Source organism: Roseibium sp. (assembly GCF_965232425.1).
Classification (GTDB): domain Bacteria; phylum Pseudomonadota; class Alphaproteobacteria; order Rhizobiales; family Stappiaceae; genus Roseibium.
Map to the genome: position 1 here is coordinate 2,370,614 of NZ_OZ246971.1, position 55,926 is coordinate 2,426,539.

The 55,926-nt window shown below is 59.7% G+C and carries 53 protein-coding genes and 1 pseudogene (2 of these 54 only partly in view); 31 read left to right on the forward strand and 23 right to left on the reverse strand.

The genetic code is table 11. From position 1 onward, the window contains the following. Positions 1-174, forward strand: partial view of a methylated-DNA--[protein]-cysteine S-methyltransferase gene (locus ACO08A_RS10750; protein WP_422041070.1) — the end only. Its footprint begins 744 nt before the window's first position; the window shows 174 of its 918 coding nt (coding positions 745-918); its start codon lies beyond the left edge, outside the window; it ends in the stop codon at positions 172-174. A 184-nt stretch (positions 175-358) separates the two neighbouring features. Here ACO08A_RS10750 and ACO08A_RS10755 read toward each other — a convergent pair whose 3' ends face one another. The 6 genes from ACO08A_RS10755 to ACO08A_RS10780 form a co-directional block, all read right to left on the reverse strand. After that, a complete protein-coding gene (locus tag ACO08A_RS10755) occupies positions 359-694 on the reverse strand; it encodes an endonuclease domain-containing protein (protein ID WP_422041071.1) in 336 nt (111 codons plus the stop codon). Positions 695-732: 38 nt separating this feature from the next. Next, complete coding sequence (locus ACO08A_RS10760; RefSeq protein ID WP_422041072.1) at positions 733-1,995, reverse strand: hypothetical protein; 1,263 nt, start codon at positions 1,993-1,995, stop codon at positions 733-735. A gap of 33 nt (positions 1,996-2,028) precedes the next feature. Continuing rightward, positions 2,029-3,345, reverse strand: coding sequence for a bifunctional folylpolyglutamate synthase/dihydrofolate synthase (locus ACO08A_RS10765; protein WP_422041073.1), 1,317 nt, complete (start codon positions 3,343-3,345; stop codon positions 2,029-2,031). Between the two features lie 149 nt (positions 3,346-3,494). Then, positions 3,495-4,472: an acetyl-CoA carboxylase, carboxyltransferase subunit beta gene (accD, locus tag ACO08A_RS10770; RefSeq protein WP_422041741.1), complete on the reverse strand. Its 978-nt coding sequence runs from the start codon at positions 4,470-4,472 to the stop codon at positions 3,495-3,497. A gap of 182 nt (positions 4,473-4,654) precedes the next feature. Next, positions 4,655-5,488 (reverse strand): tryptophan synthase subunit alpha, encoded by an 834-nt coding sequence (gene trpA / locus ACO08A_RS10775; RefSeq protein WP_422041074.1) that lies wholly within the window; start codon positions 5,486-5,488, stop codon positions 4,655-4,657. A 171-nt stretch (positions 5,489-5,659) separates the two neighbouring features. After that, a complete protein-coding gene (locus ACO08A_RS10780; protein WP_306142371.1) occupies positions 5,660-5,827 on the reverse strand; it encodes a hypothetical protein in 168 nt (55 codons plus the stop codon). 260 nt (positions 5,828-6,087) lie between these two features. On the opposite strand from ACO08A_RS10780, the gene ACO08A_RS10785 reads away from it, so the two are divergent. Continuing rightward, complete coding sequence (locus tag ACO08A_RS10785) at positions 6,088-6,309, forward strand: hypothetical protein (RefSeq protein WP_422041075.1); 222 nt, start codon at positions 6,088-6,090, stop codon at positions 6,307-6,309. 77 nt (positions 6,310-6,386) lie between these two features. Here ACO08A_RS10785 and trpB read toward each other — a convergent pair whose 3' ends face one another. Then, positions 6,387-7,592: a tryptophan synthase subunit beta gene (trpB, locus tag ACO08A_RS10790; RefSeq protein WP_422041742.1), complete on the reverse strand. Its 1,206-nt coding sequence runs from the start codon at positions 7,590-7,592 to the stop codon at positions 6,387-6,389. A 42-nt stretch (positions 7,593-7,634) separates the two neighbouring features. Beyond that, positions 7,635-8,279: a phosphoribosylanthranilate isomerase gene (locus ACO08A_RS10795; RefSeq protein ID WP_422041076.1), complete on the reverse strand. Its 645-nt coding sequence runs from the start codon at positions 8,277-8,279 to the stop codon at positions 7,635-7,637. Between the two features lie 148 nt (positions 8,280-8,427). Here ACO08A_RS10795 and ACO08A_RS10800 point away from each other — a divergent pair, with 148 nt between their 5' ends. Beyond that, positions 8,428-9,204, forward strand: coding sequence for an alpha/beta fold hydrolase (locus ACO08A_RS10800; protein ID WP_422041077.1), 777 nt, complete (start codon positions 8,428-8,430; stop codon positions 9,202-9,204). A gap of 335 nt (positions 9,205-9,539) precedes the next feature. Here ACO08A_RS10800 and ACO08A_RS10805 read toward each other — a convergent pair whose 3' ends face one another. Continuing rightward, a complete protein-coding gene (locus tag ACO08A_RS10805) occupies positions 9,540-9,827 on the reverse strand; it encodes a GIY-YIG nuclease family protein (protein WP_422041078.1) in 288 nt (95 codons plus the stop codon). Positions 9,828-9,989: 162 nt separating this feature from the next. Beyond that, the gene (locus tag ACO08A_RS10810; RefSeq protein WP_422041079.1) at positions 9,990-12,272 is read right to left on the reverse strand and encodes an NADP-dependent malic enzyme; all 2,283 of its coding nucleotides are present in this window, start codon (positions 12,270-12,272) and stop codon (positions 9,990-9,992) included. Between the two features lie 135 nt (positions 12,273-12,407). On the opposite strand from ACO08A_RS10810, the gene mutS reads away from it, so the two are divergent. Together mutS and ACO08A_RS10820 are read left to right on the forward strand one after the other, a co-directional pair. Continuing rightward, entirely contained in the window at positions 12,408-15,128 is a 2,721-nt protein-coding gene (gene mutS / locus ACO08A_RS10815; RefSeq protein WP_422041080.1) for a DNA mismatch repair protein MutS, read from the forward strand. A 126-nt stretch (positions 15,129-15,254) separates the two neighbouring features. Next, positions 15,255-16,400 carry an MFS transporter gene (locus ACO08A_RS10820; protein ID WP_422041081.1) on the forward strand — a complete coding sequence of 382 codons (1,146 nt, stop codon included), beginning with the start codon at positions 15,255-15,257 and terminating at the stop codon, positions 16,398-16,400. Here the strand turns inward: ACO08A_RS10820 and ACO08A_RS10825 are convergent. Continuing rightward, a complete protein-coding gene (locus ACO08A_RS10825) occupies positions 16,385-16,918 on the reverse strand; it encodes a DUF2244 domain-containing protein (RefSeq protein WP_421980454.1) in 534 nt (177 codons plus the stop codon). The two genes, ACO08A_RS10820 and ACO08A_RS10825, sit on opposite strands and share 16 nt — an antisense overlap. Positions 16,919-16,940: 22 nt before the next feature. Between ACO08A_RS10825 and nth the strand changes: the two genes are divergently transcribed. Both nth and ACO08A_RS10835 read left to right on the forward strand, forming a co-directional pair. Beyond that, the gene (nth, locus tag ACO08A_RS10830; RefSeq protein WP_422041082.1) at positions 16,941-17,756 is read left to right on the forward strand and encodes an endonuclease III; all 816 of its coding nucleotides are present in this window, start codon (positions 16,941-16,943) and stop codon (positions 17,754-17,756) included. Next, positions 17,753-18,292: a GNAT family N-acetyltransferase gene (locus tag ACO08A_RS10835; protein WP_422041083.1), complete on the forward strand. Its 540-nt coding sequence runs from the start codon at positions 17,753-17,755 to the stop codon at positions 18,290-18,292. The genes nth and ACO08A_RS10835 overlap by 4 nt, the downstream gene beginning before the upstream one ends. 18 nt (positions 18,293-18,310) lie before the next feature. On the opposite strand, the gene irrA is transcribed toward ACO08A_RS10835, so the two are convergent. Next, positions 18,311-18,742, reverse strand: a complete 432-nt coding sequence (gene irrA, locus ACO08A_RS10840; protein ID WP_422041084.1) for an iron response transcriptional regulator IrrA — start codon at positions 18,740-18,742, stop codon at positions 18,311-18,313. A 338-nt stretch (positions 18,743-19,080) separates the two neighbouring features. On the opposite strand from irrA, the gene fabA reads away from it, so the two are divergent. From fabA to fabI, 3 genes are all read left to right on the forward strand, one after another. Then, entirely contained in the window at positions 19,081-19,587 is a 507-nt protein-coding gene (fabA, locus tag ACO08A_RS10845; protein ID WP_421980450.1) for a 3-hydroxyacyl-[acyl-carrier-protein] dehydratase FabA, read from the forward strand. A 128-nt stretch (positions 19,588-19,715) separates the two neighbouring features. Next, positions 19,716-20,939, forward strand: a complete 1,224-nt coding sequence (fabB, locus tag ACO08A_RS10850) for a beta-ketoacyl-ACP synthase I (RefSeq protein ID WP_422041085.1) — start codon at positions 19,716-19,718, stop codon at positions 20,937-20,939. A gap of 10 nt (positions 20,940-20,949) precedes the next feature. Next, positions 20,950-21,762: an enoyl-ACP reductase FabI gene (gene fabI / locus ACO08A_RS10855; protein WP_422041086.1), complete on the forward strand. Its 813-nt coding sequence runs from the start codon at positions 20,950-20,952 to the stop codon at positions 21,760-21,762. Between the two features lie 440 nt (positions 21,763-22,202). On the opposite strand, the gene ACO08A_RS10860 is transcribed toward fabI, so the two are convergent. Further along, on the reverse strand, positions 22,203-22,742 hold the full coding sequence (locus ACO08A_RS10860) for an SH3 domain-containing protein (RefSeq protein ID WP_422041087.1): 540 nt from the start codon (positions 22,740-22,742) through the stop codon (positions 22,203-22,205). A 248-nt stretch (positions 22,743-22,990) separates the two neighbouring features. On the opposite strand from ACO08A_RS10860, the gene ACO08A_RS10865 reads away from it, so the two are divergent. Continuing rightward, the gene (locus tag ACO08A_RS10865; protein WP_422041088.1) at positions 22,991-23,977 is read left to right on the forward strand and encodes a 2-hydroxyacid dehydrogenase; all 987 of its coding nucleotides are present in this window, start codon (positions 22,991-22,993) and stop codon (positions 23,975-23,977) included. 72 nt (positions 23,978-24,049) lie between these two features. Here ACO08A_RS10865 and dnaQ read toward each other — a convergent pair whose 3' ends face one another. From dnaQ to ACO08A_RS10890, 5 genes are all read right to left on the reverse strand, one after another. Then, positions 24,050-24,766, reverse strand: coding sequence for a DNA polymerase III subunit epsilon (dnaQ, locus tag ACO08A_RS10870; RefSeq protein WP_422041089.1), 717 nt, complete (start codon positions 24,764-24,766; stop codon positions 24,050-24,052). 78 nt (positions 24,767-24,844) lie between these two features. Continuing rightward, positions 24,845-25,441 carry a dephospho-CoA kinase gene (gene coaE / locus ACO08A_RS10875; RefSeq protein WP_422041090.1) on the reverse strand — a complete coding sequence of 199 codons (597 nt, stop codon included), beginning with the start codon at positions 25,439-25,441 and terminating at the stop codon, positions 24,845-24,847. Beyond that, the gene (locus ACO08A_RS10880; RefSeq protein ID WP_422041091.1) at positions 25,438-26,286 is read right to left on the reverse strand and encodes a shikimate dehydrogenase; all 849 of its coding nucleotides are present in this window, start codon (positions 26,284-26,286) and stop codon (positions 25,438-25,440) included. Before ACO08A_RS10880 ends, coaE begins: the two co-directional genes overlap by 4 nt. Next, positions 26,283-26,876, reverse strand: coding sequence for a Maf family protein (locus ACO08A_RS10885; protein ID WP_422041092.1), 594 nt, complete (start codon positions 26,874-26,876; stop codon positions 26,283-26,285). The genes ACO08A_RS10880 and ACO08A_RS10885 overlap by 4 nt, the downstream gene beginning before the upstream one ends. A gap of 32 nt (positions 26,877-26,908) precedes the next feature. Next, entirely contained in the window at positions 26,909-27,694 is a 786-nt protein-coding gene (locus ACO08A_RS10890) for a pyruvate, water dikinase regulatory protein (protein ID WP_422041743.1), read from the reverse strand. A 489-nt stretch (positions 27,695-28,183) separates the two neighbouring features. Here ACO08A_RS10890 and hemE point away from each other — a divergent pair, with 489 nt between their 5' ends. The 9 genes and pseudogenes from hemE (at position 28,184) to ACO08A_RS10935 (ending at position 38,381) form a co-directional block, all read left to right on the forward strand. After that, a complete protein-coding gene (gene hemE, locus ACO08A_RS10895) occupies positions 28,184-29,212 on the forward strand; it encodes a uroporphyrinogen decarboxylase (RefSeq protein ID WP_422041093.1) in 1,029 nt (342 codons plus the stop codon). 3 nt (positions 29,213-29,215) lie between these two features. After that, positions 29,216-29,644 carry a protoporphyrinogen oxidase HemJ gene (hemJ, locus tag ACO08A_RS10900; RefSeq protein WP_422041094.1) on the forward strand — a complete coding sequence of 143 codons (429 nt, stop codon included), beginning with the start codon at positions 29,216-29,218 and terminating at the stop codon, positions 29,642-29,644. Between the two features lie 283 nt (positions 29,645-29,927). Continuing rightward, positions 29,928-31,193 carry a transcription termination factor Rho gene (gene rho / locus ACO08A_RS10905; RefSeq protein ID WP_152499163.1) on the forward strand — a complete coding sequence of 422 codons (1,266 nt, stop codon included), beginning with the start codon at positions 29,928-29,930 and terminating at the stop codon, positions 31,191-31,193. A 111-nt stretch (positions 31,194-31,304) separates the two neighbouring features. Next, entirely contained in the window at positions 31,305-31,886 is a 582-nt protein-coding gene (locus tag ACO08A_RS10910) for a GNAT family N-acetyltransferase (RefSeq protein ID WP_422041095.1), read from the forward strand. 469 nt (positions 31,887-32,355) lie between these two features. Then, the gene (gene mnmE / locus ACO08A_RS10915) at positions 32,356-33,705 is read left to right on the forward strand and encodes a tRNA uridine-5-carboxymethylaminomethyl(34) synthesis GTPase MnmE (RefSeq protein ID WP_422041096.1); all 1,350 of its coding nucleotides are present in this window, start codon (positions 32,356-32,358) and stop codon (positions 33,703-33,705) included. A gap of 281 nt (positions 33,706-33,986) precedes the next feature. Further along, the gene (gene mnmG, locus ACO08A_RS10920) at positions 33,987-35,873 is read left to right on the forward strand and encodes a tRNA uridine-5-carboxymethylaminomethyl(34) synthesis enzyme MnmG (protein WP_422041097.1); all 1,887 of its coding nucleotides are present in this window, start codon (positions 33,987-33,989) and stop codon (positions 35,871-35,873) included. After that, positions 35,873-36,529: pseudogene (rsmG, locus tag ACO08A_RS10925) on the forward strand (16S rRNA (guanine(527)-N(7))-methyltransferase RsmG). The gene mnmG and the pseudogene rsmG overlap by 1 nt, the downstream one beginning before the upstream one ends. A 19-nt stretch (positions 36,530-36,548) precedes the next feature. Then, a complete protein-coding gene (locus ACO08A_RS10930; protein WP_421980435.1) occupies positions 36,549-37,373 on the forward strand; it encodes a ParA family protein in 825 nt (274 codons plus the stop codon). 102 nt (positions 37,374-37,475) lie between these two features. Beyond that, positions 37,476-38,381 (forward strand): ParB/RepB/Spo0J family partition protein, encoded by a 906-nt coding sequence (locus tag ACO08A_RS10935; protein ID WP_422041098.1) that lies wholly within the window; start codon positions 37,476-37,478, stop codon positions 38,379-38,381. 76 nt (positions 38,382-38,457) lie between these two features. Here ACO08A_RS10935 and holA read toward each other — a convergent pair whose 3' ends face one another. From holA to leuS, 3 genes are read right to left on the reverse strand one after another with little or no spacing between them, the layout of a single operon-like run. Further along, positions 38,458-39,498, reverse strand: a complete 1,041-nt coding sequence (gene holA, locus ACO08A_RS10940; protein ID WP_422041099.1) for a DNA polymerase III subunit delta — start codon at positions 39,496-39,498, stop codon at positions 38,458-38,460. A gap of 24 nt (positions 39,499-39,522) precedes the next feature. Beyond that, positions 39,523-40,101 (reverse strand): hypothetical protein, encoded by a 579-nt coding sequence (locus tag ACO08A_RS10945; RefSeq protein ID WP_422041100.1) that lies wholly within the window; start codon positions 40,099-40,101, stop codon positions 39,523-39,525. Further along, the gene (gene leuS / locus ACO08A_RS10950) at positions 40,088-42,709 is read right to left on the reverse strand and encodes a leucine--tRNA ligase (RefSeq protein WP_422041101.1); all 2,622 of its coding nucleotides are present in this window, start codon (positions 42,707-42,709) and stop codon (positions 40,088-40,090) included. Before leuS ends, ACO08A_RS10945 begins: the two co-directional genes overlap by 14 nt. Before the next feature lie 259 nt (positions 42,710-42,968). On the opposite strand from leuS, the gene ACO08A_RS10955 reads away from it, so the two are divergent. The 3 genes from ACO08A_RS10955 to ACO08A_RS10965 all read left to right on the forward strand — a co-directional run bounded on the left by ACO08A_RS10955 (position 42,969) and on the right by ACO08A_RS10965 (position 45,215). Further along, positions 42,969-43,637 carry a YggS family pyridoxal phosphate-dependent enzyme gene (locus ACO08A_RS10955; RefSeq protein WP_422041102.1) on the forward strand — a complete coding sequence of 223 codons (669 nt, stop codon included), beginning with the start codon at positions 42,969-42,971 and terminating at the stop codon, positions 43,635-43,637. Positions 43,638-43,919: 282 nt separating this feature from the next. Then, positions 43,920-44,282: a hypothetical protein gene (locus ACO08A_RS10960; RefSeq protein ID WP_422041103.1), complete on the forward strand. Its 363-nt coding sequence runs from the start codon at positions 43,920-43,922 to the stop codon at positions 44,280-44,282. Positions 44,283-44,438: 156 nt separating this feature from the next. Continuing rightward, complete coding sequence (locus tag ACO08A_RS10965) at positions 44,439-45,215, forward strand: DUF6065 family protein (RefSeq protein ID WP_422041104.1); 777 nt, start codon at positions 44,439-44,441, stop codon at positions 45,213-45,215. Positions 45,216-45,276: 61 nt separating this feature from the next. On the opposite strand, the gene ACO08A_RS10970 is transcribed toward ACO08A_RS10965, so the two are convergent. Both ACO08A_RS10970 and gntH read right to left on the reverse strand, forming a co-directional pair. After that, positions 45,277-46,275: a CobW family GTP-binding protein gene (locus ACO08A_RS10970; protein ID WP_422041105.1), complete on the reverse strand. Its 999-nt coding sequence runs from the start codon at positions 46,273-46,275 to the stop codon at positions 45,277-45,279. Positions 46,276-46,279: 4 nt separating this feature from the next. Beyond that, complete coding sequence (gntH, locus tag ACO08A_RS10975; protein ID WP_422041106.1) at positions 46,280-47,749, reverse strand: guanitoxin biosynthesis MBL fold metallo-hydrolase GntH; 1,470 nt, start codon at positions 47,747-47,749, stop codon at positions 46,280-46,282. A gap of 340 nt (positions 47,750-48,089) precedes the next feature. On the opposite strand from gntH, the gene ACO08A_RS10980 reads away from it, so the two are divergent. The 8 genes from ACO08A_RS10980 to ACO08A_RS11015 all read left to right on the forward strand — a co-directional run. Further along, positions 48,090-49,499, forward strand: coding sequence for a tetratricopeptide repeat protein (locus ACO08A_RS10980; RefSeq protein WP_422041107.1), 1,410 nt, complete (start codon positions 48,090-48,092; stop codon positions 49,497-49,499). 343 nt (positions 49,500-49,842) lie between these two features. After that, complete coding sequence (locus ACO08A_RS10985; RefSeq protein WP_306142332.1) at positions 49,843-50,073, forward strand: hypothetical protein; 231 nt, start codon at positions 49,843-49,845, stop codon at positions 50,071-50,073. Positions 50,074-50,332: 259 nt separating this feature from the next. After that, positions 50,333-51,325, forward strand: a complete 993-nt coding sequence (gene dctP, locus ACO08A_RS10990) for a TRAP transporter substrate-binding protein DctP (protein WP_422041108.1) — start codon at positions 50,333-50,335, stop codon at positions 51,323-51,325. A gap of 102 nt (positions 51,326-51,427) precedes the next feature. Next, a complete protein-coding gene (locus ACO08A_RS10995; RefSeq protein ID WP_422041109.1) occupies positions 51,428-51,922 on the forward strand; it encodes a TRAP transporter small permease in 495 nt (164 codons plus the stop codon). Continuing rightward, positions 51,919-53,193 carry a TRAP transporter large permease gene (locus ACO08A_RS11000; RefSeq protein WP_422041110.1) on the forward strand — a complete coding sequence of 425 codons (1,275 nt, stop codon included), beginning with the start codon at positions 51,919-51,921 and terminating at the stop codon, positions 53,191-53,193. The genes ACO08A_RS10995 and ACO08A_RS11000 overlap by 4 nt, the downstream gene beginning before the upstream one ends. Before the next feature lie 20 nt (positions 53,194-53,213). Beyond that, on the forward strand, positions 53,214-54,086 hold the full coding sequence (locus ACO08A_RS11005; protein ID WP_422041111.1) for an isocitrate lyase/PEP mutase family protein: 873 nt from the start codon (positions 53,214-53,216) through the stop codon (positions 54,084-54,086). Positions 54,087-54,356: 270 nt separating this feature from the next. Then, a complete protein-coding gene (ffh, locus tag ACO08A_RS11010) occupies positions 54,357-55,904 on the forward strand; it encodes a signal recognition particle protein (RefSeq protein WP_422041112.1) in 1,548 nt (515 codons plus the stop codon). After that, positions 55,901-55,926, forward strand: partial view of a chorismate mutase gene (locus ACO08A_RS11015; RefSeq protein ID WP_422041113.1) — the start only. It continues 298 nt past the right edge of the window; the window shows 26 of its 324 coding nt (coding positions 1-26); its start codon is at positions 55,901-55,903; the stop codon falls past the right edge of the window. Before ffh ends, ACO08A_RS11015 begins: the two co-directional genes overlap by 4 nt.

Here is a 55,926-nt window from a genome sequence, read left to right on the forward strand (position 1 = left end):
TCGCGCGCCGTCGGATCCGCGGTCGGGCGCAACCCGATCTCCTTCGTGGTGCCGTGCCACAGGGTGCTGGCCAAGGGCGGCAAGATCGGCGGCTACCACTGGGGCCTCACCCGCAAACGCGCCATCCTTGGCTGGGAGACAGGGCTGTCGGGACCGGTGCTGGAGTGTGTTTGAATAGTCCAGCTGGTTGTTTGGTTGACCCCCACCCCTAACCCCTCCCCACAAGGGGGAGGGGAACCAGGCTTCACAAGGAAAGCAGCGGTTCAGGGAAACCCTCACCGTTTGGTTGGTCTGATTTTTTAGGCAGTGCGCAATCCCCCTCCCCCTTGTGGGGAGGGGTTAGGGGTGGGGGTATCGATCAGTCCAGAACAAGACGCCGCCTGATATCGAGCACAACCCCTTCGAGGTTCTCGGACACGTCGAGAGACGAATAGCGGATAACTTGAAAGCCCTGAGAACTGAGCCAGGTATCCCGCCGCTTGTCATGCGCCATCTGCTCTCTCGACGCATGCAAATCGCCGTCAATTTCGATGATGATTTTCTTCGCGAAAACAACAAAGTCGACTACGTAAGCGCCAATCGGCGCCTGTCTTCGAACCCGCACCCCTTCGGCCTTGAGTTCGCGGAGCGCACGCCAAAGCACTTTCTCGCCCTTCGTCTGATCCTGACGCAGGGCTTTTGCAAGAGCCCTCATTTGTTTGCTGATCCGGGTCGGTGCCACGCCGATCGCACCTAATGCACCGGCCCTTCCGGCATCGGGTAGTTTCCGGTGATTTCCCAGCCGAAGGACGCGATGCGTTCGGCGGCGACGGGGGTCAGGTCGCCGGTGATGAGGAAATCGACGCCGGTGGGCGGGAACGGCAGTCCGGCGAGGCCCTCGTGGATCGATGAGAAGGTCTGCGCAACCGTCTGGGTCCAGGCGACCATGTCGAGCGGCAGCACCACGGCGGCGAGGCCGTCCTTGCGGATGGCGACCGGGATGCCGTTGACCTCTCTGATCTGGCCAAGGCCCGAAATCACCCGGTTATAGGTTTCCAGAAGCACGACCCGGCGAAGCTGGAAATAGGCAATGTCCCGGCTTTCGGCGTCTGCCGCCTTGGCCGCGATGAGGTCGAGATCCTGAACGGTCGGCATGGCCTGCAGCTGATAGGCGATGATCGCCCTTTCGGTTGCGGTGTAGAAGGGGTTGGCCGCGATGCGCGAGATGGTGTCTTCGGAAACGCCAGCGGCCCGGAAGGTTGCCGCGGTGCGCTCCGCCAGTTCCGCCGGCGTGCTGTCGACAATCAGGTTCCTGAAATTGTCTGCCTGACGCGCGGCAGAGACAATCATCCCACCCGGCAGGAGTGCCGTTATCGCAGTGACCGTCCAGCTGCCGGCCGTTGTGACGCTTGCAGTCTCGTTCAGTTTTTCCGATAGGGGCTTGTAGAAGGTATAAGGATCTACACCGAGCTGAACCGCGAGTTCTCGTTCCGCCTGCGCCTGCCCCGTGATGGCCTTCGCGATATCGGAAGGAGACCCGCCTTTCCCCGAAACGGCATCACCGACACCCTTGGTCAGCCTGCCGAACATCCGGCCAACACCGGAGACCGTGCTCTTTGCCGTGCCGACCGGATCAGTGACGGTGCTTTCCACGAAATCGACGGGTTTTCTGGCCGCTTCCTTCAGGCCGTCGAGAAAACTGGCATCGTTCTTCAGGCCTTCCAGCGCTATCAGGACCTTGATCTCGGCGAGCCGGAGCTTCAGGAGACCATCGCCCTCGATCTGTTCGACACCCAGATCGGTCTGCAACTGGTAGATCCGCAGGAAGCCGTCGCTGCGCACCGGCGACAGGACCGCGTAGCCCGGGCCGTTTTCCTTGCCCTTGAGGACGACGGAGGGATCCTGCTCGGGCGGTGTTTCATATTGTTCCGAAAGGGAAAGCGCCGGTGCCAGCGAGAGCGTCACGCTGAGCAGCAGAGCGGTGGCAGCCGTTGAGAGCCTGAAAAACGTTTGCATCGAACCGGTCTCCGTCACGGGTCCGGCGATGCGTCAGTCCGGGGCTGTCCCGTTCCGCGCCAAAGCTTCGCCGGCCAGATAGAGCGAACCGCAAATCAGGATCCTGGGCGGCTCGCCGTCCTTTTCGGCACAAGCTGCCACATCTGCCAGCGCCGCGTCCAGTGACTGGAACGGCGTTGCCTCCAATCCGGCGCACCGGGCAAGGTCCGCCAGCTCTTCCGGTGTCCTGGCCGTGGTGGTCGAAACGATCGGAACCGTGCCGACGTGGCGCACCAGGCCGTGGAAGGGACGGAAAAATCCGACCGGATCCTTGGTCGTCAGCATGCCGGAGACAACGTAGAGCGGGCGCGGGGACCTCTCCTCAAGCTCGCCCATGAACTCGGCCACGGAAACCCCGGCACCCGGGTTGTGACCGCCATCGACCCAGACTTCGGCCCCGCCGGGACACATCTCAAGCAAATGCCCGTGCGTGATCGGCTGGAGACGGCCCGGCCAGTTGACCGATTTGAGGCCCTGTTCGATCGTCGGCTCGTCGGGCAGCTTTCCGGCCGCCTTCAGGGTGGCGATTGCGACCCCGGCATTGGCAAGCTGATGGCTTCCGCCCAGAACGGGCAGCGGCAGGTCGATCAGGCCGTCATCATCCTGAAAGGCCATCCGGCCCTGATCGGGATGCGCGGTAAAATCCTGTCCCAAGATCTTGAGGGGCGCCCGGTTGCGCGCCGCCTGGCGGACGATCGCCGGAAACGCCTCTTCGGGCTGGGACGCGGAAACAACCGGAACCCCCGGCTTGATGATCCCGGCCTTTTCGACGGCAATGTCGGCCAGATCGTCACCGAGAAACTTCTCGTGATCCATCGAAACCGGCGTGATCACGGTTGCCACCGGACGGTCGATCACGTTGGTCGCATCGAGCCGGCCACCGAGACCGACTTCCAACAGGAGAATGTCGGCCGGGTGCTCGGCAAAGATCAGGAAGGCCGCAGCCGTGGTGATTTCGAAAAACGTGATTTCGCCGCCCGCATTGGCATCCTCGCAGCGCTGCAGGGCGTCGTAGAGAACGGGATCGGACACGAAGCCGCCATCCGTCCCGACACGGATCCGTTCATTGAACGCCACCAGGTGCGGCGACGTGTAGACATGGCAGCGTTTTCCCGAGGCTTCCAGGATCGCGCGCATCGTCGCCGTGACGGAGCCCTTGCCGTTGGTCCCGGCGACATGAATGACCGGCGGCAGTTGCCGCTCCGGATTGCCGAGGGCGGCGAGCAGGCGGTGCATCCGGCCGAGAGACAGGTCAATCTCCTTGGGATGCAGGGCCAGCAGTCTGTCCAGGATTTTCGTAACTTGATCCAAGGCGCCCTCCGAAGGGTCCTCTGTCGGGTGTTTCGCTCTCAAACGGCTTTAGGAGATTGCCAGCAGCTTGACAAGCGGACCCGGCGAATTTGTCCTTTTGTGCCGCTTCCACGACATTTTTGGGAAAGTTTCGCTGAAATACGACGGCCCTATGAGCTCTTCTGCTCGGTGTCGCCGCCGTCGGTTTCATCGCTCACCGCCTCTTCCGGAGGGGTCTCGGCCGCAGCTTCCTCGACCGTCTCCTCAACGGCTGGTTCCTCGATCTTCGGCAGCTCCACCTCGCGTTTCAGCAAGATGCCGCAAATGCGGGAGATCGTTTCCTTCATTTCCTGCCGCGGCACGACCATGTCGATCATGCCGTGGTCGAGCAGATACTCGGCCGTCTGGAAGTCTTCCGGAAGTTTCTCGCGGACCGTCTGTTCGATCACGCGCCGGCCGGCAAAGCCGATCTGGGCCCCCGGTTCGGCAATGTGAACGTCGCCGAGCATGGCGTAGGAGGCCGAAACGCCGCCGGTGGTCGGGTTCGTCAGCACGACGATATAGGGAAGCCCGGCTTCACGCAGCATCTGAACGCCGACGGTCGTGCGCGGCATCTGCATGAGTGACAGGATTCCCTCCTGCATGCGGGCGCCGCCGGAGGCCGCAAACATGACGAACGGGGTCTTGTCTTCCACCGCCTTCATCATACCGGCCAGAATGGCTTCACCTGCCGCCATGCCGAGGGAGCCCGCAATAAAGTCAAAGTTCTGGACGGCAATGGTCATGTCCATGCCGTTGACCTTGCCCTGCGCGACAAGAATTGCCTCGTCTTCGCCGGATTTCGACCGCGCTTCCTTCAGGCGATCCGTATAACGCTTGGAGTCGCGGAACTTGTGCGGATCGGCCTGAACGTCAGGCGTGTCGACATCCGTATAGGCACCGTCGTCGAAAAACGCCTCGACGCGCTTGCGGGCCGGCATGCGCATGTGGTGACCGGAATTCGGTACGACCCAGAGATTGGCTTCCAGGTCCCGGTGAAACACCATTTCACCGGTCTCGGGATCCTTGATCCAGAGATTTTCCGGGACTTCGCGCTTCTTCCAGAGATCGCGAATCTTGGGGCGTACGATAGAGTTGATCCAGTTCACGTCAGGCGCGTCCGTTTCCTCGAGTAATGACCAGATCAACGGATGCGCCATCGGGAGCGACTGAACATCCAGAAGTTGACCGTTTCCAACTTGATCGAGCGTCGCTGCATGTTCCTTCAAACGCGCGATGCTCCAGGCGAAGATATGGGGTTCGCCGCAATTCCTTCAATCGGACCGCCCGATCAGGCCGAGCGCGCCCGCGCGCAGCCGGTCGCCAGGTCGGCGACAACGTCTGCAACAGCCTTGACGGTGCTGTCGGTCGCCTTTCCCGCCTCGTCGAGGCTGTCACGAATGGCATTCACCAGAACCGAGCCGACAACCACGCCATCCGCATCCTTGCCGATAACGGCTGCCTGGTCGGCGGTTTTCACACCGAATCCGACCGCGACGGGCAGATCTGTGTGCTTCTTGATCCGGTTGACAGCCGCCGTCACCCGGCCGGTGTCGGCAATGTTGGCGCCGGTGATACCCGTCACCGAGACGTAATAGACGAAACCGGATGTGTTTGCCAGAACGGCAGGAAGGCGCTTGTCGTCGGTGGTCGGGGTTGCCAGGCGGATGAAGTTGAGCCCGGCATCGAGCGCCGGGAGGCAGAATTCGTCGTCGGCTTCGGCCGGAAGGTCGACAATGATGAAGCCGTCGACACCGGCTTCCTTGGCGACATGAACGAATTGCTTCGGATCACGCACATAAATGGGATTGTAGTAACCCATCAGGATGATGGGCGTCTCGTCGTCCTGCTCACGGAATTTGCGCACCATGTCCAATGTCTTGTCCATGGTTTGCCCGGCGGCGAGCGCCCGCTGGTTGCCGAGCTGGATCGGAATGCCTTCTGCCATCGGATCGGAAAAGGGCATGCCGAGCTCGATGATGTCGGCGCCGGCTTCGGGGAGCGCGTTCAGGACCGCCTGCGAAGTCGCCAGGTCCGGGTCGCCTGCGGTGATGAAGGTCACCAGTGCCGGCCGGCCTGCTTCCGCACAAGCCTTGTAGCGGCGATCGATACGCGTTTCCGTCATGCAGCTAAACCCCTGCCGCAGGTCACGCGGCTCTGTTTCTCAATTTGAACTGAGTGCGATGTAGGGGAGCAGACAAGCGGATGTCAATGAAGATCGTCGCAATGGGGCGAGATGCCCGCCGGACGGGGAATAAAACGGCAAAGGCCTGGCCGGATGGCCAGGCGCATCGGTTCAGCGCTTGAAGTGCTTGTTGAAGGCGTAGCTGGAGATTTCCGTACGGTCCAGGCCAAGCTGCGCGAGTTCGCTGGTGTTCATCCGGTTCAGGCGTTCAAACTCGGTCGCGGCGCGATGAGCAGAGCGGATGTCACGGACAAAACCTGTCAGAAGATCGAATTTCATTTCGTGTTCCCTTCGTTCTGGTCGGACGGTGTCTCTTTCTCCGTCCCTGTCCGCCAATCAACATAGGTTTTGCTGCAGCGCACACAACAGACAAGATTGCATTGCAGCACTGCCACTTTCGAATGGCTGAACAGCCAAACAGCGCCGACACCTGAGCGATTTGCATAGCTGGCTTACCGGCTCTGCAGAAAATACCGGTTTAAATGTGCACAAAGTGCACTTATTGTCGTTACCAGAGGAAACAACACAAGGAGCCGAAAATGGCCCATTCCCTGTTCGAGCCGGCCCCACCGCCCCTGCACGAGAAAATCTGGCGGCGTGTCAGAGATCTCAATTTCAGTGCTCCTTCGCGCGATCCGCGATCAACGGAAACCGCGAAAGGAACCGACCCGGCATTGCTCCGGCAGGCAGCGCGCCTGGATGCGCGCGGCCGGCTGGAGCTTCTGGAAAACGTCCTGATTTCAAAGCCGATCGGAAAATAAAAAGGCCGCGCACCGTTGGGTACGCGGCCTGTTTATACTGTCTATCTATGAAGGTTGGTATTAGTCCGGCAATCCGGTCACATTTCAAAACCCAGCATCTGCCCGACGGCAAAGACGTCCTTGTCGCCGCGGCCGCACAGGTTCATGACAAGGATCTGGTCCTTGTCCATCTGCGGCGCGAGCTTGACGACCTGGGCCAGGGCATGCGCGGGTTCCAGGGCCGGGATGATGCCTTCGACGCGCGTCAGCATCTGGAAGGCATCCAGAGCCTCGGTGTCCATGATCGGCACGTATTCGACGCGGCCGATCTCCTTGAGCCAGGAATGCTCCGGACCGATACCCGGATAGTCGAGACCCGCGGAGATCGAGTGGCCTTCAAAGATCTGGCCGTCGTCGTCCTGGAGGAGATAGGTCCGGTTGCCGTGCAGCACGCCGGGCTTGCCGGCGGTCAGGGACGCGCAGTGCTCCTCGCCGACGAGGCCGCGTCCGCCCGCTTCCACGCCGTAGATCCTGACGTGCTTGTCATCCAGGAACGGATGGAACAGGCCGATAGCGTTGGAGCCGCCGCCAACGGCCGCCACGAGCGCGTCCGGAAGTCGGCCCTCGGCCTCGAGCATCTGCTCGCGCAGTTCCTTGCCGATCACTGACTGGAAGTCACGCACCATCTCCGGATAGGGATGGGGACCGGCAGCGGTTCCGATCAGGTAGTAGGTATCCTCGACATTGGTCACCCAGTCACGCAGGGCTTCATTCATGGCGTCCTTGAGCGTGCCGGCGCCCGCCGTCACCGGGACGATCTCCGCGCCGAGAAGTTTCATGCGGAAGACGTTCGGCTTCTGGCGCTCGACATCGGTTGCGCCCATGTAGACAACACAGGGCAGGCCGAAGCGCGCGCAGACTGTCGCGGTTGCAACGCCATGCTGGCCGGCGCCCGTCTCGGCGATGATACGCGTCTTGCCCATGCGCTTGGCCAGCAGGATCTGGCCGAGGCAGTTGTTGATCTTGTGCGATCCGGTGTGGTTCAGCTCGTCGCGCTTGAAATAGATCTTTGCGCCGCCGAGCTCCTCCGTCAGGCGCTCGGCAAAATAGAGCGGCGAGGGCCGGCCGGTATAATGCTTGTTGAGCGTCTCGATCTCCGCATGGAACTCTGGATCGTTCTTGGCGTCCTTGTAGTGCTGTTCCAGATCGAGGATCAGCGGCATCAGGGTTTCAGCGACATAGCGACCGCCGAAAATGCCGAAATGTCCCCGATCGTCCGGACCTGTCCGGATGCTGTTCGCCATATCGTTCACGCGTTTACTCCTTCACCCGGGCGACGCCGGAAATCATGCACTTCTGGCCGCCGCCATGAAAGCGCGAATTAATTCGCTGTCCTTGACGCCCTTCTCCCGCTCGACGCCGGAAGAGACATCAACGGCCGACACGCCGCTTTGCCGAATAGCATCGGCGACATTGGCCGGGTCCAGTCCTCCTGACAGAAGGAAAGGTTTGTTCAGGTCCAGATCCTTCAAAAGGGTCCAGTCATAGGATACCCCGTTTCCGCCGGGCAGCTCCGACCCCTTGGGCGGCTTGGCATCGAACAGGATCCAATCCGCTACAATAGAGTAGTAATGCGCGCGTTCCAGATCTTCGCGTTCGGCAACGGACAAGGCCTTCATGACCTTCGTGCCCTGCATGACCTTGGCAGCCGCCAGGGCTTCCGGCGCTTCCGAGCCATGAAACTGGAAGATATCCGGATTGACCAGCTCCCGGATCCGCGACAATCCGTCCGGGTCCATGTCGACGGTCACAGCGACAATCTCGGATTTTCCGCGGGCCATGTCAGCAAGCTTGCACGCCTTGCTGAGCGACACGTGGCGCGGGCTCTTGGGAAAGAACATCAGGCCGACCATGTCGGCGCCTGCGTCCAGCGCCGCTTCCATGGTTTCCTCGGTCGAAAGGCCGCAGATTTTGACTTTCACATCAGACATGGGATCGAGGTATCGCCGCTGCAGAACCGTTTGTCAAAAGGGGATTTTGCGCTTATTGCGTCGCCCTGGCTCGAAAAATGGCCAAGGCAATCCGAATGACCCGGTTTCCGACTTCGTTTCCGCGTTTCAGAGCATGCAGGCAGATTGAATGCTTCACTACCGTCACTCTTGGGCAGACCAGCAGAAAACGATCGTCTTTCTTCATGCGGCCGGTTTCGACGGCCGTATCTGGAAACAGGCCGGGGAACAGCTCACCGATTTCCATTGCGTCTGTCCCGACCTGCCCGGTCATGGCCAGTCCAAGGCCGTGCCGGTCACGGACTTCGACGCCGCGAGCGATGCCGTCGCGGAGCTGATCGACCGCGTCGGCAAGGGTCCGGTCCACCTCGCCGGCCTTTCCATGGGTTCCTACATCGGCTTCCGCGTGCTGGCCCGGCACCCGCATCTCGTCGAAAGCGCCGTCTTCAGCGGCTTTCAGCATGTGCCGATCGAGGTTTCCGGGGTCATGCGCGCGTTGATGACTGCCTCGTCCTTCATGATGAATTCCCGCAAGAACCGGGAAAAGATGGCGCGGTCTCTCGGCGTCAACGACACGTCGCTCGTCAGCCAGCGGGGCGGCCGCCCCAATGCCTCGTCAAAAACCATGCGCAAGATCAGCTCGCTGGCGCTGGATTTCGATGTCGCCGCCGACCTACACAGCGTCGAAACGCCCACGCTCGTGCTTGCCGGTGAGACCGAACATCCATCCATCGTATCCGCCTTGCCGGCCTTTCAGACCGGAATGCCGCATTGCACCGCCCGCATCATTCCCGGGCTTGGCCATGGCTGGATCGCGACCGAGCCGGACCTCTTCGCGCAAACCCTGCGCGCCTGGTTTCTTCAGGAGCCCCTGCCCGAGGGTCTCAAGGCAATAACAGAGGACTGACGCCCGGATCGATCGCGCCGGTCGGTGCTTTTTCCTTGTCATCCCTGTGAAGGCAGGGATCCAGCAACCCCTTGTCTCGCCTTCTTTATCCTACTCCATCGGCATGAATTACCGGTTCCGGGTCTTGCCGCTGTTGCGGCGAACCGGGCCAACACCGCGGTTCTCCGATCCTGGATCTTCGCTCCGCTACGTCCGGGATGACGAAATTTAGTCAAACCTCACCGTAGTCATCCCGGACGACTGAAAGGAGATCCGGGACCGGAGAGGCACTGCAGTTCGAGAAGAGCGATCGTGGTCTTCTTATTAAAAATACGCGCACTCCCGCGAAGTGGTCCTCACTGGTTCAACGTGAGATACAGATCGCACCAATCGGGATTCAGCTTTTCGATCAGCTCGAATTTCCAGCGCCGCCGCCATCGCTTGATTTGTTTTTCTCTTGTTATGGCAGCAGCAATTTCGATGTGGCTCTCGTACCAGACCAGTGTTTTCGTACCGTATTTCTCCGAAAACCCTTCGATAAGACCCTCGCGGTGCTCGTAAACTCTTCGAGCCAAATCCGTTGTGACACCGGTGTACAGCGTTTCATAGGGCCGCGACGCAAGGATATAGACCCAGGCTGTCACTTCAGTGATCCGTTGCCTTTCTTCTGTGGCTCTCCGATCCCGGCTCTGCGCTTCGCTTGGCCGGGATGACGATGGTCAGGATGGTCTCAGCTTCGTCATCCCGGACGACTGAAAGGAAATCCGGGATCGGGGAGCCGCGAAAGCCTGAAGAGTGCAAAACCCTCACGACACGTTGTAGGCGGCGATGGCGGCCATGTTGACGATGTCGCTGTCCTTGGCACCGATGGGAAGGATCTGGATGGACTTGTCGAAACCGGTCAGGAGCGGGCCGATGACGGTGGCGCCACCGAGTTCCTGCAGCATCTTCGTGGAGATCGACGCGGAGTGGAAGGCCGGCATGACCAGAACGTTGGCGGGGCCGGAGAGCCGGCAGAACGGATAGGCCGCCATCCGGTCCATGTTCAGGGCCACATCCGCGGCCATGTCGCCGTCATATTCGAAGTCGACACGGCGGCGATCCAGGATCTTGACCGCCTCGATGACTTTCTCGGAGCGCTCGCCGCGGGGATGGCCGAAGGTGGAATAGGCCAGCATCGCAACCCGCGGCTCGTAGCCGAGCTTGCGCGCGACATGAGCGGCCTCCTCGGCAATATCGGCCAGTTCTTCCGAATTGGGCATGTCGATGACGGCCGTGTCGGCGATCACGACATTGCGGCCGCGCACGAGGGCAAGGGAGACGCCGATCACCCTGTGACCGGGCTTCGGATCGATGGTCGCCTTCACCGTGTCCAGCGCCACGGAATAGTTCCGGGTCAGGCCGGTGACCATGGCATCCGCGTCGCCCCGTGCAACCATGATCGCGCCCCAGTAGTTCCGGTCGTTGTTGACCATGCGCTGACAGTCACGCAACAGGTAGCCGCGCCGCTGGAGACGGCCGTAGAGATATTGCGCATAATCGGCGTTGCGGTCGGACAGGCGCGCGTTTTGAATGGAAATGCCGGGACGGTCGATATCGACACCCGCCTGGTGCGCCATGTTGGCGATCTCGTCTTCCCGGCCGATCAGGATCGCCTCGCCAAGGCCCTGTGCGACAAACGCCGCCGCCGCGCGGATCACCGGCTCTTCCTCGCCTTCTGCAAAGACCACGCGCTTCGGCTGCTGGCGTACCTTGCTGAAAATTCGCTGCAGCGTGCCGGCAATCGGGTCGCGCCGGGCGGACAGCTGGAGCTTGTAGGCTTCCATGTCGACGATCGGACGCTTGGCAACGCCCGAATCCATCGCCGCCTGCGCAACGGCAGGCGGGATGGCGCTGATCAGCCGCGGATCGAACGGCACGGGGATGATGTATTCGGGACCAAACTTCGGTCTGTTGCCCCGATAGGCGGCAGCGACTTCGTCGGGGACTTCCTCGCGGGCGAGCTGAGCAAGCGCCTGGGCACAGGCAACCTTCATGTCGTCATTGATCGTGGTCGCGTGAACGTCAAGCGCGCCGCGGAAAATATAGGGAAAGCCGAGTACGTTGTTGACCTGGTTCGGATAGTCCGACCGGCCCGTCGCGACAATGGCGTCGTCGCGGACGGCGGCAGCCTCTTCCGGCGTGATCTCCGGGTCGGGGTTCGCCATGGCAAAGATGATCGGGTTCGGCGCCATGACACGCAGCATGTCCGGCGTCAGGGCACCCTTGACCGAAACCCCGAAGAAGACGTCCGCCCCCTTCATCGCATCGTAGAGCGAGCGGTCGGAGGTTTCGATGGCATGCGCGGATTTCCACTGGTTCATGCCTTCGGTTCGGCCCTTGTAGATCACGCCCTTGGTGTCGCAGAGCGTGATGTTGTCGTGCGGGATGCCCATCGCCTTGACGAGTTCGATGCAGGCAATGCCTGCGGCACCGGCACCGTTGCAGACGACCTTGGTCGTTTTCATGTCGCGGCCGGTCAGGTGCAGGGCGTTGAAGAGCCCGGCCGCGGCGATGATCGCCGTGCCATGCTGGTCGTCATGGAATACGGGGATGTCCATCAGTTCGCGCAAGCGCTGCTCGATGATGAAACAGTCGGGCGCCTTGATGTCCTCCAGGTTGATCCCGCCGAAGGAGGGGCCGAGATAGCGGACGGAATTGATGAATTCCTCCACGTCCTGTGTTTCGACTTCCAGATCGATGGAATCGACGTCGGCGAACCGCTTGAACAGAACCGACTTGCCCTCCATGACCGGTTTGGAGGCGAGTGCACCCAGATTGCCGAGACCGAGGATGGCGGATCCGTTGGAAATCACGGCGACGAGGTTTCCCTTCGTCGTGTAGTCATAGGCCCGGCTCGGATCTTCCGCGATCGCCAGTACCGGCACCGCCACGCCCGGCGAATAGGCGAGCGACAGGTCGCGCTGCGTCGCCATCGGTTTGGTCGGCGTGACTTCCAGTTTGCCGGGCCGGCCCTCCTGGTGGAATTGCAGTGCTTCCTGGTCGGTAAAACTGATGCTTGTTTTCGGCGAAGACTTATCGGTGGACATGGCGCGGGCGTTTCCTCTTCGTCGCACTTCTTGATGAGGCGGGGACCTGACCTTATCCCCTGGAAAATGAAGCCTCAAGCCAAGATGGCATACCCCTTTTGTGGAATGACGGCCAAGGTTTGCTACGTATTTCACATGAGTGAACAGAGCGCGCAGAAAATCGCCCCGGCAGACCATAAGGTCACGCCGATGATGGCCCAGTTTATGGAAATCAAGTCCGCCAATCCGGACAGCCTGCTGTTCTACCGGATGGGCGATTTCTACGAACTCTTCTTCGACGACGCGGAAGTTGCCTCGCAGGCCCTCGGCATCACGCTCACCAAGCGCGGCAAGCACCAGGGTGCCGACATACCGATGTGCGGCGTGCCGGTTCATGCCGCCGACGACTACCTGCAGAAGCTCATCGCCAAGGGACACAGGGTTTCGGTCTGCGAACAGACCGAGGATCCGGCCGAGGCGAAGAAACGCGGCTCGAAATCCGTGGTGCGCCGGGACGTGGTGCGCCTGGTCACGCCGGGAACACTCACCGAAGAACGCCTGCTGGACGCGGGCACAAGCAATTATCTGATGGCTCTGACCCGTCTGAAGGGCGGGTCCCTGGGCAATGATGCCGTTTTCGGTCTCGCGTGGATCGACATGTCGACCGGGTCGTTCCAGGTTTCGGAGACGGACCAACAGCGGCTTGCCGCCGACCTGGCGCAGGTGTCGCCGCGCGAACTGATCCTTGCCGATACGCTCTTGCAGGAGAGCGAGCTTCGCCTTGTCGCGGAGCAATCGGGAAGCGCCCTCTCACCCGTCCCGCGCGCCTTTTTCGACAGTTCGACGGCCAGCGACCGGCTGGGTCAGTATTTCGGCGTGAAGACCCTCGACGGCTACGGAACCTTCAGCCGGGCGGAACTTTCGGCCGCCGCCGGGATCCTGTCCTATATCGAACGCACGCAGCTTGGCGAACGCCCGCCGCTCGACCCGCCCATGCGCGAGGCAGGAGCGGGCCGCATGCTGATCGACCCGGCGACACGGGCCAATCTGGAGCTCGCGCGCACGCTGTCCGGAGAGAAGCAGGGGTCGCTGCTCGCCACCATCGACAGGACGGTCACCGGAGGCGGCTCGCGCCTGCTGGCCAGCCGCCTCGCCGGGCCGCTGGTCAATGTCGGCGCCATAACGGAGCGGCACGATTCGGTTGCCTACTTCCTCACCAACGAGATCATGCGGGAAGGCCTGCGCCAGACGCTGAAGGGAGCGCCGGACATGGCCCGGGCTCTTTCCAGGATCGCGCTCAATCGCGGCGGGCCTCGCGATATCCTGAGCGTTGCACAGGGCCTCGCCGCCGCCCGCGCGGTTCTCGACCAGACCCGGATCGGAGACATTCCCGCCGAAATCACCGAGGCCCGGCAAAGCCTCGAGCACGCGCCGCACGCTCTCGGCGATCAGCTCGTGTCCGCGATCAGGGAAGAGCCGCCGCTCCTGAAACGGGACGGCGGGTTCATTGCCACCGGCTACAGTTCCGATCTTGATGAGTTGCGCGCGCTTCGGGACGAAAGCCGCAAGGTGATCGCAAAGCTGCAGGCGGACTATTCCGAGGAGCTCGGCCTCAGATCCCTGAAGATCAAGCACAACAACGTGCTTGGCTGGTTCATCGAAGCCCCGACCGCGCAGACGGAAAAGCTGACCGCCGATCCGGCGCGCTTCATTCACCGGCAGACCATGGCCGGCGCCATGCGATTCACCACCACCGAGCTGGCGGACCTGGAATCGAAGATTGCCAGCGCGGGCGAGCGGGCGCTTGCCATCGAGCTGGAGATCTTCGAGCAGCTGGCGCAGGCGATCATCGATGCGGGTGGTGCGATCAAGGCCGCTGCGCAGGGTCTCAGCGTGCTGGACGTTTCCGCTGCGCTGGCAAAACTCGCCCAGGATGAAAACTATGCCAGGCCGGTCGTCGATGACAGCCGCGCCTTCGACATCAGGGACGGCCGCCACCCGGTCGTGGAACGCGCGCTCCGGGCATCGGGCGGTGACAGCTTTGTCGCCAACGACGCCAATCTCGGTCCCGATGCGCCGGAGGAAACCGGCCATATCTGGCTGATTACCGGTCCGAACATGGCCGGTAAATCGACCTTCCTGCGCCAGAACGCACTGATCGCGGTCCTTGCCCAGATGGGATCCTTCGTTCCGGCAAGCGAGGCTCATATCGGCATTGTCGACCGGCTGTTTTCACGCGTGGGTGCGGCAGACGATCTTGCGCGGGGCCGGTCCACCTTCATGGTCGAGATGGTGGAAACGGCCGCCATCCTCAACCAGGCAGGCGACCGGTCACTGGTGATCCTCGATGAGATCGGGCGCGGAACCGCCACCTTCGACGGCCTGTCGATTGCCTGGGCAACGATCGAGCACCTGCACGAGGTCAACAGGTCCCGGGCGCTGTTCGCGACCCATTATCACGAACTGACAGCGCTTTCGGCCAAGCTTGACCGGCTGTCGAATGCAACGGTCTCCGTCAAGGAATGGAACGGCGAGGTCATCTTCCTGCACGAAATCGTGCCGGGAGCTGCGGACCGTTCCTACGGCATCCAGGTCGCGAAACTCGCCGGATTGCCGGCGAAGGTCGTCGAACGGTCAAAACAGGTGCTGGGCCAGCTGGAAGAGCAGGACCGGCGGTCACCGGCGGAGAGCCTGATCGACGAGTTGCCGCTTTTTGCCAGCGTCGCGGCAGCGACGCCCAGCGCCACGGGCCTGGCACACGAACCCGACCCGGTCGTGACGGCGCTGGAAGACATCGATCCAGACGACATGACCCCGAGAGAAGCGCTCGACGCGCTCTACAGGCTGAAGACACTGCAGACGCGTAACAAGGAGTGACTGCTCTTTTTGCGTGACCCGGCACGCAAGTCCGACTAGGCTACCCGTACCTGCCTGACCCCTCCATGTGCGGCGATTCCGACAATGTACTCCTTAACGCAACTCCCCCGACAGGTGTTGCTGATCATGCTCTTGCAGTTCATCAAGAGCCTTGGCGCATCCGCGCTGATCCCCCTCATGAGCTTTTTCATCGTTGAGGGTCTCGGGTCCAGTCCCTGGCAGGTGGGGTTCTACACGGGTCTGGTGATGCCGCTGACCCTGGTCGCCAACCGATGGGCGGGAGAGCGGCTCGACCACGGCTTTCCGGTCAAGCGCCTGCTTCTGATTTCAATATCAGCTTTCATCGTGGCGACGTCGCTGCTGACGCAGGTGTCCGGCCTGATGATGCTGGTTCTTCTGGTCGCGCCCCTGATGAGCCTTGCCAATATGGGGTCGGGCACGATTTTCACCTACGCGCGCCTCCATGCAGAGCAGAACGGGCTCGACGTCGCCCGGATCAATTCCTGGCTGCGGATGATGGTGTCTCTTGCCTGGATGATCGGGCCGGCGGCGTCCTTTACCCTGGTCTCCCTGTTCGGCTTTGGCCCGACGTTCCTGAGCGCCTGTGCTGTCGGTGTCTGTTTCCTGGTTCTCGCGTGGACCACGGTGCCCGCCAGCTTCAGATCCGAACGCAGGAAAAAGAACGATGCCGGCAAGGACCCGATCAATTGGGGCTTGCTGATTGCGGGACTGACATGCCTCGGCTTCATCATCACGAACACACTGTTTGTCTCCGCGATGCCGCTGTTTTTCGTGAAGGAGATCGGCCTTCCCGGGTCGACGCCCGGGCTGTCCCTTTCGGTCAAGTGCGTGGTCGAGGTGTTCATGATCTTCTGGTCCGTCCGTCTGGCTGAACGCATTGGTATTCGGCAGGTTCTGATGATCGCGGCCGTGTTGGCGCCCACCAGCATGATCCTGTTCGCACAGGTCGGCGCATTCTGGCATGTCATGGCCGCATCGGTGGTCGAGGGCGCGTATTACGGGCTTTTTGCAGGTGTCTCTATCAGCTACGTGCAGAGCTTCGCGCCCGACCGGCCTGGGCGCGCGACCGCTGTTTACATGAACAGCCTGTTCCTGGGCGGCATGATCGGCAGCATCTCGATGGGCGTCATCGCCAGTGCAACGGATTTCAAGACGGTGCTCTACGTTGCCGCCGGATCCTCGGTGGTGGCACTGCTGATCTTGATGGCAACGTTCCGGATGAGACCCGCTCCTGCTCAGGACGTCGCCTGAACGCCGCCGGCTTTCGCGACCGAAAGGGCGTTGGCCATGGCGCCGGCAAAGGTGGTCCGGTCGTCCGGATTGAGGAAGTTGCCCAGATCCACGCTCTCGCCGCGGCTCGTCAGCGTGATTTTGACGACGCCCTCGTCCTCGATCCGGTCGATCGAGAGGCGCACCCAGAAGGGGTTGAAGCGGAACTCCTGATAGCGTTTGCCCGGCCCGACCTTCCGGATGATCAGCTCGTTGCGGGAGACGATCACTTCCTCATGGGTCCGCGCGGACTTGTAGTTCATGCGGAATGCGAACCAGAGCAGCGCGATGTCGAGACCGAAAAAGCCGAAGACCGGCCAGGCGCCAATGCTCCAGAACAAAATGCCGGCGACAAAACTGACCGCGCCGAAACACAGCATCAGGATCATGAACCCGTTCGGTCCCAGCGACCGGTAGGGCGTCAGCACGGCCGTGAAAAAAGGCCTGTCCAGATCGTCTGTCCGGTCATAATTCTCGGAATTCGGATTGTTCTCGCTCATGAGGTCTGATTATAGAGGGTTCATGACCCAAGCAAAGAGCCCCGCCGCCCGCAAATCCCAAAAACGGCCTGCCAAGCCGAAACAGGCCAAAAAGACCGCCCCTTCCGTGGACAATCCCGGCAAGGTGCTCAAGCGCTCGCGCTATAACAAGGCGGAGACCTACGCGATTTTCCAAAGGTTCCACGCGGACAACCCCGAACCGGAGGGAGAGCTTGACTACGTCAACGCCTTCACGCTGCTGGTCGCCGTGGTCCTGTCGGCACAGGCTACCGATGTCGGCGTGAACCGGGCGACAAAGACCCTTTTCCAGATCGCCGACACGCCGGAGAAAATGCTCGCGCTCGGCGAAGACAGGGTCCGGGAGGAAATCAAGACGATCGGCCTCTACAAGAACAAGGCAAAGAACGTCGTGCTCCTGTCCGAGCAGCTGATCCGGGATCACGGCGGCACCGTGCCCGAAGACAGGGAGGCGCTGGAGAAATTGCCGGGCGTCGGCCGAAAAACCGCCAACGTGGTCCTCAACATCTATTTCGGCCATCCGACGATTGCCGTCGACACGCATCTCTTCCGTCTCGGCAACAGGATCGGCATTGCACCGGGCAAGACGCCACTCGATGTTGAAAAGGCCATGGAAAGAGCGGTTCCGAAGGAGTTTTCCCTCCATGCGCATCACTGGCTGATCCTTCACGGCCGCTACATCTGCAAGGCGCGCAAGCCCGAATGCAGGCGCTGTGTCATCTATGACCTGTGCAGAAGCCCAGAAAAAGAACCGTTCGATGCGGTTCCGGAGATTGCCGTGCGCACGAAGGCGCTGGTCGAAAGGGGTGATGTCGCTTGAGTTTGTCCAGCGGACCCGTTCCGGAATGCAGCCGGCTGACTTTCCGGCTGCCAAAGGCGGAGGACGCGTCCTTCTACAATACCCTCATGAACGAACCGGATTATCACCGCTTCATTGCGGATCGCGGTATCCGGTCGGACGCGGACGCTGCAACCTTCATTGGGACAAAGACCTTGGCGCATTTTACAGAGCACAAGGTCGGTCTCTGGCTTGTCGAGCTCAAGGAAACCGGTGCCCCGATCGGTGCATGCGGCCTGGTGGTCCGCGACGATCTCGACGCCCCTGATCTCGGCTATGCATTCCTGGAGGACGCCCGCGGCAAGGGCTATGCGAGGGAAGCGGCCGGCGCGGTGCTGGACTTCGTCAGGGAAAAGATGGATCTGCCGATGATCTGCGCGATCACGCATACGGAAAACGAGCGGTCGGCCAGCTTGCTGGTGAAGCTCGGGTTTGCCGCAAAAGGTCAGCGCTACCTCGCGGCCTATGACGACACATCGGATTATTTCGAGTATGTATTCGACCGCGGCCGTGACTAATCAGACCGTGCAGTTGGACTAGCGCTTTTCGCGTACCCTGACCACCACGTCGACGCGCACGATTTCCATGCCATCCGGAGCCTCCGGGATCGCATCGATCCCGACGCCTTCGCCCGGTATGTCGATCACCCGGTTCTCGCCTTCGATGAAGAAGTGGTGGTGATCGGACACGTTCGTGTCGAAATAGGTCTTGTTGCCGTCAATCGCGACCTCGCGAAGCAGGCCGGCTTCCGTGAACTGGTGCAGCGTGTTGTAAACCGTAGCCAGGGATACGGGCACGTCCGCGGCAACCGCTTCTTCGTGAAGAAGCTCCGCAGAGATGTGGCGGTCACCCTTGGAATACAGCAGCTCAGCCAGGGAAACACGCTGACGAGTCGGCCGCAAACCTGCCGTTCGCAGTATGTTGGTCACATCCTTGCCGGTCGATTGCGTTGCCGCGTGCGTCGTCATTCCAGATTGTTCCAAATCTAAATCCTTGTTTTAGCTTGCCATTTACGGAACGGATCAAGCTTGCCAAGGGCCTGCTGCACAAATTGTTCGCCTATATCTGCCATTTCTTGTGCCTGAAATGCAAGTTTTAACCGCACGGCACCATGAAACGCGCCGGTTATATTTAATCTCTACTTTTGCTCAAAACTTGCCAAATGGCCTCAGAATCCCTGTAATTTCACTCAACTGACATCTTTCGAACATGGTTCCCCTGTGTTAGGAAGGCGCCGCAAACAGAACCAAAAACAAACCCGTTCCGACCAGGGATAGTGGGTAGGAAGCAAGAAAACGGATCCTGAATGACCGAGCGCCGCTCCAGCTACGACTACGAAGATCTGCTCGCCTGCGGCCGCGGCGAGCTTTTCGGCCCGGGCAACGCCCAATTGCCGCTCCCGCCGATGCTGATGTTCGACCGTATCACGGACATCTCCGAAACAGGGGGTGAATTCGACAAGGGCTACGCGCGCGCCGAATTCGACATCAAGCCCGATCTCTGGTTTTTCCCGTGCCACTTTCAGGGAAATCCGGTCATGCCGGGTTGTCTCGGACTGGACGCCCTGTGGCAGCTGACGGGTTTCGTGCTCGGCTGGCTCGGACTGGAAGGAAAGGGCATGGCGCTATCCACCGGCGAGATCAAGTTCAAGGGCATGGTCACTCCGGACGTCAAGCTGGTCGAATATGGTGTCGACTTCAAACGCATCATGAAAGGCCGTCTGGTTCTCGGCATTGCCGACGGTTGGCTGAAAGCCGACGGCGAACAGATCTACAAGGCAACGGATCTGCGCGTCGGCCTGGCAAAAACCTGAGGCCAGACTCATAGACAGCATCCAACCGGCGGTCCTTTGTCTTGGGCGCGCCGGTTTGTGCATTATGTAAGGCGAATGAGCCAAATAGCGGACAGAGGCTCGCGCCCCGGAAACATTAGGAGACCGCAATGAGACGCGTTGTCGTCACCGGTATCGGAATCGTATCATCCATCGGATCGAATGCCCAGGAAGTGCTGGCCAGCCTCCGGGAAGGCAAGTCCGGAATTCAATTTGCCCCGGATTACGCGGAACACGGCTTCCGCAGCCAGGTTCACGGCATGCCGGATGTCGATATCCCGTCGCTGATCGACAAGCGGCAATTGCGCTTCATGGGCGACGGCGCGGCCTATAACTACATCTCGATGCAGCAGGCGATCGCCGACAGCGGCCTGGAAGAAAGCGATGTTTCCAACACGCGCACCGGCCTGATCATGGGCTCCGGCGGCCCGTCCACAAAGAACCTGTTCCAGGCGCACCAGATCGTTCTGGAAAAAGGCGCGCCGAAGCGCATGGGTCCGTTCATGGTCACGCGCGGGATGAGTTCGACAAACTCGGCCTGCCTGGCAACGCCCTTCAAGATCAAGGGCATCAACTATTCGATTACGTCCGCCTGCTCGACCTCGGCCCATTGCATCGGCGCCGCAACCGAGCAGATCCAGTTCGGCAAGCAGGACGTGATGTTCGCAGGCGGCGGTGAAGAACTCGACTGGACACTGTCCTGCCTGTTCGATGCCATGGGCGCCATGTCCTCCAAATACAACGACACGCCCCAAACAGCCTCAAGGGCTTATGATTCCACGCGCGACGGCTTCGTCATCGCCGGCGGCGGCGGTGTTGTCGTTCTTGAAGAACTGGAGCGCGCCAAGGCACGCGGCGCGAAGATCTACGCGGAAGTCACCGGTTATGCGGCCAACTCCGACGGTTACGACATGGTGGCACCGTCCGGCGAGGGCGGCGAACGCTGCATGCGTCTTGCCATCGAAACCCTCGGCGAGCGCAAGGTCGACTACATCAACACGCACGGCACATCGACACCAGTCGGCGATATCGGCGAGATCGAAGCAATCCGGCGCGTCTTCGGCGACGATCAGCCGCCGGCTTCATCGACAAAGTCGCTGACCGGCCACAGCCTCGGCGCGACCGGCGTCCAGGAAGCGATCTATTGCCTCTTGATGCTCCAGAACGATTTCATGACGGCCTCGGCCAACATCACGGACCTCGACCCGGCCCTGAGCAGGGACGAGATCGTGACGGAACGCGTCGACAATGCCGGCCTGGACACCGTCCTTTCCAACAGCTTCGGTTTCGGCGGCACAAACGCCTCCCTCGCGCTGTCACGCTACCACGGCTGAGGAGGCCCACATGTCTGATCTGATGAAGGGCAAACGCGGCTTGATCATGGGCGTTGCCAACGACCATTCCATCGCGTGGGGCATTGCCAAGACCCTGTCCGAGCATGGCGCCGAGCTCGCCTTCACCTACCAAGGCGAGGCGTTCGGCCGCCGCACCAAACCGCTGGCCGAATCCGTCGGCAGCGACATTCTGCTGCCGTGCGACGTGGAGGACATCGATTCCGTCGATGCCGTCTTCAGCGCCCTGAAGGAACGCTGGGGCAGCATCGACTTCCTGGTTCATGCCATTGCCTTTTCCGACAAGTCGGAGCTGCGCGGCAAATATGCCGACACGACCCGCGAAAACTTCTCCCGGACGATGCTGATTTCCTGCTTTTCGTTCACGGAGATTGCCAAGCGGGCCGCGGACATCATGCCGGATGGCGGCTCGATCATCACCCTGACCTATGGCGGGTCCACCAAGGTCATGCCGAACTACAATGTCATGGGTGTCGCCAAGGCCGCGCTCGAATCTTCCGTAAGGTATCTTGCTGTCGACTACGGCGAACAGAATATCCGCGTGAATGCCATTTCCGCGGGACCGGTCCGGACGCTGGCTGGATCGGGTGTTTCCGACGCGCGCCTCATGTTCAATTTCCAGAAACGGAATTCGCCGCTTTGCCGCACCGTTTCGCTCGACGAAATCGGCGGGACCGGGCTTTACCTGCTGTCGGACCTGTCCGGCGGCGTTACGGGCGAGGTCCACTTCGTCGACAGCGGCTACAACATCATGTCAATGCCGCGCCTTGACGAACTGAAAGCTCAGGAAAGCCAGGCGGATTAGAGTCAGGACCCCTATCAACGGTTCAAAGGCGGCCCATGGCCGCCTTTTTCTGTTTTTGCAGCCCGTTTCTAGCGTGGCCACCATCCTTCGAGACAGCGCGAAGCGCTTCCTCAGGATGAGGCTGCGTGCTTGGCATGACTGAGATGGACATTTCTCTTCAGGGCAATCAACCGACCGCCACCCCACTGTGGTCATCCCCGACTTGATCGGGGATCCAATGTCTTTCGATCGATGCAGAAGCGGGCTTGAGTGTTCCCGTCAGACGCACCGGAAAATTCATAATCGCTCTGGAAGTAAGTAGATCCCCGATCAAGTCGGGGATGACAGAGGCGGGGCCTGTGCAAGTTGTCGGCTAGCCCTACCTTGCCCAGCACGGAGCCTCATCCTGAGGAAGGCCAAAGGGCTGTCTCGACGGATGGGGCGCTGTGCTGCGGCGCGGCTCAGTCTTCCAGGATCTCGTCCGGGTAAACGCCGAAGAGGCGGGTCTGGTCGAGCCAGCCTTCGTATTCGCTGCCGTTGACGCGGCACCAGCCGCCGGCGCATTCGGTGACCGAGGTGAGCACGAACGGCTCCAGTTCGGCGACGATATCGGCGTCGGATTTGGAGCGCGCGCGCAGCGGGGTGCGGTTGGTCTTTTCCCAGGGCGTGACGAGCGCGGTCCGGCGGCCGGACAGAAGGGAGTGGAACACCCAGCCGACCTTGCCTTCCCAGTCGCGGATACGGCGCCAGTTTTCGAACTCCTGGATGATTTCTACCGGCAGACCGGACTGAACGAAGGTCCAGGCCACGGCGTGTTCGCGGGACGGGCCGACCCGGACATTGACCCGATCGGATTTCAGGCTGACGAAGCGCGGCACCGGCAGTCCGGAGGCCCCTGTTGACGTGCCTTGCGACCACGCGGGCGCGAAGGACCAGCTGACCGCGAAGAGGATTGCTATCACACTCAGGATTTGGCGGCGGCCTGGAAACGAACGGGTCATATTATCCAGTTGTCCAACTTGTTCTTGATCTTTGAGTTGCGTCAAATCTGTAACGAAAAAACTGCGTAAAAACCACCTTGCCGTTTCAGGCACGTGGGCAATGCGCCGCGAATGAAACCGATCTCTTGTTTCTGCCGAACCATCTGGTAAGGAGAAGGGTGCGATTTCGTGCGCTCGTGCAACGCGCAGCATCAAGGTGAATCCATTGGGGTTAACAAACTCCCAATGAATCGCGAAAGGCAGTTGGTATGGCGAAAAAGAAGCCTGTCGTCGTTGTGACCCGGAAGCTTCCGGACGTGGTTGAAACCCGGATGCGCGAGCTGTTCGAGACGCGCCTTAATGAAAATGACAGGCCCTTCAGCCAGGCCGAACTGGTCGAGGCTGTCAGATCTGCGGATGTGCTGGTCCCGACCGTGACCGACCGCATCGATTCGTCGGTCCTGTCGCAGGCAGGCGAAAACCTGAAGCTCATCGCCAATTTCGGCAACGGTGTCGACAATATTGACGTGGTGACCGCCAACAATCGCGGCATCAACGTCACCAACACGCCGGGCGTTCTGACGGAAGACACGGCCGACATGACCATGGCCCTGATGCTGTCCGTGCCGCGACGTCTTGCCACAGGAATAAGCGCCCTGGAAGCAGGCGACTGGGCAGGCTGGTCACCGACCTGGATGCTCGGGCACCGGATCTGGGGCAAGCGGCTTGGCATCATCGGCATGGGCCGCATCGGCCAGGCCGTCGCGCGCCGCGCCAAGGCGTTCGGCATGTCGATCCACTATCACAACCGCCGCAAGGTCGCCGACGAGATCGAAGAAGAGCTGGAGGCAACCTACTGGGAAAGCCTCGACCAGATGCTGGCGCGCATGGATGTTGTCTCCATTCACTGCCCGCACACGCCGGCAACGTTCCATCTCCTGTCCGCCCGCCGGCTGAAGCTCCTGAAAAAGGATGCCTATGTGGTCAACACCGCACGCGGCGAGGTCATCGACGAAAACGCGCTGATCCGCATGCTTGAAGCCGGCGACCTGGCCGGCGCGGGCCTCGATGTTTTCGAACACGAACCGGCCGTCAATCCGAAACTCGTCAAACTGGAAAACGTCGTGCTGCTGCCGCATATGGGCTCGGCCACGATCGAAGGCCGCATCGAAATGGGCGAGAAGGTCATCATCAACATCAAGACCTTCATGGATGGGCACCGTCCGCCGGACCGCGTCCTGCCGTCCATGCTCTAGTCCGCCAGATCAAGGCGCCGGCTCTCGAGCACCCGGTTCGATAAAATTGGGAAGGCGCTTCGGCTAAGGCACCTACTCGCTGCGGTATTTGCCCCAGAGAGCGCTTTCACCCATGCCTTCGACAAAGGCCTTGTGCGCGGCATACTCTTCGTCCGTCAATCGGGGCGCGAGCGGTGCCGGCCGTTTCCTGGCATTGAATGTGCCGAGCTCACCCGAAATCACGGCCGTTCCTGAAGAGGTTGAAACCTCTTCCTCGTGGAGCAGTCCAAGAGCCGTCTGTCGGCCCCCGATCAGCTCGAGATAGACTTCCGCGAGGATTTCCGCATCGAGCAACGCGCCGTGCTTCACGCGCCTGGAGTTGTCGATGCCATAACGCGAGCACAGGGCGTCGAGCGAATTCGGGCCCGTCGGGTGCTTGCGGCGTGCGATTTCCAATGTGTCCAGTACCTGGGTGTTCGGAATGATCCGCCGCCCGGCGCGCTCGAGCTCCGTGTTGATGAAGCCCATATCGAACGCAGCATTGTGGATGACGAGCGTCGCGTCACCGACGAACGCCAGGAATTCATCGGCAACCGCGGCAAAAAGCGGTTTGTCGGACAGGAACTCCTCGGAAAGGCCATGAACGCGGAAGGCCTCTTCGGGCATGTCCCGTTCCGGGTTGATATAGACGTGATAGGAGTTTCCGGTCGGAATGTGATTGATCAGCTCGACGCCGCCGATTTCCACCAGGCGGTCGCCACCGCGCGGGTTGAGGCCGGTCGTTTCCGTATCAAAGGATATTTCACGCATGGTTCGCCTTTCACTGCCTTGCCCAGTGTGCCGCGTCCGTCGGATGACGCAAGCGGGCCGGCCGGTTTTCCCCGATGATCAGCGTTTCGTCTGGCGGTTCCGGATCTGCTCAAGGATGTCGCCAACCCTTTTATCGGCCGCCTCCAGCCCCAGGCCGGTATCGATCAGGTAGTCGGCACGCTTGCGTTTTTCGGCATCCGGGACCTGTTTTTGCAGGATCGCCTGAAACCGCTCTTCGCTCATGCCGTCGCGAGACAGAACACGCGCGCTCTGGATGTCCGCATCCGCCGTCACCACGACGACGACATCGACCCGGTCTTCCCCGCCGGTTTCAAACAGGAGCGGGATGTCCATGAGCACAACCGAATGACCATCAAGCCGCGCAAGATCCAGAAAGGTCTGCTCTTCCTCGCGGACCAGCGGGTGCACGATTTCCTCCAGACGCTTCATCGCCTCCGGATTGCCGAGGACCTGTTTGGACAGGCGCGTGCGATCAACCCTGCCGTCCACGATCGTCCCGGGAAACGCATCGCCGATCAACGGGACTGCACGGCCTTCATAAAGGGCATGCACGCAGGCGTCGGCATCGTGAACCGGAACGCCTCTTGCCGCGAACATTTCGGCAGTCGTCGACTTGCCCATGCCGATGGACCCGGTCAGCCCGATCCTGATCACACGATCACCCCCAGGTCCTTCAGTGCGAGCGTTCTGAGTTCATCCGTCACAACGGGCCGTTCGCCGAACCAGCGCTCGAATGCCGGCACCGCCTGGTGCAGCAGCATGCCGATACCGTCCACCGTCGGATTTCCCCGGGCGGCGGCCTGTTTCAGGAGATCGGTCTCAAGCGGGGAATAGACGATGTCGTTGACGAGGGCGTTTTGCGGCAGGCCCGAGAGATCGATTTCAAGGGGTGGCTTCCCGGTCATGCCGAGAGATGTCGTGTTTACCAGCACGTCTGCCTGTGCAAGTATTGTCCCCAGATTGTCCCAGCCATGCGCAATCGTTCCGGTGCCAAATTCCTCGACGATTTTCTCGGCTTTTTCCCTGGTGCGGTTGACGATATGCACTTCTGTGCAGTTCCGCGACAGCAGCGCCCAGACGATCGCGCGGGCTGCTCCGCCGGCGCCAAGAACAACGGCGGTCCCCGGTGTCTCGTCCCAATTCGGAGCAAGCTGGTCGAGGTTGCCGAGAAAGCCGAGCCCGTCGGTATTGGCGCCGCACAGCCTGCCTGTCTCGTCCAGCCAAAGCGTGTTCGCCGCACCCATCGCACGGGCCGCATCATCAAGCCAATCGCAAGCCCTTGCCGCGATTTCCTTGAACGGAACCGTCACGTTGGCACCGATCAGTCCAGCATCGGCGAAATGTTCATAAAAATGTTCTGCATTCTCCGGTGGGACATCCACACGTCCGTATTCGCCTTCGATCCCGTGCTTCGCGAGCCAGTATCCGTGTATCAGCGGCGATCTGGAATGCGACACCGGATGGCCTGTTATGGCGGCCTTTCTTACAGATCCGCTCATGTTTCGATGACCCCGAGTGTGCGCAATTCCGCGAGCAGCGGTAGCAAGGGAAGGCCCAGAATGGTGAAGTAGTCGCCGTCGATCTTTTCGAAAAGCTGGACGCCCAGGCCTTCCAGCTGATAGGCCCCGACGCTCGAAAGAACGCTGTCCCCGGCATTCGCCAGGTAGTGGCCAACATAGGCCGGGGTCAGCTCGCGCATTTTCAGCCGTGCCGTCGACACGTTGCGCCAGATTGCTTCGCCGTTGCGGGATATCACGACGGATGAATGGAGTTCATGGACCTTGCCGGAAAATGCCAGCAACTGGCGGCGCGCGGCTTCCATGTCTTCGGGCTTGGTGCGCCGCTCGCCCTCGAATGCCAGGATCTGGTCGGCGCCAACCACGAGGTCGGCAGGTCTGCGGCCGCTGACATCGTTGGCCTTTGCCTCGGCCAGAACGCTTGCGAGATCTTCCGGGGGAAAATTCGCTTCCAGAAGCGGCTGCTCCACGGCTCTCTCGTCGACATCCGAGGGGTCGGTCTCAAAATTCAGACCCGCATTTTTCATCAATTCGGCGCGGATCCTGCTGCCGCTGGCAAGTACAAGTGCCATGTTGTTTTATTCCTATCCGTGCATCAGATGGCTCAGGCGCCGGCCGAAGTGTCCGTATCCGACTTGAAGCCCTTGAAAAGTGTCATGATTTCGGCTGCGGTTTCCTCCACCGACCGGCGCGTGACATCGATCAGCGGCCACTCGTTTTCGGAACAGAGCCTGCGTGTCATGTTGATCTCCTGCGAAATTTCCTTCCGGTCGACATAAGTATCGTTGTAACCGTCTGAATTCAAAGAAAGAACCCGGTTTCGGCGGATCTGCTGGATGCGTTCGACAGATGCGATGAGCCCCACGATCATCGGACCTTTCAGTGACTTCACATGATCCGGCAAAGGGATGCCCGGCACGAGCGGTACATTGGCCGCCTTGATGCCCCGATTGGCAAGGTAGATGCACGTCGGTGTCTTCGATGTCCTGGAAATACCGATGAGAACGATATCGGCGGATTCCAGGTCGTCCCAGACCTGTCCGTCATCGTGCATCATCGTGTAGTTGAGTGCTTCCATCCGGCGGAAATACTCCGCATCGAGTTCGTGCTGTCCGCCAACGCGGTGGGTCTGCGTGACGTTCAGATAGGACTGAAACACGGCGAAGACGGGATCTAGTATGTTGACGAAAGGCAGGCCGAGATCCCGGCATTTCTGTTCCAGTCGCTTTGCGATCTCGTCATCGACAAGCGTGTAGAGGACGATCCCCGGCGCGTTCTCGATCTCCGCAATCACCCTGTCCAGCTGCTTTGACGAGCGAACCAGAGGATAGACATGCTCGATTTCCTGGACGTTCTCGTATTGAACAGTCGCAGCACGCGCCACGGTCATGAGCGTTTCACCGGTCGAGTCGGATACGAGATGCAGGTGAAAGTAGTGACGCGACTTGTTCACGGTATCATCCCCAGGGCTGTTGACGGATTGGGAGTATTCTTGGTGCCCGGTTGGGGTGTACGAAGTTTATGCCCGATCATCAATATTTGTTAACAAAGCTCTAACGCGCGGAAACTGTATCCGAAACGATTGTGCATGGATGTGGATTCACAATTCATCTGTGACATTTCGACAGACTATCCACCTGCGCCCAATTTCTTAACGAAAGGTAAACACACTGCCAACTGCCTGTAAATAAATCATGAATCGGGTTATCGACTCTTGGGGAGCAATTTATCTGTCTTTCTCCTGAAAATTTTCCCGCATGGAAATTTGTGCAAATGCATTGTGGATAGAAATTGATCCCGGTAATCCACTGACAATAAGAAAAAACAGATTCAAATATAGAATCTTGTTTGGTTTGAAATGTGGGAAAGGTACAGCCTCATGAAGTCTCAAGACAGAACCGTGATGCGGGTTCTCTCAGGAGAGAAGATCTGGCCGCCTCCCATATGGATGATGCGCCAGGCGGGACGCTATCTTCCCGAATACCGGGAAGTCAGAGCCAAGGCTCGGAACTTTCTGGATTTCTGCTACAGCCCGGACCTGGCAACAGAGGTCACGCTTCAGCCGATCCGCCGTTACGGTTTTGATGCAAGCATTCTCTTTTCCGACATTTTTGTCGTGCCTGACGCAATCGGCTATCCGGTTCGTTTTGAAGAAGGCCGTGGTCCCGTACTGGAACCTCTGTCTTCCGATCTCATAGATCGTCTTGAACAGGAACGCGCCGAGGATCATCTCAAACCGGTCATAGAGACGGTCGGTCGGCTTCGGGCGGAACTTCCTGCGGAAACCACCCTTCTGGGCTTCTGCGGCGCTCCCTGGACCGTTGCGTGCTATTCGGTGGCAGGTCATACCACCCAGGATCAGATCGCGGCCCGTGTCGGTGCCTATCGCGATCCGGACCTGATGCTGCGTTTTGTCGACCAGCTGGTGACGGCCTCGATCCGGTACCTGGTGCGGCAGCTGGATGCGGGTGCGGACGCCGTCCAGATTTTCGATACCTGGGCTGGGGTTCTGGACGAGGCCGGTTTCAAGCGCTGGTCCATCGAACCGACCCGACGGATCGTCGAGGGTGTCCGCGCTCAGCGGCCGGATGCGAAGATCATCGGATTTCCCAAGGCTTCTTCCGCCCGGGTCCTGTCCTTCGTTGAAGGGACCGGTGTGGATGCGGTCGGTTTCGACTGGACGGCTCCGGATCAGCTGGCGCTGGAAATTCAGCGGAAACTTCCCATCCAGGGAAATCTCGATCCGATGCGGCTTGTTGCCGGCGGGCCGGCCCTCGAGGACGGCATCGCGCATATTCTCCGGACCTTCAACCAGGGACCGCTGATCTTCAATCTCGGCCATGGTGTTACCCCGGACGCGGATCCGGAAAATGTTGCGAAAATGGTCGAACAGGTGCGGAAGGGCTGACCCATGGATCTGTTTTTGTGGGTCAAGTCGCTTCACGTCATCTCGATCATCGCGTGGATGGCCGGAATGTTGTACCTGCCGCGGCTGTTCGTCTACCACGCCGAGGCGGAAATCGGCTCGGTCCAGTCCGAGACCTTCAAGGTCATGGAACGGCGTCTTTTGAAGGCGATCATCAATCCTTCGATGATTGCCGCCTGGATATTCGGATTGTGGGCAGCCTACGAATTGTCCGTGTGGCAGGACGGGTGGTTCCATGCAAAGTTTACGCTCGTGCTGATCATGTCCGGCGTGCACGGATATCTCAGCCGGTGCGTGAAGGCGTTTGCGGCGGATCGCAATACACGATCGCAGCGTTTTTACAGGATTTTGAATGAGGTTCCGACCGTTCTTATGGTTGTGATCGTCATACTGGTCATCGTCAAACCCTTTTGACGCGGGCTGACGGGCAGCAGCCGAAATACTGCTGCCCATTTTTTGGCTGATCGGGTCCGGGCGAAGCCTGAAAAATCGGCAGATTTCCGGTCTTGCGGTTTGACCAAAAACACATTATCTTCGCGCCACTTCAAATCGGCGCATGTAGTTTCAAGCTGTAACGCTTCGCCGAACAATCTGGATACATCTAGACGTCTCTCAGATATTGTCTGGCCGACCCATCATCTCCGGCACAGACCGACCTTCCAAATGAAATCCCAATAACAACCCAGACCCCAACTCGATGCGGGAAATGAAACTCAAAGATCTAAAAGAAAAAACACCGACCGAGCTGCTGCAATTTGCCGAAGAGCTCGAAGTCGAAAACGCCAGCACCATGCGCAAGCAGGAGCTGATGTTCGCTATTTTGAAAAATCTGGCCGCCCAGGATGTCGAGATCATCGGTGAAGGCGTCGTTGAAGTCCTGCAGGACGGCTTCGGCTTTCTGAGATCTCCCGATGCGAACTACCTGCCCGGCCCGGATGACATTTATGTTTCGCCTTCACAGATAAGACGCTTCTCGCTCCGGACGGGCGACACCGTCGAGGGCCAGATCCGAAGCCCGAAGGAAGGCGAGCGGTATTTTGCTCTCCTCAAGGTCAACACGATCAATTTCGAGGATCCGGAAAAAGCGAGGCACAAGGTTCATTTCGACAACCTGACGCCTCTCTATCCCGATGAACGTTTCCGCATGGAGATCGAGGATCCGACGATCAAGGACCTGTCTTCCCGGGTCATCGATCTCGTGGCACCTCTCGGAAAAGGTCAGCGCGCGCTTATCACTGCGCCGCCGCGGACCGGTAAGACCGTCTTTCTGCAGAACATCGCCAAGTCGATCACCAACAACCACCCGGAATGCTACCTGATCGTTCTTCTCATCGACGAACGGCCTGAAGAAGTCACGGACATGCAGCGGACCGTGAATGGCGAAGTTGTCTCCTCGACGTTCGACGAGCCGGCGTCGCGTCACGTGCAAGTGGCGGAGATGGTCATCGAGAAAGCCAAGCGTCTGACCGAGCACGGCCGTGATGTTGTGATCCTTCTTGATTCGATCACGCGCCTGGGCCGGGCCTACAACACGGTGGTTCCTTCTTCCGGCAAGGTTCTGACCGGCGGTGTCGACGCGAATGCGCTGCAACGGCCGAAGCGGTTCTTCGGCGCAGCGCGTAACATCGAAGAGGGCGGATCGCTCACGATCATCGCGACGGCGCTCATCGATACGGGTAGCCGTATGGACGAAGTCATCTTCGAGGAATTCAAGGGCACGGGTAACTCCGAAATCATCCTAGACCGGAAGATCTCGGACAAGCGCGTTTACCCGTCCATCGATATCCAGCGCTCCGGAACGAGAAAGGAAGAACTGCTTGTTCCGCACGAGCGTCTCAAGAAAACATTTGTTCTCCGCCGTATTCTCAACCCGATGGGGACCGTCGACGCGATCGAATTCCTGCTCGACAAGTTGAAGCAGACAAAGTCCAACGACGAATTCTTCGACAGCATGAATACGTGATCCGGAGGGATCGTTGGTCTTACAGGAGGCGCGAACCGCAGGGTTTGCGCCTTTTACTTTTTGTTAAGACTTTCCCGTTGCACCCCTTCTTTTTGAATCGGAACCGATCTAATGACCGAGAATATCCTCATGGAAACGGAGCGCCTCTATCTCCGGACGTGGCAGGACAAGGACATTGGCCCGTTTGCGGAGATGTGCGCCGACCCTGAAGTGATGCGTTATTTCCCCGATGTGATGACGCGGGAGAAAAGCCGGGACCTCGTCTTGAGGTGTATCGAAAAACAGGAAAAGGACGGGTTCTGCATGGCTCCTGTCGAGGTAAAGTCGACGGGCGAGTTCCTTGGTTTTGTCGGATTGAACAGGCCGACCTATGCGGCACCGCTTCCATTCGAGCCCTGTGTGGAAATCGGATGGCGTTTGAAACAGTCTTCGTGGGGGAAGGGTTATGCGAGCGAAGCAGCGAATGCCTGGCTTCGATTCGGTTTTGAAACCATTGAGCTTGACGAAATTGTTGCCTTCACGATCCCCGCGAACGAACCTTCGCAGAAGGTGATGCAGCGGATCGGTATGCGTCGTGACCCCGACGGTGACTTTCTTCATCCGTCCTTGCCTGAAGATCATCCTGTTGCGCCTCATGTTCTGTACCGTCTGAGCAGGGCCGACTGGAACAAGCGGGAGAATGGTGCCGTGTGACGATTCACGTGAAACACCGTTTCGCTCGTGTGTTCCACGTGAATCCGCTGCGCTATATCGATTCGGCATCGAACCAATCTGGCGTGGTTTATCTTGGCACATGACACGGGTCGATGGGTCTGGTGGTCGGCTCAGCATGACAGTCCCGGCGACAGCGGAGACGTCCCGCATTTCGGGATTGTGCTGCACCCCGGGTCCGGGTTTGGATGCCTGATTGATTCACGTGAAACATCCACGTCATGTTTCACGTGAATCCGCCTTGAAACGCATTCCGGCCCGATTCGCTTGCGGAACGGTGCGGCGACGTTCCCCGGATCTGATGCCAACCTTGCGTCGGGTGGCAATCGGTCTCCTTGCTTTCCTGCGAGGCGGTTCAAACCTCTTTGCGATCGAATGCCGGTTTGTTACAGAGGCTCACGCGCGCATTCTCCGTTCCGTTCTCCTTTTGACAGCTGGCTGGTAAGAAAACATGGCTTCAACGATCTTTGCTCTTTCCAGTGGGGCCGTGCCGTCAGGGGTGGCGGTTGTCCGCCTGTCTGGTCCGCAGACAGGCATGATCATAACGTCCCTGTGCGGGCGCGTGCCGCGTGAGCGGCTGGCCGTGTTGTCGAAGATAAGGCATCCGGAACTCGGAGAGGTGCTGGACGAAGGCCTGATCCTTTTCTTCAAGGGACCGCGGAGTTTTACGGGTGAAGATGTTGCGGAACTGCATTGCCACGGGGGCCGGGCGGTTGTCGGCAAGCTCTTGGAGGTTCTCGGCAAGTTCGAGGATACGCGTCCCGCGGAGCCGGGTGAGTTCACCAGACGGGCTTTCGATCACGGACGAATGGACCTGACAGAGGTCGAAGGGCTGGCGGATCTCATTGCCGCTGAGACGGAGATCCAGCGGAAGCAGGCCGTAAGGCAGATGGGCGGTGCCCTGGGTAAGCTCTACGAAGACTGGCGCAGGCGGCTCATTCACACGCGTGCGATGATCGAGGCCGACTTCGATTTTGCAGACGAAGAGGATGTGCCTGGCAGTGTGGCGGATACCGTCTGGTCTGATGCGGCGACGCTGCATGATGAGATTTCGGCGCATCTGCAAAAATCCAGAAGTGGCGAACGGTTGCGATCTGGTCTTCAGGTGGTTCTGATGGGTGCGCCGAACGCTGGCAAATCCAGCTTGCTGAACGCCATTGCCGGCAGGGATGTGGCGATCGTGACGGAAGAAGCGGGAACAACGCGGGATGTTATCGAAGTTCACCTGGACCTGAACGGGTATCCGCTGACGCTCGTAGACACGGCGGGGATCCGTGACACGGACGCCCGGATTGAAAAGGAAGGTATCCGAAGAGCAAAGGCGCGGGCGCAAGAGGCGGATCTTGTCTTGTGGGCGGTGGAGCCGGGTGGCGTTGGCGCCGATGATCCGGTGGCAGGACTGCCGGCTGAATTGCGGGATGGCGTTCCGCATTGGGTCGTTCATACCAAGGCTGATCTTGAGACTCTTCCGAAACAAGACTCTTCCGGAACAATCAAGCAAATCTCCTGTTCCAACCAAAACGAAGCGGGAACACGGTCCTTGTTTGAGGCCCTTACCTATTTTGCAGAAGAAACGATTTCGTTTGGAGAGGCGCCACTTGCGACGCGCGAGAGACACCGCGTCTACCTGTCCGAGTGCCTGAAGGGCCTGGTTTCAGCTGTCGAGTCGACGCATCTGCCATCAGAATTACGAGCCGAGGACCTGCGAAGAGCGGCAGATGCGTTGGGTCGCATAACCGGGCGGATCGATGTAGAGGATCTCCTCGATGTGATATTCCGGGACTTCTGTATCGGCAAGTGATGTTTCACGTGAATCAAGGAAATCCCTGGTTCGATTCTGATCCGGAACATGTTTCACGTGAATCATTGCAAGGGCCATCGCCCGTGCCGTCGGGGGTTGGTTTCGCCTGGATTTTTGCGGCATCGATTTCGGCTTTGACGCTGATAGCCTCCCGCTCTATAAGAACCGCTGAGACTGGCTGCTACAAGCGGCTTCAAGCCGGACAGAATGCCGGCAATTGACCCCTTAAAAGTTGAAAAGTTACCGGGTGTTTTCAAGAGACCTGTGTGCACGGTGAAACGATGAGCGACCAGGACCTGATCTTCGACGTTGTTGTTATTGGTGGAGGCCACGCCGGATGTGAAGCTGCATCTGCGTCTGCGCGCGCCGGTGCCAGGACCGCTCTTGTCACGCACAAGTTCGAAACCATTGGTGTTATGTCCTGTAATCCGGCAATCGGCGGATTGGGGAAGGGCCATCTTGTCCGCGAGATAGATGCGCTCGATGGCCTGATGGGCCGGGTCGCGGATCAGGGTGGCATCCAGTTCAGAATGCTCAATCGCCGCAAGGGTCCGGCGGTGCGCGGGCCACGTGCGCAAGCGGACCGGAAGCTCTACCGCGAAGCGATGCAGCGGGAAATAGCAGCGGTGGACGGCTTGACCATCGTCGAGGGCGAGGCCGACCGGATCCGCTTCCGCAGTGAAGGCGCGAAGAAGGGCGTTGCCGGCCTGGTTCTTGCCGACGGACGCCTCGTGGCTTGCGACGCTGTCGTTCTGACAAGCGGAACCTTCCTGCGGGGACTTATCCATATCGGGGACAAGAAGATTGCCGCGGGCCGCTCCGGAGAAGCCCCGGCCATGGGTCTGTCGGTTTCCCTCGAAGAAATCGGCTTCGAGCTCGGACGGTTGAAGACCGGAACGCCGGCGCGCCTCGATGGCCGGACCATCCACTGGAACCGGCTGGACGAGCAGCCGGGGGATGATGAGCCCGTGCCGTTTTCCACGCTCACGGACAAGATCGAAACACCGCAGATCCCGTGCCATATCACGCGAACGACGCCCGAGACGCACAAGATCATACAGGACAATCTCTCCCGCTCTGCCATGTATTCGGGCGAGATAAAGGGCCGGGGACCGCGCTATTGTCCCTCGATCGAAGACAAAATCGTGCGCTTTGGCGAACGGGACGGACACCAGGTTTTCCTGGAACCGGAAGGTCTGGATGATCACACGGTCTATCCGAACGGGATTTCAACCTCGCTTCCGGAAGACGTTCAACTCGCTTTCCTGAAAACGATACCCGGTCTGGAGGATGTCGAAGTCATCCAGCCCGGCTATGCGATCGAATATGATCATGTGGACCCGCGGGAACTGCGCCCGACCCTTGAGGCGAAGCGGTGCGAAGGTCTCTACCTGGCTGGACAGATCAACGGGACGACCGGTTACGAGGAGGCCGGTGCGCAGGGCCTGATCGCCGGCCTCAACGCGGCATTCAAATCGGCCGGGAAAGAGCCTTTCGTCGTGGACCGGTCGCAAGGCTATATCGGTGTCATGATCGATGATCTCGTGACGCGCGGCATCACCGAACCCTATCGGATGTTTACCTCAAGAGCCGAGTACCGGTTGTCGCTGCGTGCTGACAATGCCGACCAGAGGCTGACCCCGCTCGGTATTGAACGCGGTATTGTTTCGGAGCTCCGGAGCACTGCTTTTGCCGCGAAGATGGCCAGCATATCGGCGGCGCGGGATCTTTTGAAAATGCTGTCCGTGACACCGTCGGAGGCGCAGAAGAAAGGTCTTCCGGTGAATCAGGACGGCATTCGCCGCTCTGCATTCGATCTGCTGTCCTATCCGAACGTGACCTACGAGATGCTGACGAAGGTCTGGCCCGAACTGGAAGAGCTTGATCCCGCCGTGACGGAGCAGGTCGCGACGGATGCGCTTTACGCCGTTTATCTCGACCGGCAGTTGGCGGACATCGATGCGTTGAAGCGCGATGAAGCTTTGAAAATCCCCGATGGTTTCGATTACGAAGCGATTGTGGGCCTGTCCAACGAAGTCAAACAGAAGCTGGTCGACATACGCCCGGCAACGCTGGGTCAGGCGTCCCGCATGGACGGAATTACGCCGGCAGCGCTGACACTCATCCTGTCGCATCTCAAGCGGCAGAGCCAGCGCGGAGCGGCCTGATGGGCCGCACCGCCGTGTTGAAAGACACTGGAAAAGTTGTTCACAAGTTTGGGGATGTTTCACGTGAAACGTTGGACAGGCTCCAGATCTTTGTCGATCTCGTCTTGAAGTGGCAGCCGGCACAAAACCTTATTGCACCGTCGACGATCCCCGATATCTGGATGCGTCACGTGGTCGACAGTCTGCAGACACAGTGGACTTATCCAAAGGCTGTCACCTGGGTGGATATCGGCAGCGGGGGAGGCTTTCCCGGCATCGTGACGGCAATTCTTCTTGCCGACACGCCGGGGTCCCATGTTCACCTGATCGAGAGCAATCAGCGCAAGGCGGCCTTCCTGCGCACGGCATTGCGGGAGACGGGCTCGAATGGAACCGTTCATCCGGGCCGGATCTAATCGGTTGCGAAAGAGTGGTCACACGGGCCTGTCGATGCCGTTTCGGCGCGTGCGCTGGCTTCCCTGGATCTGCTTTTTCAACTCGCGAAGCCCTTCACGGACGGCGGTGCGAAGGCTGTTTTCCACAAAGGTCAGGATTTTCAAAGAGAAGTTGATGAAGCCGCTGACTCTTGGAACTTCGATCTGGTAGAAAAGATGAGTGTTGTAGATCCCACGAGCCGGATGCTTCTTTTCTCTGATATATCAGCCCGGTCCGAATAGCCAAGGAAGGTGGGTGGCAATGAGCATGCTTCCCGAAAAACCGCGCGTTCTTGCGCTTGCGAACCAGAAGGGCGGCGTTGGCAAGACCACAACCGCGATCAATCTGGGCACAGCGCTGGCCGCGATCGGCGAGAAGGTCCTGGTTATCGACCTTGACCCCCAAGGCAACGCTTCGACCGGTCTGGGTATCGAGCACCGCGACCGCGGTCTTTCGACATACGAAATTCTCAGCGGGGATTGCTCCATGGCTGAGGCGGTTCGTGAAACGGCCGTGCAACGGCTCTGGGTCGCGCCATCGACCATGGACCTGCTCGGGCTGGAACTGGAGATCGCCTCGACCAGCGACCGGGCGTTTCGCCTGCGCAACGCCATCGAGCACCTGACGCACTCGCGGCTGTTTCAGGAGGTCGGGTTCACGTATGTCCTGATCGACTGTCCGCCGTCGCTCAATCTTTTGACGATCAACGCCCTGTCGGCTTCGCATTCCATCCTGGTTCCGCTCCAATGCGAATTTTTCGCCCTCGAAGGTCTCAGCCAGTTGCTGAGCACCGTGGAACAGGTGAAGGGTGCGTTGAATGCCGAGCTGAGCATCCACGGCATTGTCCTGACCATGTATGACAGCCGGAACAACCTCTCCAGCCAGGTCGTCGCCGATGTGCGCGAGACCATGGGCGACGCGGTTTATGAAACGATCATCCCGAGGAACGTCCGGGTTTCCGAAGCGCCGTCCTACGGCAAGCCGGCGCTGCTCTACGATCTGAAATGTGCGGGAAGCCAGGCCTATCTTCGCCTGGCATCGGAGATCATTCAGCGGGAACGGCAATTGCGGCGGGTTGCAGCGTAGTTCCTGGTTGGATTCGGAACCGAACCAAAGGGATCGACCGCCGAAGAGCACTTCTGCGATGTCAGTATAACTTATTGAATTATAAAAAGAAAAAGGTGGATCATGGCTGAGAAAGACGGCAAGAACAAGCGTTTGGGCCGAGGGTTGGCTGCCTTGATCGGAGATTCGGCCCCGGAAGCGGCGGCCCCGCCTGAAAAGGTCATCAGGGACAGCAGACGCGTTCCGATCGAGCATCTCGAGCCCAATCCACGCAACCCGCGCAAGACCTTCACCGAAAAGGATCTCGCCGATCTGGCGGAGTCGCTCAAGGCGAAGGGTATCGTTCAGCCTATTCTAGTGCGTCCGGCGGCCGGCAAGGTCAACCGGTTTGAAATCATCGCAGGGGAGCGGCGCTGGCGGGCCGCGCAGCGGGTTGGCCTGCACGAGGCGCCGATCATCATCCGCGACGTGACCGACCAGGAGGCACTGGAACTTGCGATCATCGAGAATGTGCAACGCGCGGACCTGAACCCGATCGAAGAAGCAATGGGTTACGATCAGCTCACGGCCGAATTCGAGTACAGCCAGGGCGAGCTGGCCAAAGTCATTGGCAAGAGCCGGAGCCACGTCGCCAATACCATGCGCCTCCTGAAGCTGCCGAACTCGGTGAAGGACTATCTTGCGGAAGGCCTGCTGACGGCTGGGCATGCCCGCGCGCTGATCACGGTTGAGGATCCCGCAGCGCTTGCGGAACTGATCGTCGAAAAGGGACTGACGGTCCGCGACGCGGAAAAAATCTCCCAGGATCCGGACGCGCTTGCGAAGCTCAAGGGCGGCAAGGCTGCCGTCGAGAAACCGCAGAAGGATGCCGATACCAAGGCGCTGGAAAAGAGGCTGACCGATATGCTGGGTCTGAAGGTGGTTGTCGGGCACAAGCCGGGCAAGGAGTCCGGTGATCTCAAGATCAAATACACCTCGCTCGAGCAGCTCGACGAGTTGTGCAGGAAGCTTGGCGTTGAGCCGCGCTAAGTTATTGTAAATAAATAGAAAAGTATTTTCCACAGACTGGATCGGACCGGTTCGTGCGGGTGTTTCAGCCTCTTGTTCAGCGCCGCTGCCCGCGGGCTCTTGCGACCCTTCCCAGGGTCAGGAGGGCTTCCGAAAGCACAGGCACGCCGAGAGGATCGTTGAGGCGCGAGATCTTCGTTGCTTCGGCGAGGATTTCCATCGCGCGCTCCAGATCGGACAATGACCAGATCTGCAGTTGCCGCGACATGCCGGGTTTGCGGCTGAAGAACACCGGCGGGCGCTGCTGGTCGATCACGGCCTGAACACTCTTGCCTTTATCAATGTCGATTCGCATCCGATGCAAATTCTGAAAATGCTTCAGGGCCTGGTTGGCGATGATCGAGGCCTTTGACCCGGCATCGGCGAGCCGCTGGAGACCGTGGTCCAGGGTGGCAATGTTGCCGGTGCCGGCCGCGTCGATGAGTTCGGACATTTCGAATTCGGAGGCATCGCCGATGATGGCTTCAATGTCCTCGCTCTCGATACGGCCCTTGCCGAGTGCAAAAAGGCAGAGTTTCTTGAGTTCTCCGCGGCTGGCCATCCGGTCGCCGCCGAGCAATCCGTGCAGCAGGGCGCGGGCTTCGCGGGTTATGGTCAGGCCGGCTTCTCGGGTTTCTTCGTCGATGAGCTGGTCGATGCCGCGGTCATTGTCCGCGTAGCACGGTATTGCGAAGCCCCGCTTGCTGGGTTCGATCAGCTTCCTGAGACCCGCACCCTTCTTGATGTCACCGGCTTCCAGGATGACGAATGTCTGCAGATCGTCCAGCTTCAGAACGGGTTCGACGGCGGGTACCAGGTTCTTGCCGCTTGCATCCTTGACCCAGACGATCCTGCGGCCCCCGAACAGCGGTATGGTGAGCACCTCGTCAATCAGACGGTTCGGGTCACTCGCGATCTCGGCGGCGTCGATTTTCACCAGGTTGAAAGGATCGCTTTCGCCTTCCGACGCCTTCGCGGCGAGGCGCGTGGCGCGCTCGGAGACAAGACCGGTGTCCGGTCCGAAAACGAGCACCAGTGCACCGCCGTCAGGCGGGTTCGCAACAAATCGGTCCGTTTCGGCTGCTTTCAGGATTGTCACTGCCGCGGACTTTCAGCGGGAAACTCAGGATTGGCTGGCGAAATAGCCGGCCAGGCGGGTGGCGATGTCGTCGGCAACGGCCTTGGCAACCCGTTCCTGCGCATCGCGGAGCGCGCGCTGGTTGGCAAAACGCTGGTCCGAGAAGTCAAAGGAGGCTGATCGGAACGTGCGTCCGGTTGTCAGGGTTTCATCCGTCTGGATGTCGCTCATCACGAATGTGGAATTCATGGTGATCGTGAAGGCCGAGGGAACGTCCGCAAACTGTTCGATCGCGACCGCCGCGGTGTTCACATCGACCAGAACCTCAAGCCGGTATTTCTTTCCGGCCGAGCCCGCTCCGCGTTCCAGCTTGAACGTAAGCTCGTTGTAGAGAACCCTCGTTGCTTCTTCCTGGGCGAACTGGGCAGAGATCGACTCAAGGTCGATGGCCGCCAGTTCGGCTGCGACCGTGGAAGACTGCGCACCGAAATCACCCGTGGTGCTGGTGCCGTAGAGCGGGCGGATCTGGCACCCGCTCAGGACTATCGCTGCCGCAAAGGCGCTGAAAAGAGCGACCCGCCGAAGGAGGAACTCCCCCTTGAAGATGCTGCTAAACAACGACATTCACAATCCTTTGCGGCACCACGATAAGTTTCTTCGGCTGATTTCCGTTCAACGCCTTGCGAACGAAGTCCAGCGCCAAGGTAGCTGCTTCGACCTCCTCTTTGGAAGCCTCTTTTGCAATTTCCAGCTCGCCCCGTCGTTTTCCGTTGATCTGAATAGGATAAGTAACTGAATCTTCCGCTAACAGGGCCGGATCGGCGACGGGCCAGCTGGTTTCCGAAATGAGATTGTCGTGTCCGAGGGCGGACCAGCATTCCTCGGCAAGATGCGGCATCATCGGCGCCATCATCTGAACGAGATAGTCGGCTGCTTCCCGCACGGCGTATTCCGTCTGGTCGTCGGCAATGCCGTCGCTGATCGTCTTGCTGATCGTGTTGACCAGTTCGTACAGACGCGCGACCGCCCTGTTGAAGCCAAGCGCTTCCAGGTCGCCGGAAACCGCGTGAAGCGTCTTGTGGCTGGCGCGGCGCAGATCGAGCGCCTTGTCCGAGACCTCAGGCGCCGCACCGTTTCGCGGTTCGCACCTGTCGGAAATCTCGCCGATCAGACGCCACACCCGCTGCACGAAGCGCCAGGCACCCTGAACGCCGTCCTCCGTCCAGATCACGTCACGCTCGGGCGGGCTGTCGGACAGCATGAACCAGCGCGCGGTATCGGCGCCGTAGGTGTCGATGATATCGGTCGGGTCGACGGTGTTTCTCTTCGACTTCGACATCTTCTCGATCGAGCCGATCGCGACTTCCTCGCCCGTATCCAGCAACGTGGCGCGCCGTTTTCCGTCAACGTCCTCAATCCGGATTTCCGCCGGTGAGATCCAAGCGCCGTTCGCGCCTTCTCCCAGCCGGTAGGTTTCATGCGTGACCATGCCCTGCGTGAACAGGCCCTTGAACGGCTCCTTCAGGTCGAGTGCACCCACCTTCTGCATCGCGCGTGTGAAGAAGCGCGAATAGAGGAGGTGCAGGATCGCGTGTTCGATGCCGCCGATATACTGATCGACCGGCAGCCAGCCATTTGCCGCCTCCGGGTCCGTCGGCTGATCGCAATCCGGGGCCGTAAACCGGGCGAAGTACCAGGAGGAATCGACGAAGGTGTCCATCGTGTCGGTTTCGCGCCTGGCCGGCTTGCCGCATTTCGGGCAGGTTGTCTCGCGCCAGGTCGGATGCCGGTCGAGCGGATTGCCGGGCTTGTCGAAATTGATGTCGTCCGGCAGCTGGACCGGCAGGTTGCTATCGCTTTCGGGAACAACGCCGCACGTGTCGCAGTGAATGACCGGGATCGGACATCCCCAGTAGCGCTGGCGCGAAATGCCCCAGTCGCGCAGGCGGTAGTTGATCTGGCGTTCGCCCTGCGGGGCACCGTCCACGGTGAGGGATTCCAGCTTCTGCGCGATCGCTTCCTTGGCGTCGGGAATGGACATGCCATCCATGAAATCCGAATTGAAGATGGTGCCGTCCTCGGTAAAGGCCTCCGTGCCGATTTCGAAGGTGGCCGGGTCGGCGTCTTTCGGCAACACGACAGGCTTGACCGGAAGCCCGTATTTCCTGGCGAAGTCGAGGTCGCGCTGGTCATGCGCCGGGCAGGCGAAGATCGCGCCCGTGCCGTAGTCCATCAGGATGAAGTTGGCGACATAGACCGGCAGTTCCAGCGTGCTGTCGAGCGGATGGCGCACGCGCAGGCCCGTATCGATGCCCTTTTTCTCGGCCTTTTCGATGGCTTCTTCCGATGTTCCGACCCGCTTGCATTCGTCGATGAACGCCTTCAGCTCGGGATTGTCCTCAGCGAGTTTCGCCGAGATCGGGTGATCCGGAGACAAACCCATGAAGGACGCACCGAACAGGGTGTCCGGACGGGTCGTGAAGATTTCCAGTGACGTGTCGCCGGTGGGGGCAGGGCTGGTGTACTCAAAACGGACGCGCAATCCTTCCGACCGCCCGATCCAGTTCTTCTGCATCAGGCGCACCTTGTCCGGCCAGCGGTCGAGCGTTTCGATCGCGTCCAGCAGGTCTTCGGAAAAGTCGGAGATCTTGAAGAACCACTGGGTCAATTCGCGCTGCTCGACCAGCGCGCCGGACCGCCAGCCGCGCCCGTCGATCACCTGTTCGTTCGCCAGGACCGTCATGTCGACCGGGTCCCAGTTCACCTTTGCATTCTTGCGGTAGACCAGTCCGGCCTCGAGAAACCTCAGGAACAGGCGCTGCTGCTGCGTGTAGTAGGCGACGTCGCAGGTCGCAAACTCGCGGCTCCAGTCGAGGGACAGTCCCATGATCTTGAGCTGTTCGCGCATGGCGGCGATGTTTTCATAGGTCCAGTCCTTCGGGTGAACCTTGTTCTGCATCGCCGCGTTTTCAGCCGGCATGCCGAACGCATCCCAGCCCATCGGATGGAGAACGTTGAAGCCTTTCGCGCGCTTGTAGCGGGCGACCACGTCGCCCATCGCATAGTTGCGGACGTGGCCCATGTGAATGCGGCCGGACGGGTAGGGGAACATCTCAAGGACGTAGTATTTTTCACGGGGGTCGTCGTTGTGGGTGACGAAGACGTCCTTGTCGTTCCAGACCTTCTGCCAGCGCGCTTCCACTTCACGCGCATTGTACCGTTCCGTTGCCATCAATTGTGCCGTTTGTTCTTGCCGCCGGATCCGGCGGAATTCCAGAAAGATCGATTGCCGGACTGTCAGCAGATATCCGGCCCCGGGTCAACATGTGACTCCAAAAAGAGCCCCGTGAAGCCTGTTTATTTCGCAATGCCGCATTCGTAAAGCTATCGCTGACCGCTTCGGCGCAAGAATGCGGCAAACCGGCACTTGAGGCGCGCACCGTTCAGGGCTTAAGAGTGGGTGGTCCGCCAATCCGGTTGCACAGGGAAAAATGATGTCCTCCGCCACAGATCGTCTTTTGCAGGTCCAGTCCGACATTCGCGGCGCGGAGACGGAATTCGGCAGACCGGAAAACGCGGTTCGGCTGATTGCCGTTTCCAAGACATTTGCCGCCGAAGACATAGTGCCGGTCCTGGACGCCGGCCAGCGCGTCTTCGGCGAGAACCGCGTCCAGGAAGCGATGGGGAAGTGGCCCGGATTGCGCGAAACCTATGCCGATATCGAGCTGCATCTGATCGGGCCGCTTCAGTCCAACAAGGCCCGCGAGGCCGTGGCGACCTTCGATGTCATTCACACCGTCGACCGTCCGAAAATCGCCAAGGCTCTCAAGGCGGAAATGGACCGGCAGGGCAGAAACCTTCCCTGCTTCATCCAGGTGAACACCGGTGAAGAACCGCAAAAGGCCGGCATTCCGCCAAAGGATGTCGAGGCCTTCCTCGCCGACTGCCGGGATACCGTCGGACTGAACATTGTCGGACTGATGTGCATTCCGCCGATCGATGAAGCGCCCGGCGAACATTTCGCGCTCCTGGAAAAGCTGGCGAAACGCGCCGGCCTTCAGCAGCTCTCCATGGGCATGTCGTCCGACTACGGGGTGGCCATCGGGTTCGGCGCAACCTACGTCCGCGTCGGCTCGGCGATCTTCGGCGCACGCGGCTGAGGGTTTTTCAATCCTGAGCTTCCAGTTGCCAGAGAATTCGTGTGGGATTTATCCGAAAGAGTAGGCCTTTTCAACGCGCGAAGATCGATTAAGAAACGTTAATTTGTATTATTAAACTTACCCTCCCAAATAAAAACTGTCAGCACTCAAATTGACTGCAGACTGAAGTAAACAAATTGGGAGGATCATGAATAATGATAAAAAAGAATGCTCTGTATATTCTTGGTATCTTGGCAATAGCGATAGCCGTCTCAGGATTAATCTTGGAGATGCCCGGTATAATTGGCACGTCGCAAGCTCTGGCATGCCCGACGGGCTGGAATTGCTGACACGCAGCAATTGCCGCGCATCGAGAATTTCCGAGACATTACGGACGGGATTCAAGCCTGTTTCCGAGATTACCAATACCGGGAGAGGCGTGTGCATCATCCCAATCGATTTCTGAAACTATTGCTGGCCCGCGTCGAGTTCGTTCGACGGGCCCGTCACCTGAAGGAGAAGCCGGTGAAAAAGGAAGCAAACACAATTAAAAAAATGCCGACGGTTCGAGAGGCGGCACCAACCGCCGTTGGTGCGTCTTACAATCTGATGCCGCGCGTGGTGCAAACGCCAGCCGGACGCAGGATCATGCGGGACTGTTTCTGATCCGCGAGAGTCGAACGGCCGTGCGGCGCAATCAAATATGTGCCACGGCCGTGTCGGCGTTTAGGACTGCTGACCGGAATGAGGGCGGCAGGACCGCTTTTCAAAGTCTTGCCGCGCACCTCCGACACGAGCGCCCCCTATTTGTATGAGATCCAAATGTCCGAACCCCTGATCACGTTTTACAAGATTTTCGAAAAGGTTCCGGCGATCATACCTGCCGATCCGTCCGCCTATGGCAGCATGCCCACGGATGCGTTTCGCTACTGCGAGGCCATGCGCACCGCCTCTTCCTTTGGTTGGTATGTCTATCCGCCCAGAACGCTGACGCTGACGGTCAGCGAGGATATCGTCTATGCGTATCTTGATGGTGAATGGGTACTTGTGAAGAGCGAGTACCTGAATGACGGCTTCAAGAAGGAATGGGAAAACCTCGCACCGGGCACTCTCAAGCGCCATTTCCCGGCGTTTCTCAGGCCCGTTCCGTTGCCGGGCACCCTCCAGATATTTACCGGTCACTTCGTTGAAACCGCGCCGGGATGGAGTGTCCTGGTGCGTGCACCCGCCAATGTCCCGCGCGGACCCTTCCAGGTCTACGAGGGCATTGTCGAGACCGACGAATTCAAACCATGCCCGATTTTCGTGAACCTACGCATTACGGAAACCGGCCGCGAAATTCGACTGCCCTTCAACGTGCCGCTTGCACAAATACAACTCCTCCCGCGACAGCTTTACAAGCAAGACCAAAAACGGGTGGCCTATATCGAGCAGGCCGAGAGCGTGGCGGCCATGTTCCCCTGGGATCGTTTCACCGACACAGTGCACAGCGAACCGCACCCGCGCGGACGGTATGCGGTTGCGCGGCGGAAACGAGACCAGAGGGACAAGGAAGAGCTATCCAGGGCAGCTCACACAACAGATTTCGTGTCTGCCTGATTGCTTGTGCGCATTACCGGACGTTTCCAGGCATAGGTGAATTTTCGGGATACAAACCGACTTATGCAGCCTCAAGAATCATGGACCGTAAAGTGTCCTCGCTAACGCTGCCCGGCGCGCCAATCGCCACCAAACGGCTTTCCGGTTGCCGCGCCCCCCACGCTTCGTCCCGTGCGATGTCGATCCGCTTGCCTACGACCTGGACAATAATGCGATGATCGGGATCTTCTTCGCTGAAGACAAATCCCTTCATCCGGTAAACACCCCCCGGCAATTGTTTGACGGCGCTTTTGAGGGCTGACAATCGCAGCGGCCTGTCCGATCGCACCATCGTCGTTGCAAACTGCGCCGCGTGCGAGTGTTCTTCGATGTCCTCGTGTTGGTGCTCAGGACATCCGCACCCCGGTCCATGAACATGGTGATCCGCATCTTTAAGCTGGCTCTCCGCGAACCGCCCGACCGACAGAAGAATATCGAGCGGGACTTGCGCGTTGACCGCTTCCACGAGCCGGTAGCGTTTGAAGCGCGAACCGAGCCACTTATGAACTTCAGCCACCGTTTCACTGTCGACCAGGTCGACCTTGTTCAGGATGACCATGTCCGAGAATGCGATCTGACGGAGCTTCAGTTCCATCTGTTCCGGAGCAGCAAAAATCTGTTCCGCGTCGACCAGACACACGATGCTGTCCAGGCGGATCAAGTTGCGGAACTTCTGATCCGTGAATGTCATTGCGATCGAGGACGGGTCCGAGACGCCGCTGGCCTCCAGGATGATGTATTCCGGTCTCTCGTCTCGCGCCAGAACCTGTTCGACAGTTTCAATCAGATCATCCCTGATGGAGCAGCACACGCACCCGTTGGCAAGGCTCATGACATCGTCCTCGATGCCGACGACAAGGTCGGCATCGATGTTAATGGATCCAAAGTCGTTTACGAGGACGGCAACGCGCAGTCCATGATGTCCGGTCAGGATCCGGTTGAGCAAGGTCGTCTTTCCGGACCCCAGGAAGCCGGTCAGGATTGTCACCGGCACCGCAGATTTTTCTCCAAACTCGATCATGGTCCTACTCCGGTTTCTTCCGGTTAGGGATCACGTCATCGACACTGATTGAAAAACCAGACGGCCATTGGGTTCCGGGCTCACGGAAAACATCTGCCGGATAGTATTCCTTGGGATCGATCTCCATGTCCCGGTACTTCTGATCCTGTTGCTCGGCCCTAGACGAGCGAGGCTCAGGCAGTACGACTTCGTCGGGCAGCGAAATACGTCCAGCTTCTTCAGCTGCTGCAAGTTCGCGGAACGGCGGAACTGTCCCTGACTTGCCGGGAAGTGTAGCCTTCCGGTACCAGATAGCTTCCTTGGTAACATTGACGACCGCGACATCAAGTCCCCATTGGAAGAGGCCGTCATAGTGGGCACGAATGCCTGCCAGCATTTCAGCATCAATATCTTCGTCCTGGGTGTAGTGCGTGACCATGCCCAGGCGCGGGCGCGTGTCGGCGAAGAGTTTTCCGACCGCGTAATGCGATGTGTGGTGTGTATCGATGGTGTAGTTGAACAGTTCCTGCGGCAGACCATACTTGTAAGTCATGAGCTGACCGATGTCCTGGCCGGACATTTCTGTAACAAACACATCGACGCCTTCACCGTACTTGCGTGAAAGTTCGTCCGGGCGGCCGTCGCCGGTCCAAACGAAACTCAGGCCATTCCAGTCGAGACGGTAGCCGACGGCACCGTCCTTTGCGTGACTACGCGGCCAGCTCCGAATGACAACACCGTCCTGATCGTAAACAATGCCGCCCTCTTCGCGATAATCGAACTCATTGACCTCGATTTCATATCCGTCGCCGATCGGAAACACATCGAAGGCTTCGAGGTGCCATTTCATCATCTGCTGCATGCCGTTGACCATGCCCTGGGTGCCAAGTTCGGGCGTGCGGCCGGAGGGTCCGTGGATACGCAAAGGCGTATAGCCGCCGGACCAGGCGCGGAAGGGATAGATGTAAGGAATGTCGGCGTAGTGGTCGACATGGAGGTGCGTAATGAAAATATCGTTGATCAGCTGGCCGGGAACCTGCATGCCAATAATGTTGCGTACGCATCCGGAGCCAAAGTCGAAAAAGAACCTCTTGCCATTTCCAAGCTCGACCATGATGCATGTTCCGGCTTGGTCTTCTCTCGGCGGGTAGGGCGTGGACCCGCAAAAGGATATGCGCATTTCGTCCGGGCCGAGTTCTTCGGACAAGGGAAAATAGTTGGCATTCGAGCCGGTCATGTATTTTGTCGGTCGGAAGTACTCGGGAAGCGAAATACCACCTGCCGGGCGGCCGCCATAGGGGTTCTTGAGAGCCTCCCCCAGCGGTCCATCGCCCGAGTGGGCCTGTGCTCCTTCAGAGGCGACCGTTGCCGCGCCGGTTACCGCCGCACCGGTTGCCATTCCTTTCAGGACGCTGCGCCTGCTCGGATTTTCAACCTGGTTCTCTTCCGTCTCATTGTCGGTTTTGCGGTCGTCGTCGTTGGTGTGATCACTCATTTCGTGAACCTTTCCTCCGGTCTCTGGGGCCGTGAAACCCGGCGGAGGATCTCCGCGCGCAGCTCCACAAGTATTTCGTTGATCTGAGAGGCTTCCGTGCTGTCGATGGCACCACATGCAAGTCGCGAACACAGACATTCGTAGTCTTTACAAGCCTCCGTCAGGTGCACGTCCGTCTGAAGGCGTTTTTTTATCGCTGTCGCCTGCTCAGGCAGGTCTCGGTGGACGAACTTCATTGACGATGTGCTCCGTTGCGCTACGCTGATCGGCAACACGCTGAGTAGAGTTCGGCCGCGGCGCCGGGCCAAGTGACTCACCGTGAAACGTGGGTGAGACGGCAATGCCAGCGAAGGGCAAAAGCACAGGATCTGAGCAATCGGCCGATTGCAATCCGAAGGCTGTTCGCGATGCGCTCCACGCGGTCATCTCAAGCGAAGAGCTCGCGTCCTCACCGCGTCTGAAACAGATCTTGAGCTACATCGTCGAAGAGCGGTTGGCCGGACGGGGCGACCAGATCAGGGGCAAGACCATTGCAGCCGATGTGTATGGCCGTGCGCTCGACGGACGCAATGCGTCGGACAACATCGTGCGCGTGGAAGCGCGTCGCCTGAGACGCGTTCTGGATCAGTTCTACGAAGGCAGCGGCCGAGATGAGAACATTCGTATCCACGTTGATGCGGGAACCTATGTTCCCCGGTTCGAACTGCGCGAGGATACCAACCTGGCTGCCAACGCCGGAAATCAAGCCACACCCGTTACGGAGAACACAGCCTCCGTGTTCGTGCGCTCCGCACCTCCATTGAGATTTGCGACAGTCGCGGGTGTTGTCGTCGCGCTGGTCGCAGGTGGCGTCTTTCTGTTCCAGCAGGGCGCAACACCGCCGGTCGTTCCCGCGCCGGTTACGGATCCGCAGGTCGCCGTGCGCTCCGCTTTGATGGAAAAGTCCCCGGTGTCGGTACAGTCGATGAACCTGGCAGAGCAGGCGCGCGGACTGCTTTTTCCCGTGTTCGACGCGGAGCGCCAACGTCTTGCGATAAGTCTCTTTGACCGCGCAATTGCGCTAGACCCGAGTTTGCCCGATGGGTATGCCGGCAAGGCCCAGGCTCTTGCCACACTGGCCTTCCTTGCCAAGGACGATATGCAGAGCACCGACCTGATGCAGCAGGCAGCCTCCCTGGCCTCCAGGGCCAGGGAACTCGGGCCGACCAGCGCACGTGCACACGGAGCAACGGCATGGATCGCGAGCATGTCCGGTGGAAGCGAGACAGCCCGCAAACATGCCAACATTGCCGTGGGTCTGATGCCCGATGATGGATACATTCTCGATATAGACGGGGTCGTTGCGATACTGGCTGGAGACGGGGCCCGGGCCGCAAAAGCATCCGATCCGGAACGCCTGCGTCTTGGAAAAGGGCGGTTTGGCGCACCGAACATCTGGGGTGTGGCGAATTACATGCTGGGAAACTACGACACGGTGATTGATGCCTTCGAGACTGCTCCGGCAGCCGGGGCACCGGTCTCAGCTCCTTCGCTCATTTTTCTCGCCGCAGCACATGACCACCTTGGCAACACAAGAGCCGCGGCCAACGCTGTGCGTGACTTGCGCACAACCTGGCCGGATTTTCCGGTTCCGTTCGTTCTCGACAAGATGTTTGCCCAAAAGGAATTTGCGTCCGACATCTACTCCAGACTGGAAAAAAACGGCTATGAACGCGCCGGTATCGGCATCCGCGATGACGGCAAGTCATAGCGGCGCTTGATCAACTACGCAAAAACAAAGTATTTTTATTCGAAATTGTAAATATTATTCAACAGTTTATTTCTAGTTAGAAGCCAAGTTCTTGCCGAAAACTTTGAATGATGTCTTCAATATGACTGACCTATGGCTGAATACGCTTCCCGGCCACAACAATGCCGCGAATGTTCCCAAGAGCAGCCCTTTGCCGGTCGTGATCGCGGATCAGAGTTCTTCCTGTTCCGGTTCGGCAGGTCGCAGGGGCCTGGCGGATGGACGGAACACAAGCCGGGTGCACCGACTTCCCCATGATACGGGACGGGCAATCCGGCGAGAACCAACACTTGGAGGTTTAAACATGTCCAAACGTCTTACCGCTGCTCTTCTCATCGGTGCTTTCACGGCGTCTACAGCAGCGCTTGCACAGGGCGTGTCATTTGAGACGATCGACAGCAACCAGGACGGTTTCGTGAGCTTCGATGAAGTCACGGCAGTCGTTCCGGATATGTCGGAAGACGTTTTCAAGGCTGCGGATGCGAATCAGGACAACCTGCTCGATCCGGCTGAATTCGCAGCGGTTCAGCCGTAATCCGGCTTCGGGCGATCCTCCCCCCGTAAGCTGCACTTGCAGCGGGGTTGCCTGATAAAGACCACTGCCGGTACGGTCACACCGGCAGTGGTTTTCGTGTTTCTGCAAGGCCGCTGTCACCTGTCCCTCGTTTGTCCGGTGATCCGGGCCGTTCCAGCTCAATCTATTGGTGAGTTTTCGTCATCCCTTCCCGTGAGTTGCCTTGTTGACCTCCATCGGGTCGTTTGCAAGACTGCGGGCATAAGAATGGGAGGACATCATGAAATCACTTGCCTGGGCCCTGGGCGCAGCCGTTGCGCTTGGCCTTTCGACCGGTGCTGCCTTTGCGGCAGACACGACCTTGCGTATTTCCCTGCAGCTGCCGCTCAAGAGCCACCTCGGCCAGAACCTTCTGCTGTTCAAGGAAGAGGTTGAAAAGAACTCGAATGGCGACATCGCCGTTGAAATCTACGATTCGGCGCAGCTCTACAAGGACAAGGAAGTTCCTGCGGCGGTCGGATCCGGCGCAATCGAGATGGGCGTCGCCTCCCTCACGCGCTATGTCGGCGACATTCCCGCCGTCGATATCTTCTACCAGCCGTTCCTGTTCGACACGGAAGACAAGGTGCGGGCCGCGGTCGCGCCGGGATCGCCTGTGCGCGCGCCGCTCGACGAAGCCATCAAGGACACCGGATCGACCGTTTTGTGGTGGCAGGCCTATGGCGGTGCGATCATGTTGTCCCAGGGCGGACCGCTGAAGACGCCGGAAGACATGAAGGGCAAGAAGGTCCGCGTGTTCGGCAAGACACTCGGCGACTTCGTAACGTCAGCCGGCGGTGCGCCGACGCTGATTTCCGGTTCCGAACAGTATCTTGCCTATCAGCGCGGCACGGTCGATATCGGCATGACCGGCGTTTCCGGCGTCAAATCGAGAAAGCTCTGGGAGGTGATGGATACGATCTCGGTGACCAACCACGCGGATATCGAATTCATTGTCGTGGTGAACACCGATTTCTGGAACGGGCTGCCTGAGGAGCAGAAGGCCGTGATCCAGGCGGCAGCGCTCAAGGCCGAGAACGACGTGCGCAACCGCATGGCCGAAATCGAGGCGGCGGCTTATGCGGCGGCCGAGGAAAACGGAATGACCGTTTACAAGCCGACAGCGGACGAAATCGCGGCGTGGAAGGCCGTCAGCCAGCCGGTCTATGACACCTATTCCGAAAAGGCGGGCGCGCTGGGCCAAACCGTGATGGAAGCCGCAAAAGGCCTTTAAAATCAAACGGGTTCGGCCACGCCGTCTTCTCGCGAGGCGGTGTGGCCACGGCACCCGATTTCCGCCTGATCCTTCCCGAAAGCAAAGATTGCATTTCAAGCCATGAAAGCGTTCCACGCTGTCCTGCGGGTGCTTGCAGGAGCCGCAGCGTTCCTGTTCATTCTCGCCGGGTGCATGCTGACCTATGAGGTCAGCGCCCGCTACCTGTTCGTCGCGCCGACGATCTGGGCGGCGGAACTCTCCCAGCTCTGTCTCATCTGGGGCAGCATGATCGGGATGCCCTGGCTGCTGAAAACCAATCAGCACATCGCGGTCGACGCGGTGACCGAGCGGCTCGGCGCAACGGCCCAACGGGCCTGCCGTGTCCTGGCCATGACCGCGATCGCGCTTTTCAGTGCGGTTGTCGCCTGGAAGGGGGGCGGCATCTTCTACGATTCCTTCGAGCGCGGCCGGACCACCGGATCGATGCTGGATCTGCCGACTTGGGTGTCGGAACTTGCCATACCGGTCGGCTTCGCACTGCTGTTCATCCAGGCCGTGATCGAACTTGGCAAGGCGGTCGCAGGCGCCGCGCCGCAGGGCGGGCACGCCTCATGACCACAGTCCTGATCCTGGTTGCGCTGTTCGCGCTTCTGCTCATTCGGGTGCCGGTCGCCTTCACGTTGGGAGGCCTCGGGCTGGCTCTGCTGCTTTTCGGCGGGTTCTCGCCATTGATGGCGCCGCAGGCGATCCTTTCCACATTGGACGGGTTCATTCTTCTCGCCGTGCCGCTTTTCCTGCTGATGTCGAACATCCTCCTGAAGGGCGGGGTCGGAAAGGACCTTTTTGCCGCCGTGCATGCCTGGGTCGGCCACTGGCCCGGAGGTCTTGCTGTCGCAACGATCATTTCCTGCGGGATTTTTGCGGCCATTTCCGGCTCTTCCGTCGCGACGGCCGCGACGATCGGAACAGTGGCGATCCCGGAAATGATCAGCCGCGGCTATGAGCGCCGCTTCGTCTATGGCCTGCTGGCCGCCGGCGGTACGCTCGGCATCCTGATCCCGCCGTCAATCCCGATGATCGTCTACGGCTTCGTCACCGAACAGTCGGTCATCTCGCTGTTTCTCGCCGGCATTGGACCCGGCATTCTCCTGGTGGTTTTCTTCATCGCGTTTGCGATGATCCACGCGAGATGGTTCGGCGGGCACACGGCCGAAACCGCGGCCAGCGCGGAAGAACGGTTCTGGAGTTCGCTCCGGGCCCTGCCTTCGGTGGTGCTGGCAGCGTTCGTCATCGGGGTGATCTATACCGGCATCGCCACGCCGACGGAGGCGGCGGCCATCGGCTTTGCGGTTGCGCTCGTGATCACCGGTCTCGTCCTGAGGACGCTGACATGGCAGGGGTTCAAGGAAGCCGCCTATGATTCCATGGTCACGACGGTCGCGATCCTTCTGATCGTTGCCGGAGCGAAAGTGTTCGGCAAGGCGATCACGCTCTACCGGATCCCGCAGGAAATCTCGATGTTCATCGGTCAGAACATCGACACGCCGCTGGCTTTCATCCTTGTGGTCTCGGTGGTGCTCTTGATCATGGGGCTTGTGTTCGAGGCGCTCTCCATGGTGCTGATCATGACACCGGTCCTGCTGCCGGCAGCCATGGCGCTCGGTTTCGACCCGATCTGGTTCGGTGTCTACATGGTGGTGATGGTCGAGTGCGCCCTGATCACGCCGCCGGTGGGGCTTAATCTCTACGTGATACAGTCGGTGGCGAAATCCAGTCTTGCCGACGTGTCACGCGGGGTTCTGCCGTTTCTCGCGCTCATGTTGCTCTCCGTCGTGATCCTCTATATGTGGACCGATCTTGCGCTTTATATTCCGTTCAAACTCTGAATTGCCTTCACGAGGTCAGAATGCCGTCCCAGGCCGACAAACTCAGACACCTGCTTGCAACGGACAGATTGCATGTCATGCCCTGCTGCTTCGATGCGCTGTCGGCCAAGCTGATCGAGCAGGCTGATTTCGACCTCACCTTCATGTCGGGCTTCGCGGCGTCGGCGTCCCGCATCGGGCAACCGGATCTGGGGCTGATGTCCTATGGCGAGGTTCTCGATCATGTCGGCAACATCACCCATGCGGTCGACTTTCCGGTCATCGCCGATGGCGATACGGGATACGGCAACGCCATGAATGTGCGCCGGACGGTTGCCGGGTTCGCCAAGGCGGGGGCCGCCGCCATCATGATCGAAGACCAGCTGTCTCCCAAACGCTGCGGCCACACACCGGGAAAAGCCGTCGTTTCGCGCGATGAGGCCTTCGACCGCATCCGGGCAGCCAACGACGCTAGGGAAGACGGCGCGGATATCCTGATCCTGGCGCGCACGGATGCGCGCCACGAGCACGGCTTGAACGAAGCGATCGAACGCGCCGCGCGTTTCAAGGAGCTGGGTGCCGACATCCTCTTCGTGGAAGCCCCGAAAACCGTCGCCGAAATGGAGACGATCTGCCGGGAGCTGCCCGGGCCGAAAATGGCGAATATCGTCGAAGGCGGGGAGACCCCCGAACTGTCTCACCAGCAACTTCAGGATATCGGGTTCGCGATTGCCGCCTATCCGCTGACGCTCATGGCGAGCGCGATGCAGGCGATGACGGAAACCCTTTCAAGACTGAAGACGGATACCGACCGAACGCCCCTGATGATGGATTTCACCGAACTCAGGGACCGGATCGGCTTCAACGACTATTACGAAACCTCGTCGCGCTACGAGACCTCGAAACGGGATTGACGCGATCCGTCATCCCGGCACGCGGCGCAAAACTTGACTCTAGCCACTCGTTAAGGCATAGAGCCGCCAACTCCATATGAGTGACCGAAAATCAGAACCGCCGACCGGGACCCGAAAAGGTGTAAAGAGATCCCGGAGGTCAACACCCGACAGCGCGATGCGCCCTCGGGTGCGAAACTGCTTTGCGAGCTGCCGTGCAGTTGGATCTGGGTTCCGGTTGACCATATGGTTCGGGAGACATCCCGAAACCGATGACCTAAGGACCCTTTGATGTTTGAAAGCCTGTCCGATCGACTAAGCGGAATTTTCGACAAGCTCACCGGCCGTGGTGCGCTGTCGGAAAACGACGTCAATGAAGCAATGCGCGAAATTCGCCGCGCATTGATCGAAGCCGACGTCGCCCTGCCGATCGTGCGCTCCTTCACGGACAAGGTGCGGAGCCGGGCGGTCGGCGCCGAAGTCGTCAAATCGGTCACGCCGGGCCAGATGGTCGTCAAGATCGTTCATGATCAGCTGGTGGAAATGCTCGGCGCGGAAGCGCAGCCAATCGACCTGAACGCGCCTGCGCCGGTGGCGATCATGATGGTCGGCCTGCAGGGGTCCGGTAAGACCACCACCACCGCCAAGATCGCCCGTCGCTTCACCCAGCGCGACAAGCGCAAGGTGCTGATGGCCTCGCTCGATACACGCCGGCCGGCTGCACAGGAACAGCTCAAGGTACTCGGTGAGCAGAACGACGTCGACACCTTGCCGATCATCGAGGGGCAGGGCCCGGTCGAGATTGCCAATCGTGCCATGTCCGCGGCCAAGCTCGGCGGTTATGACCTCGTCCTGCTGGATACCGCCGGACGCATTCACATCGACGAACCTCTGATGATCGAGATGGCGGACGTCAAGGCGGCCGCACAGCCGCACGAGATCCTGCTTGTCGCCGACAGCCTGACCGGTCAGGACGCCGTCAATCTGGCGCAGAGCTTCGACGAACGCGTCGGGATCAGCGGCATTGTCCTGACGAGAATGGACGGGGATGGCCGCGGCGGTGCGGCGCTGTCCATGCAGGCAGTGACCGGCAAACCGGTCAAGCTCATCGGTACCGGTGAAAAATCCGATGCGCTGGAGGACTTCCATCCGAAGCGGATCGCCGACCGGATCCTCGGTATGGGCGATATCGTTTCGCTCGTCGAGAAAGCGGCCGAAGCCATCGATGCGGAACAGGCCGCGAAGATGGCGAAGAAGATGCAGAAAGGTCATTTCGACCTGGAAGATCTCGCCGAACAGCTGAAGCAGATGGAAAAGCTGGGCGGCATGTCCGGCATGATGGGTATGTTGCCGGGCGTCGGCAAGATGAAGAAGCAGATCGAGGCGGCGAATGTCGATGACAAGATGTTCAAGCGCCAGATCGCTATCATTCAGTCGATGACGCCGTCCGAGCGGCAGAAGCCCGACCTTCTGAAGGCAAGCCGCAAGAAACGGATTGCAGCCGGCTCCGGTGTGCAGGTTGCCGAGGTCAACAAGCTTTTGAAGATGCACCGCCAGATGGCGGACATGATGAAAAAGATGGGCAAGGGCAAGGGCATGCTCGGCAAGCTGATGGGTGGTCTCGGCGGCGGAATGCCGGATGTCGATCCGAAGCAGCTTGAGGAAATGGCCAAGTCCGGCCAGCTTCCGGGCGGCATGGATCTGCCGAAAGGATTGCCCGGTGGCATGCCGGGCGGTCTGGGCGGCCCGGGTCTGCCACCTGGAATGCCGGGTCTTCCGGGCCTTGGCGGTCCGAAGCTTCCCGGTCTGCCGGGCATGGGGAAAGGCAAGAAGCGATGAGCAACGCCGAAACCCAGCTGGG

What these genes read in the sequence shown, in the direction of transcription:
- ACO08A_RS10755 (WP_422041071.1), bottom strand. Translation starts at nt 694, where the DNA reads ATGAGGGCTCTTGCAAAAGCCCTGCGTCAGGATCAGACGAAGGGCGAG.
- ACO08A_RS10760 (WP_422041072.1), bottom strand. Translation starts at nt 1,995, where the DNA reads ATGCAAACGTTTTTCAGGCTCTCAACGGCTGCCACCGCTCTGCTGCTC.
- trpA (WP_422041074.1), bottom strand. Translation starts at nt 5,488, where the DNA reads ATGACGGAAACGCGTATCGATCGCCGCTACAAGGCTTGTGCGGAAGCA.
- ACO08A_RS10780 (WP_306142371.1), bottom strand. Translation starts at nt 5,827, where the DNA reads ATGAAATTCGATCTTCTGACAGGTTTTGTCCGTGACATCCGCTCTGCT.
- ACO08A_RS10785 (WP_422041075.1), top strand. Translation starts at nt 6,088, where the DNA reads ATGGCCCATTCCCTGTTCGAGCCGGCCCCACCGCCCCTGCACGAGAAA.
- trpB (WP_422041742.1), bottom strand. Translation starts at nt 7,592, where the DNA reads ATGGCGAACAGCATCCGGACAGGTCCGGACGATCGGGGACATTTCGGC.
- ACO08A_RS10795 (WP_422041076.1), bottom strand. Translation starts at nt 8,279, where the DNA reads ATGTCTGATGTGAAAGTCAAAATCTGCGGCCTTTCGACCGAGGAAACC.
- ACO08A_RS10800 (WP_422041077.1), top strand. Translation starts at nt 8,428, where the DNA reads ATGCTTCACTACCGTCACTCTTGGGCAGACCAGCAGAAAACGATCGTC.
- ACO08A_RS10810 (WP_422041079.1), bottom strand. Translation starts at nt 12,272, where the DNA reads ATGTCCACCGATAAGTCTTCGCCGAAAACAAGCATCAGTTTTACCGAC.
- mutS (WP_422041080.1), top strand. Translation starts at nt 12,408, where the DNA reads ATGAGTGAACAGAGCGCGCAGAAAATCGCCCCGGCAGACCATAAGGTC.
- ACO08A_RS10820 (WP_422041081.1), top strand. Translation starts at nt 15,255, where the DNA reads ATGCTCTTGCAGTTCATCAAGAGCCTTGGCGCATCCGCGCTGATCCCC.
- ACO08A_RS10825 (WP_421980454.1), bottom strand. Translation starts at nt 16,918, where the DNA reads ATGAGCGAGAACAATCCGAATTCCGAGAATTATGACCGGACAGACGAT.
- nth (WP_422041082.1), top strand. Translation starts at nt 16,941, where the DNA reads ATGACCCAAGCAAAGAGCCCCGCCGCCCGCAAATCCCAAAAACGGCCT.
- irrA (WP_422041084.1), bottom strand. Translation starts at nt 18,742, where the DNA reads ATGACGACGCACGCGGCAACGCAATCGACCGGCAAGGATGTGACCAAC.
- fabA (WP_421980450.1), top strand. Translation starts at nt 19,081, where the DNA reads ATGACCGAGCGCCGCTCCAGCTACGACTACGAAGATCTGCTCGCCTGC.
- fabB (WP_422041085.1), top strand. Translation starts at nt 19,716, where the DNA reads ATGAGACGCGTTGTCGTCACCGGTATCGGAATCGTATCATCCATCGGA.
- fabI (WP_422041086.1), top strand. Translation starts at nt 20,950, where the DNA reads ATGTCTGATCTGATGAAGGGCAAACGCGGCTTGATCATGGGCGTTGCC.
- ACO08A_RS10860 (WP_422041087.1), bottom strand. Translation starts at nt 22,742, where the DNA reads ATGACCCGTTCGTTTCCAGGCCGCCGCCAAATCCTGAGTGTGATAGCA.
- ACO08A_RS10865 (WP_422041088.1), top strand. Translation starts at nt 22,991, where the DNA reads ATGGCGAAAAAGAAGCCTGTCGTCGTTGTGACCCGGAAGCTTCCGGAC.
- dnaQ (WP_422041089.1), bottom strand. Translation starts at nt 24,766, where the DNA reads ATGCGTGAAATATCCTTTGATACGGAAACGACCGGCCTCAACCCGCGC.
- ACO08A_RS10880 (WP_422041091.1), bottom strand. Translation starts at nt 26,286, where the DNA reads ATGAGCGGATCTGTAAGAAAGGCCGCCATAACAGGCCATCCGGTGTCG.
- ACO08A_RS10885 (WP_422041092.1), bottom strand. Translation starts at nt 26,876, where the DNA reads ATGGCACTTGTACTTGCCAGCGGCAGCAGGATCCGCGCCGAATTGATG.
- ACO08A_RS10890 (WP_422041743.1), bottom strand. Translation starts at nt 27,694, where the DNA reads ATGACCGTGGCGCGTGCTGCGACTGTTCAATACGAGAACGTCCAGGAA.
- hemE (WP_422041093.1), top strand. Translation starts at nt 28,184, where the DNA reads ATGAAGTCTCAAGACAGAACCGTGATGCGGGTTCTCTCAGGAGAGAAG.
- hemJ (WP_422041094.1), top strand. Translation starts at nt 29,216, where the DNA reads ATGGATCTGTTTTTGTGGGTCAAGTCGCTTCACGTCATCTCGATCATC.
- rho (WP_152499163.1), top strand. Translation starts at nt 29,928, where the DNA reads ATGCGGGAAATGAAACTCAAAGATCTAAAAGAAAAAACACCGACCGAG.
- ACO08A_RS10910 (WP_422041095.1), top strand. Translation starts at nt 31,305, where the DNA reads ATGACCGAGAATATCCTCATGGAAACGGAGCGCCTCTATCTCCGGACG.
- mnmE (WP_422041096.1), top strand. Translation starts at nt 32,356, where the DNA reads ATGGCTTCAACGATCTTTGCTCTTTCCAGTGGGGCCGTGCCGTCAGGG.
- mnmG (WP_422041097.1), top strand. Translation starts at nt 33,987, where the DNA reads ATGAGCGACCAGGACCTGATCTTCGACGTTGTTGTTATTGGTGGAGGC.
- ACO08A_RS10930 (WP_421980435.1), top strand. Translation starts at nt 36,549, where the DNA reads ATGAGCATGCTTCCCGAAAAACCGCGCGTTCTTGCGCTTGCGAACCAG.
- ACO08A_RS10935 (WP_422041098.1), top strand. Translation starts at nt 37,476, where the DNA reads ATGGCTGAGAAAGACGGCAAGAACAAGCGTTTGGGCCGAGGGTTGGCT.
- ACO08A_RS10945 (WP_422041100.1), bottom strand. Translation starts at nt 40,101, where the DNA reads ATGTCGTTGTTTAGCAGCATCTTCAAGGGGGAGTTCCTCCTTCGGCGG.
- leuS (WP_422041101.1), bottom strand. Translation starts at nt 42,709, where the DNA reads ATGGCAACGGAACGGTACAATGCGCGTGAAGTGGAAGCGCGCTGGCAG.
- ACO08A_RS10955 (WP_422041102.1), top strand. Translation starts at nt 42,969, where the DNA reads ATGATGTCCTCCGCCACAGATCGTCTTTTGCAGGTCCAGTCCGACATT.
- ACO08A_RS10965 (WP_422041104.1), top strand. Translation starts at nt 44,439, where the DNA reads ATGTCCGAACCCCTGATCACGTTTTACAAGATTTTCGAAAAGGTTCCG.
- ACO08A_RS10970 (WP_422041105.1), bottom strand. Translation starts at nt 46,275, where the DNA reads ATGATCGAGTTTGGAGAAAAATCTGCGGTGCCGGTGACAATCCTGACC.
- gntH (WP_422041106.1), bottom strand. Translation starts at nt 47,749, where the DNA reads ATGAGTGATCACACCAACGACGACGACCGCAAAACCGACAATGAGACG.
- ACO08A_RS10980 (WP_422041107.1), top strand. Translation starts at nt 48,090, where the DNA reads ATGCCAGCGAAGGGCAAAAGCACAGGATCTGAGCAATCGGCCGATTGC.
- ACO08A_RS10985 (WP_306142332.1), top strand. Translation starts at nt 49,843, where the DNA reads ATGTCCAAACGTCTTACCGCTGCTCTTCTCATCGGTGCTTTCACGGCG.
- dctP (WP_422041108.1), top strand. Translation starts at nt 50,333, where the DNA reads ATGAAATCACTTGCCTGGGCCCTGGGCGCAGCCGTTGCGCTTGGCCTT.
- ACO08A_RS10995 (WP_422041109.1), top strand. Translation starts at nt 51,428, where the DNA reads ATGAAAGCGTTCCACGCTGTCCTGCGGGTGCTTGCAGGAGCCGCAGCG.
- ACO08A_RS11000 (WP_422041110.1), top strand. Translation starts at nt 51,919, where the DNA reads ATGACCACAGTCCTGATCCTGGTTGCGCTGTTCGCGCTTCTGCTCATT.
- ACO08A_RS11005 (WP_422041111.1), top strand. Translation starts at nt 53,214, where the DNA reads ATGCCGTCCCAGGCCGACAAACTCAGACACCTGCTTGCAACGGACAGA.
- ffh (WP_422041112.1), top strand. Translation starts at nt 54,357, where the DNA reads ATGTTTGAAAGCCTGTCCGATCGACTAAGCGGAATTTTCGACAAGCTC.